This window comes from Bradyrhizobium sp. Ce-3 (assembly GCF_022835695.1).
GTDB lineage: Bacteria > Pseudomonadota > Alphaproteobacteria > Rhizobiales > Xanthobacteraceae > Bradyrhizobium.
The window spans coordinates 945,985-988,379 of record NZ_BQUV01000002.1; the positions used below are offsets into that span (position 1 = coordinate 945,985).

The 42,395-nt window shown below is 65.9% G+C and carries 35 protein-coding genes and 1 pseudogene (1 of these 36 running past the window's edge); 20 read left to right on the top strand and 16 right to left on the bottom strand.

The window, feature by feature from the left end:
• The 3 genes from BRSPCE3_RS10880 to BRSPCE3_RS36025 all read right to left on the bottom strand — a co-directional run.
• On the bottom strand, positions 1-1,294 hold the 5' portion of the coding sequence (locus BRSPCE3_RS10880; RefSeq protein ID WP_244065772.1) for a penicillin-binding protein 1A. It extends 1,208 nt beyond the left edge of the window; 1,294 of the gene's 2,502 nt are visible here — the first part of the coding sequence; its start codon is at positions 1,292-1,294; its stop codon lies beyond the left edge, outside the window.
• A gap of 238 nt (positions 1,295-1,532) precedes the next feature.
• Positions 1,533-2,858 carry an N-acetylmuramoyl-L-alanine amidase gene (locus tag BRSPCE3_RS10885; protein ID WP_244065773.1) on the bottom strand — a complete coding sequence of 442 codons (1,326 nt, stop codon included), beginning with the start codon at positions 2,856-2,858 and terminating at the stop codon, positions 1,533-1,535.
• A gap of 614 nt (positions 2,859-3,472) precedes the next feature.
• Positions 3,473-4,228, bottom strand: coding sequence for a hypothetical protein (locus BRSPCE3_RS36025; RefSeq protein ID WP_283843100.1), 756 nt, complete (start codon positions 4,226-4,228; stop codon positions 3,473-3,475).
• A gap of 57 nt (positions 4,229-4,285) precedes the next feature.
• On the opposite strand from BRSPCE3_RS36025, the gene BRSPCE3_RS10890 reads away from it, so the two are divergent.
• Positions 4,286-6,769 carry a ribonuclease E/G gene (locus BRSPCE3_RS10890; protein ID WP_283843103.1) on the top strand — a complete coding sequence of 828 codons (2,484 nt, stop codon included), beginning with the start codon at positions 4,286-4,288 and terminating at the stop codon, positions 6,767-6,769.
• A 105-nt stretch (positions 6,770-6,874) separates the two neighbouring features.
• A complete protein-coding gene (locus BRSPCE3_RS10895; protein ID WP_244065775.1) occupies positions 6,875-8,107 on the top strand; it encodes an FAD-binding oxidoreductase in 1,233 nt (410 codons plus the stop codon).
• Between the two features lie 9 nt (positions 8,108-8,116).
• Here BRSPCE3_RS10895 and BRSPCE3_RS10900 read toward each other — a convergent pair whose 3' ends face one another.
• A complete protein-coding gene (locus BRSPCE3_RS10900) occupies positions 8,117-9,451 on the bottom strand; it encodes a dicarboxylate/amino acid:cation symporter (protein ID WP_244065776.1) in 1,335 nt (444 codons plus the stop codon).
• 185 nt (positions 9,452-9,636) lie between these two features.
• Complete coding sequence (locus BRSPCE3_RS10905) at positions 9,637-10,824, bottom strand: pyridoxal phosphate-dependent aminotransferase (protein WP_244065777.1); 1,188 nt, start codon at positions 10,822-10,824, stop codon at positions 9,637-9,639.
• Between the two features lie 239 nt (positions 10,825-11,063).
• On the opposite strand from BRSPCE3_RS10905, the gene BRSPCE3_RS10910 reads away from it, so the two are divergent.
• The 11 genes from BRSPCE3_RS10910 to BRSPCE3_RS10960 all read left to right on the top strand — a co-directional run bounded on the left by BRSPCE3_RS10910 (position 11,064) and on the right by BRSPCE3_RS10960 (position 21,261).
• Complete coding sequence (locus tag BRSPCE3_RS10910) at positions 11,064-12,470, top strand: M48 family metalloprotease (RefSeq protein WP_244065778.1); 1,407 nt, start codon at positions 11,064-11,066, stop codon at positions 12,468-12,470.
• 86 nt (positions 12,471-12,556) lie between these two features.
• Complete coding sequence (locus BRSPCE3_RS10915) at positions 12,557-13,324, top strand: DsbA family protein (RefSeq protein ID WP_244065779.1); 768 nt, start codon at positions 12,557-12,559, stop codon at positions 13,322-13,324.
• Between the two features lie 33 nt (positions 13,325-13,357).
• On the top strand, positions 13,358-13,549 hold the full coding sequence (locus BRSPCE3_RS10920) for a hypothetical protein (protein ID WP_244065780.1): 192 nt from the start codon (positions 13,358-13,360) through the stop codon (positions 13,547-13,549).
• Between the two features lie 129 nt (positions 13,550-13,678).
• Positions 13,679-14,515 (top strand): DUF1236 domain-containing protein, encoded by an 837-nt coding sequence (locus BRSPCE3_RS10925; RefSeq protein WP_244065781.1) that lies wholly within the window; start codon positions 13,679-13,681, stop codon positions 14,513-14,515.
• A 337-nt stretch (positions 14,516-14,852) separates the two neighbouring features.
• Positions 14,853-15,338, top strand: coding sequence for a type II 3-dehydroquinate dehydratase (gene aroQ, locus BRSPCE3_RS10930; RefSeq protein WP_244065782.1), 486 nt, complete (start codon positions 14,853-14,855; stop codon positions 15,336-15,338).
• A gap of 52 nt (positions 15,339-15,390) precedes the next feature.
• Positions 15,391-15,888 carry an acetyl-CoA carboxylase biotin carboxyl carrier protein gene (accB, locus tag BRSPCE3_RS10935; RefSeq protein WP_244065783.1) on the top strand — a complete coding sequence of 166 codons (498 nt, stop codon included), beginning with the start codon at positions 15,391-15,393 and terminating at the stop codon, positions 15,886-15,888.
• A 24-nt stretch (positions 15,889-15,912) separates the two neighbouring features.
• On the top strand, positions 15,913-17,271 hold the full coding sequence (accC, locus tag BRSPCE3_RS10940) for an acetyl-CoA carboxylase biotin carboxylase subunit (protein ID WP_244065784.1): 1,359 nt from the start codon (positions 15,913-15,915) through the stop codon (positions 17,269-17,271).
• Positions 17,272-17,370: 99 nt separating this feature from the next.
• Entirely contained in the window at positions 17,371-18,900 is a 1,530-nt protein-coding gene (locus BRSPCE3_RS10945) for a CHASE3 domain-containing protein (RefSeq protein ID WP_244065785.1), read from the top strand.
• Positions 18,897-19,337 (top strand): response regulator, encoded by a 441-nt coding sequence (locus tag BRSPCE3_RS10950; RefSeq protein WP_244065786.1) that lies wholly within the window; start codon positions 18,897-18,899, stop codon positions 19,335-19,337. Before BRSPCE3_RS10945 ends, BRSPCE3_RS10950 begins: the two co-directional genes overlap by 4 nt.
• A complete protein-coding gene (locus tag BRSPCE3_RS10955) occupies positions 19,334-20,425 on the top strand; it encodes a sensor histidine kinase (RefSeq protein ID WP_244065787.1) in 1,092 nt (363 codons plus the stop codon). The genes BRSPCE3_RS10950 and BRSPCE3_RS10955 overlap by 4 nt, the downstream gene beginning before the upstream one ends.
• Positions 20,426-20,583: 158 nt before the next feature.
• Positions 20,584-21,261 carry a hypothetical protein gene (locus tag BRSPCE3_RS10960; RefSeq protein ID WP_244065788.1) on the top strand — a complete coding sequence of 226 codons (678 nt, stop codon included), beginning with the start codon at positions 20,584-20,586 and terminating at the stop codon, positions 21,259-21,261.
• A gap of 13 nt (positions 21,262-21,274) precedes the next feature.
• Here the strand turns inward: BRSPCE3_RS10960 and BRSPCE3_RS10965 are convergent, their stop codons facing one another.
• From BRSPCE3_RS10965 to BRSPCE3_RS10995, 7 genes are all read right to left on the bottom strand, one after another.
• Positions 21,275-21,625, bottom strand: a complete 351-nt coding sequence (locus BRSPCE3_RS10965; protein ID WP_244065789.1) for a BA14K family protein — start codon at positions 21,623-21,625, stop codon at positions 21,275-21,277.
• Between the two features lie 11 nt (positions 21,626-21,636).
• The gene (locus BRSPCE3_RS10970) at positions 21,637-21,948 is read right to left on the bottom strand and encodes a hypothetical protein (protein WP_244065790.1); all 312 of its coding nucleotides are present in this window, start codon (positions 21,946-21,948) and stop codon (positions 21,637-21,639) included.
• Between the two features lie 8 nt (positions 21,949-21,956).
• Positions 21,957-23,441, bottom strand: coding sequence for an efflux transporter outer membrane subunit (locus tag BRSPCE3_RS10975; RefSeq protein WP_244065791.1), 1,485 nt, complete (start codon positions 23,439-23,441; stop codon positions 21,957-21,959).
• Positions 23,442-26,726 carry an efflux RND transporter permease subunit gene (locus BRSPCE3_RS10980; RefSeq protein WP_244065792.1) on the bottom strand — a complete coding sequence of 1,095 codons (3,285 nt, stop codon included), beginning with the start codon at positions 26,724-26,726 and terminating at the stop codon, positions 23,442-23,444.
• Between the two features lie 14 nt (positions 26,727-26,740).
• Positions 26,741-29,848: an MdtB/MuxB family multidrug efflux RND transporter permease subunit gene (locus BRSPCE3_RS10985; protein WP_244065793.1), complete on the bottom strand. Its 3,108-nt coding sequence runs from the start codon at positions 29,846-29,848 to the stop codon at positions 26,741-26,743.
• Positions 29,845-31,176 carry an MdtA/MuxA family multidrug efflux RND transporter periplasmic adaptor subunit gene (locus BRSPCE3_RS10990; RefSeq protein ID WP_375709889.1) on the bottom strand — a complete coding sequence of 444 codons (1,332 nt, stop codon included), beginning with the start codon at positions 31,174-31,176 and terminating at the stop codon, positions 29,845-29,847. Before BRSPCE3_RS10990 ends, BRSPCE3_RS10985 begins: the two co-directional genes overlap by 4 nt.
• 178 nt (positions 31,177-31,354) lie before the next feature.
• Positions 31,355-32,800: a DASS family sodium-coupled anion symporter gene (locus tag BRSPCE3_RS10995; RefSeq protein WP_244065795.1), complete on the bottom strand. Its 1,446-nt coding sequence runs from the start codon at positions 32,798-32,800 to the stop codon at positions 31,355-31,357.
• A gap of 222 nt (positions 32,801-33,022) precedes the next feature.
• Here BRSPCE3_RS10995 and aat point away from each other — a divergent pair, with 222 nt between their 5' ends.
• Positions 33,023-33,703, top strand: coding sequence for a leucyl/phenylalanyl-tRNA--protein transferase (aat, locus tag BRSPCE3_RS11000; protein ID WP_244065796.1), 681 nt, complete (start codon positions 33,023-33,025; stop codon positions 33,701-33,703).
• Between the two features lie 107 nt (positions 33,704-33,810).
• On the opposite strand, the gene BRSPCE3_RS11005 is transcribed toward aat, so the two are convergent.
• Positions 33,811-34,851, bottom strand: coding sequence for a DUF2155 domain-containing protein (locus BRSPCE3_RS11005; protein ID WP_244065797.1), 1,041 nt, complete (start codon positions 34,849-34,851; stop codon positions 33,811-33,813).
• A 258-nt stretch (positions 34,852-35,109) separates the two neighbouring features.
• Between BRSPCE3_RS11005 and BRSPCE3_RS11010 the strand changes: the two genes are divergently transcribed.
• The 4 genes from BRSPCE3_RS11010 (at position 35,110) to BRSPCE3_RS11025 (ending at position 38,825) form a co-directional block, all read left to right on the top strand.
• Positions 35,110-35,889, top strand: a complete 780-nt coding sequence (locus BRSPCE3_RS11010; protein ID WP_244065798.1) for an SDR family NAD(P)-dependent oxidoreductase — start codon at positions 35,110-35,112, stop codon at positions 35,887-35,889.
• 37 nt (positions 35,890-35,926) lie between these two features.
• Positions 35,927-36,868, top strand: a complete 942-nt coding sequence (locus BRSPCE3_RS11015) for an alpha/beta hydrolase (RefSeq protein ID WP_244065799.1) — start codon at positions 35,927-35,929, stop codon at positions 36,866-36,868.
• Positions 36,869-37,041: 173 nt separating this feature from the next.
• A complete protein-coding gene (locus BRSPCE3_RS11020; RefSeq protein ID WP_244065800.1) occupies positions 37,042-38,265 on the top strand; it encodes an SLC13 family permease in 1,224 nt (407 codons plus the stop codon).
• Positions 38,266-38,390: 125 nt separating this feature from the next.
• Positions 38,391-38,825, top strand: coding sequence for a hypothetical protein (locus tag BRSPCE3_RS11025; protein ID WP_244065801.1), 435 nt, complete (start codon positions 38,391-38,393; stop codon positions 38,823-38,825).
• A gap of 215 nt (positions 38,826-39,040) precedes the next feature.
• Here the strand turns inward: BRSPCE3_RS11025 and BRSPCE3_RS11030 are convergent, their stop codons facing one another.
• Positions 39,041-39,259, bottom strand: a complete 219-nt coding sequence (locus BRSPCE3_RS11030; protein ID WP_244065802.1) for a hypothetical protein — start codon at positions 39,257-39,259, stop codon at positions 39,041-39,043.
• Positions 39,260-39,381: 122 nt separating this feature from the next.
• A complete protein-coding gene (locus BRSPCE3_RS11035) occupies positions 39,382-40,320 on the bottom strand; it encodes a GlxA family transcriptional regulator (RefSeq protein ID WP_244065803.1) in 939 nt (312 codons plus the stop codon).
• A 129-nt stretch (positions 40,321-40,449) separates the two neighbouring features.
• Between BRSPCE3_RS11035 and BRSPCE3_RS11040 the strand changes: the two genes are divergently transcribed.
• Positions 40,450-41,136 carry a DJ-1/PfpI family protein gene (locus tag BRSPCE3_RS11040; RefSeq protein WP_244065804.1) on the top strand — a complete coding sequence of 229 codons (687 nt, stop codon included), beginning with the start codon at positions 40,450-40,452 and terminating at the stop codon, positions 41,134-41,136.
• A gap of 373 nt (positions 41,137-41,509) precedes the next feature.
• On the opposite strand, the gene BRSPCE3_RS11045 is transcribed toward BRSPCE3_RS11040, so the two are convergent.
• On the bottom strand, positions 41,510-41,920 hold the full coding sequence (locus BRSPCE3_RS11045) for an NADH:ubiquinone oxidoreductase subunit NDUFA12 (protein ID WP_244065805.1): 411 nt from the start codon (positions 41,918-41,920) through the stop codon (positions 41,510-41,512).
• 267 nt (positions 41,921-42,187) lie between these two features.
• On the opposite strand from BRSPCE3_RS11045, the pseudogene BRSPCE3_RS11050 reads away from it, so the two are divergent.
• Positions 42,188-42,395 (top strand): annotated as a pseudogene (locus tag BRSPCE3_RS11050) (BA14K family protein); the annotation flags it as partial.

Sequence of the window (42,395 nt, forward strand, 5' to 3'; positions counted from 1 at the left end):
CGACCGCGTTGCCGTCCTTGGTCACCAGCGGGTCGGCATAGATCACGTCGCCCGGCTGCAGCACCTGCGAGACCGCCGTCGGCGCCTTGCCCTTGGACTTGGCCCAGCGCACGCCGTCGATCGTGATGATGCCGGTCTGCCGCTCCTTGCTGACCGCGCCGCCGAGTTCGCGGCCGGGCTGGAAGCCGATCCGCGCCGACTGATCGCTGGTCTCCAGCACCACCGCCATCCGCCAAGGCGAGATGTCGGAGAGCGACTTCACGTCGGCGAGCTTGACGCCCCAGTCGCCGGAAATGTCGAGCTTGTGGACAGGGCCGCGCCAGCCCTGCGCCTCGTCGTAGTTCACGAGACCCGCGACCATGGTCTTGCGTGCCATCACCTGGATCTTGGGATCCAGCGTGGTGCGCACCGACAGGCCGCCCTCGTAGAGCTTCTTTTCGCCGTAGCGCTCGAAGATGTCGCGGCGGACTTCCTCGGCGAAATATTCGCCGGCGAAGATATGCGCGCCGTTCGAGCGGCTGGTGACGTTGAGCGGGTCCTTGCGCGCCTTGTCGGCGTCGGCCTGCTTGATCCAGCCGTTCTCCAGCAGGCGGTCGATCACATAGTTGCGGCGCTCGATCGCGCGGTCGCGGTTGCGCACCGGATGCAGCGCGGCCGGCGCCTTCGGCAGCGAGGCGAGATAGGACGCTTCCGCGATCGTCAGCTCGTTGACCGACTTGTCGAAATAGACCAGCGACGCCGCTGCGATGCCGTAGGCACCGAGCCCGAGATAGATCTCGTTCAGATAGAGTTCGAGGATGCGGTCCTTGGAATAGGCGCGCTCGATGCGCATCGCCAGCAAGGCTTCCTTGATCTTGCGCGCGAACGAGACCTCGTTGGTGAGCAGGAAGTTCTTGGCGACCTGCTGGGTGATGGTCGAGGCGCCCTGCGGACGGCGGTTGGAGCCGTAGTTCTGCGCATAGAGGATCGCGGCGCGCGCCATGCCCTGATAGTCGATGCCACCGTGCTCGTAGAAGTTCTTGTCTTCGGCCGCGAGGAACGCGTTGATCACGAGCTTCGGCACCGCCTGGATCGGCAGATAGAGCCGGCGCTCCTTGGAATATTCGCCGAGCAGCGCGCCGTCGGCGGCATGCACGCGGGTCATCACCGGCGGCTCGTAGTCCTGGAGCTGCGAGTAGTCGGGCAGATCCTTGGAGAAATGCCAGATCGCGCCGGCGACGGCGGCGACACCAACCAGGAACACAACCGTTCCGGCGGCAAACAAGAAACCCATAAACCGCACGAGCAGGCGCATTATCGACGTTCCGTTCCTACCCTCCGGCGCTCAGTCGTCAGAAGCGCCTGTCCAAATGTGCGACAGCCTCACACAACGAAGCCTTGGCCCAGCGAGCCACCCTGCGCACGCGAAAATACAAAGAGCCGCCGGACAATGTGGTCGATTCTGCGAACCTGCGGTCCATTGTCTATACCGTCGCCGCTGTGGCCAAACTAGGGCTTCGGCGCAACGGACGCGGCTTTTCAGGCGGCCAATTTCACTTTGCCGGTCCGGCGGTTGCCAGCCGTTTGGCGAAGAACGCGTCGATCGCCTGGACCATCGAGCCGACCGCCTTGTTCCGCCAGTTCTCGGAGACCAGATGCTCGAGGTCGCCCTTGTTGGAGACGTAGCCGATCTCGACCAGCACGGACGGCACGTCGGGCGCCTTCAGCACCCGGAAGCCGGCCGACTTGAGCGGATGCTTGTGCATCCGCACCGTGGTCTTCATCTCGTCCATCAGCAGACGGGCGAAGCGGTTGGAGAAGGTCTTGGTTTCGCGCTGCGCGAGGTCGATCAGGATGTCCGCGACCTCGGTCGGCTCATCGGTCAGGTTCACGCCGCCGATGGCGTCGGCCTTGTTTTCCGCCTCCGCCAGCCGCTCGGCCTCGGCGTCGGAGGCCTTGTCCGACACCGTGTAGATGGTGGCGCCCTGGGCGTCGCCCTCGCGGCGCGGCAGCGCGTCGGCATGGATCGAGACGAACAGTGCGGCGGATTGCGAACGCGCGATCTTCACCCGGTCGTTGAGCGGTATGAAGGTGTCGTCGGACCGGGTCATGACCACCCGATATTTGCCCGACTTCTCGATCCGGTCGCGCAAGGCGATGCCGAAGCCCAGCACCAGGTTCTTCTCGGTCTGGTCGCCGGATTGGGTGCCATTGTCGATGCCGCCATGACCGGGATCGATCACGATCAACGGGCGGGCGTCGGTGACCGCGACCGGCGGCAGCGCCGCCGAGTTGACCGTCGGGATGGTGGCGGTGCTCGTTTCGGAGATCGCCGGCTTCAATTCAGGCCGGCTCTCCGGCGCGAGCGACTGCACGAAGCTGGTGCGATCGACCTGCTCGAAATCCAGCACCAGCCGGGGCGGCTGGCCGTTGGCGGCATCGAGCACATAGGAATTGGCGATCTTCACCGGACCGGTCATGTCGAACACGATCCGCGAGCCGCCGGGCATCACGAGCCCGTAGCGGAACGCCTTGACCAATCCCCGCGCCGCCGCGCCGGTGCCGTTCGCGAGCTGGAAATTGACCTGCGGGATGTCGACCACGACGCGATAGGGATCGGCCAGCGGGAAAGCGCGAAATTCGATTCTGCGGTCGAGGTCGAGGATGAATCGGGTCTGCTTGTCGTCGCCGGCGAGCCTGGCACCGGATGCCACCGGGAAATTCGAGGCGCTTGGGGCAGACGCACTGGCGGCCGGCGCGGACTGACCATCCTGCGGTCCCTCGGCCGCGCTCGGAGCGCTCGCCACGGCAAACACCGATGCTGCAGCGCACAACAGCCCGCATCCTAGAAAAACAAGGTGTTTTGCGCGGTTCTCCACCCGATTCGGAGCCTCCCAGCTGCTTCTTACCGCATTAGAACCACACGGTTAATCGCACCCTAATGACGCCAAGGCGAAAAGAAGCGAGTGTTGCGGCGGCGTGACGCTTCCCTTGCACGCGGCGGCCAATCCACGTATGTACGGGATGCTGACGGCTAGTACTCCCGGTTGTGTCGCGTTCAGCCTCCCGGTGCAGCGGTGGAACCTTCCAAGTCGAAGATCCCGCCGTGTTTTTCCGGTCCCTCCCCAGCCAGCGCCGCGCGCGGCTGACACGGAGAGGCGGATTCAGGCCCGAGCGGCGTCCGGTCCCAGACACACTCCCTCGCCAGAGGGACGGTTTGAGACAGGCATAACCGATTATCCGGTCCTTCGGGGCCTCGATATGCGATGGCCGGCAGGCGCTTCGGCGCCAGGCGGGGCCTTCAGCAAAAGATACGGCGGTATTTCTCGCCGCCAACATGTTTAGACGGGCCGACGCTTAATGCGCCAGACTGCATTGCCGACCAGGATCCCCCGAATGATCGCGCTGACGCGAGGTGAAAACTTCGCCCGTCGCATCATCCCGGTGAGTTCCCGTCCGGCGCTGCGCCGCGAGACGCGTTTTGGCCTTCCCCTCACCCCCGAATCAGGTGGACCGTCGCGTCACCGGGCGGCGCAGTTTGCGCGCGCCATGATCCGCGCCCGCCGCCGCCAAGAGCTCCAAAATGCCCAACAAGATGTTGATCGATGCCACCCACCCGGAAGAGACCCGGGTCGTCGTGGTCCGTGGCAATCGCGTCGAAGAGTTTGATTTCGAGACCGCCCAGCGCAAACAGCTGCGCGGCAACATTTACCTCGCCAAGGTCACGCGCGTAGAGCCGTCGCTGCAGGCTGCCTTCATCGAGTATGGCGGCAACCGGCACGGCTTCCTGGCCTTCAGCGAAATCCATCCCGACTACTACCAGATCCCGGTGGCCGACCGTCAGGCGCTGATCGAAGCCGACGAGCGCGCCCATCGCGAGGCCGAGGAAGAGCACGAGAACCGCGGTCATCGCCGCCGGTCGCGCCATCGCAATGCCCGCCGCCGCGGCCATGGCGACCGGGTCCAGAGCGAGGTGATCGAGGGGGCCGGCGACGCGCAGGCGCAGCCCGTCGCCGAGGCGCACGAACACCCCGTCGATGCCGGGCATCATGAGCACGATGCCGGGCATCACGACCACGACGTGGTCGGCCACGAAGGTCACGAGCACGATGCGCATGATCATGCGCATCACGACGACCACGAGCACCACCATGATCACGAGCATCATGACCATGGTCACCACGATCATGGCCACGATGATCACGACCATGACCACCACGACCATGATCACGCACACGATCACGACCACGCCCCCGCGGTGAGCGAGGCGCCGGCCGACGCCGCCCCGTCAGACCCCGTCGTTGCGGTGGTCGAAGCCTCCGTTGCGTCAGCCGAGACCGTCGAGGCGGTCGAGGTCAATCATGAGCCCGAGCGGGCCCATGAAGAACAGATCGAGGAAAACGCCGCGCATGCCGACGACGCGCCGCTTGCGGCTGGCGACGACGTTCACGCCGCCACGGACGAGCATGCGGTCGCCGGATATGCCGCGCTGGCGGAAGGCGCCGCACCCGAGGCCGAGGCCGGCCAAGGCGACGACGGCGGCGAAGATGACGAAGAGGACGACGGCGAGGAAGGCGAGGAAGAGGACGTCGTCGAGTCCGTCGGCGGCGACGATGTGCTCGAGGAGGTGCCGGAGCGCCCGTTCCGTCCGCGCCGCCAGTACAAGATCCAGGAAGTGATCAAGCGCCGGCAGGTGATGCTGGTGCAGGTCGTCAAGGAAGAGCGCGGCAACAAGGGCGCCGCGCTGACCACCTATCTGTCGCTCGCCGGCCGTTACGCCGTGCTGATGCCCAACACCGCACGCGGCGGCGGCATCAGCCGCAAGATCACCTCCGCCCAGGACCGTTCGCGGCTGAAGGAAGTGGTGCAGGATCTCGACGTGCCCGAAGGCATGGGGATCATCCTGCGCACCGCCGGCGCCTCCCGCAGCAAGCCCGAGATCAAGCGCGACTTCGAGTACCTGATCCGGATGTGGGAGACGGTGCGCGACCTGACGCTGAAGTCGCAGGCGCCGACCCTGGTCTATGAGGAAGGCTCGCTGATCAAGCGCTCGCTGCGCGACCTCTACAACAAGGAGATCGACGAGATCCAGGTGGCGGGCGAAGCCGGCTACCGCGAAGCGCGCGACTTCATGAAGATGCTGATGCCGGCCAATGTGCGGGCGGTGAAGCAATATCGCGACGGCCAGCCGTTGTTCTCGCGGATGGGCGTCGAAAGCCAGCTCGACGCGATGTTCTCGCCGACCGTGCAGTTGCGCTCCGGCGGTTACATCGTGATCAACCAGACCGAGGCGCTGGTCTCGATCGACGTCAACTCCGGCCGCGCCACGCGCGAGCACCATATCGAGGACACCGCGCTCAAGACCAACCTTGAGGCCGCGGAAGAAGTCGCCCGGCAACTCCGCCTGCGCGACCTCGCCGGCCTGATCGTCATCGACTTCATCGACATGGACGAGAAGCGCAACAACCGTGCGGTCGAGCGCAAGCTGTCCGACTGCCTGCGCCAGGACCGTGCGCGGATCCAGGTCGGCCGCATCTCGCATTTCGGCCTCTTGGAAATGTCGCGCCAGCGCATCCGCGCCAGCGTGCTGGAGAGCTCGACCGAGCCCTGCCCGCAATGCGGCGGCAGCGGTCACGTCCGCTCGGTCTCGTCGGTGGCGCTGCAGCTCCTGCGCGGCATCGAGGAAATCCTGATGAAGGGCGCGACCCACAATCTGGTGGTCCGCACCCGTACCGACGTCGCGCTGTACGTGCTCAACCACAAGCGCGGCCATCTGCGCGACCTCGAGGACTCCTTCCGGGTGTCGCTGTCGATCGTCGCCGACGCCACGGTGCACGGCCAGCAATCCTACATCATCGATCGCGGCGAGCAGGTGCATACGCTCGAAGCCGCCAAGGCGCTGCTTGCCGCGCAGGCTGCATCTGCACCGTCGCAGGCCGAAGAGGTCGATGACGAGGAAGAGCTGTTCGAATACGAGGCCGAGATCGAGACCGACGAGACCGAAGGTCTGGTCGACGACCGGGCGGCCGGCGAAGACGCAAGCGCCGCCGAGGGCGAAGGCGACGGTCAGCGCCGCAAGCGCCGCCGCCGGCGCCGCGGCCGCGGTGGGGCCGGCGAAGCCCGCGAGGGAGCCCCGCAGCCGCGCGAGGACGGCGACCTGATGCACGTCCTGCCCGATGGCACCGAGGCGGTTGCCGCAGCTGAGGCCGAAGGCGATGAGGACGAAGGCGGCGAAGCGCAGGGCGCGGCCGGCGACGACCAGGCCGGCAACGGCGATCGCCGTCCGCGGCGCCGCGGACGCCGTGGCGGCCGTCGCCGGCGCGGCAGCGGCGGACCGGATGACGGTCTCGCCGGATCGATCTCCGATGAGCTGAGCCCGGCAGCTTCCCCCGAAGCCACCGACGCGGTCGCCGATTTCGACAGCCACGACGCTGAGCCGGCCCCCTCGCTGGCGCAACCCGAGCTGTTCGCTCCGCCGCCGGAATGGCAGCCGATCGAAACTGCTGCTGTCGAGGCCGTTGCGGCGCCTGCACCGGAGGCTGCGACCGCGGCCGCCGAGGACGCCGCGGCCGAAAGCGACCGCGCGCAGCGCCGCCGCTCGACGGTACGCGAAAAGGTCAGCTTCGCATCGAGCTCGCAGCCCGAGGCCTCGGCGCCCGCGCTGGTTCAGAGCACGGCGGAGGAAGCGGCCCCTGCCCCTGAACCCGCAACGGCAACCCCGGAGCCCGCGACGGCCGATGCTCCGGCCCGCAAGGGTTGGTGGTCGCGCCGCTTCGGCGGCGGCAACTAAGACGCCGATAAGTCAAAGCGCCCGGTTCACGCCGGGCGTTTTTGTTGAACAGGCCATCCGTTCGTCAGGCGCCGGCGTGACGGAGCCTGACGGAGACCGAACCCGATGCAAAGCGCGATCGTTCTTGGCGGCGGCATGGTGGGCGTCAGCACCGCGCTGCATCTGCAGCGCCGCGGCTGGTCGGTCACGCTGGTCGACCGCAAGGACCCCGGCCGCGAAACGAGCTACGGCAACGCCGGCATCATCCAGAGCGAGGCGGTGCGGCCCTATCCGATGCCGCGCGACCCCGCCACGCTCGCCAGGATCGCGATGGGGCGCACCAACGACGTGCGCTATCGCCTGGCCTCACTGCCGCGGCACGCCGGTCCGCTGCTGCGCTACTGGTGGAACTCGACGCCCGAGCGGCACCGCGAAGCCACCCTCGCCTGGGCGCGCCTGATCGCCCACGCCACAGCGGAGCACGACACGCTGATCCGCGATGCCCATGCCGACAATCTGATCCGGCGCGCCGGCTATCGCCTGCTGCATCGCGACCCGGCGGCGCTGGAGCGCGCGATTGCCGTCGCCGAAGAGAACCAGCGCGACTTCGGCGTGCAGTTTCGCGTGCTTGACGGCAGTGAGCTCGCCAAGGCCGAGCCGTTGCTGCGCGACGACCTGCCGGGCGCCATTCACTGGCTTGGGCCGTGGACCGTGTCGGACCCCGGCGGTCTCGTCTCGGCCTATGCCGGATTGTTCGAGCGTCTCGGCGGCACGCTGCTGCGCGGCGACGCGCAGACGTTGGCCGAAACCGCGTCCGGCTGGTCGGTCGAGGCCGGCGGCGGCCGGATCGATGCCGCCCATGTCGTGGTCACGCTGGGGCCATGGTCGCCGCAATTGCTGCGCAAGTTCGGCTACCGGATCCCGCTGGTGCGCAAGCGCGGCTACCACATGCATTATCAAGGCGGACGCTCGCTCGACCTGCCGCTGGTCGACACCGCGAATGGCTACGCGATGGCACCGATGGCCAAGGGCATCCGCATCACCACCGGCGCGGAGCTGACCAGCCCCGATGCGCCGGCGACGCCGATCCAGCTTGGCTACGCCGAAGCCGCCGCGCGCGAGCTGATCGAGATCGGCAGCCGGGTCGAACCCGAGCCGTGGTTCGGCACCCGGCCCTGCACCACAGACATGCTGCCGATACTTGGACCCGCGCCGCGCCATCGCGGGCTGTGGGTGAATTTCGGTCACGGCCACCAGGGCTTTACGCTCGGCCCTGCAACAGCACGGGTGCTGGCCGAAACGATGAACGGCGAGGCATCCGCGGTGGACACCTCGCCGTATCGGTTGGACCGGTTCTAGCTCCGCGACCTAGTCCGTCGTCAGCGCGGTCTCCATGTCGGTCGGGTCGATCTGCCGGGCGAGATTGGCGTTGAGCTTGCCGCGGTCGAGTTCGCCTTCCCACCAGGCCACGATCACGCAGGCCACGCCGTTGCCGCACAGATTGGTCAGCGCGCGGCACTCGCTCATGAACTTGTCGATGCCGAGCACGATCGCCATGCCCGGCACCAGCCGCGGATCGACCACCGCAAGCGTCGCCGCCAGCGTGATGAATCCCGCGCCGGTGATGCCGGAGGCGCCCTTCGAGGTCAGCATCGCCACGACCAGGATCGTGAGCTGCTGGCTGAACGAGAGGTCGTAGCCCAGCGCCTGCGCGATGAACAACGTCGCCAGCGTCATGTAGATGTTGGTGCCGTCGAGGTTGAACGAATAGCCCGTGGGCACCACGAGGCCGACCACGGACTTCGAGCAGCCGAGACGTTCGAGCTTCTCCATCAACGACGGCAGCGCGCTCTCGGAGGACGAGGTGCCGAGCACGATCAGCAGTTCGTCCTTGATGTAGGCCAGGAACCTGAAGATCGAGAACCCGGCGATCCGCGCGATGATGCCGAGCACCACGAGGACGAACAGCGCCGCGGTCAGATAGAACGTCGCGATCAGCCCCATCAGATTGAGGATCGCGCCGGTGCCGAACTTGCCGATGGTGAAAGCCATCGCGCCGAACGCACCGATCGGCGCCGCCCGCATCACGATCGAGATCACGCCGAACACCGCATGCGCGGCGTCGTCGATGAACGAACGGATGGTGTGGCCGCGCTCGCCGAGGCCCATGATCGCGAAGCCGAACAGCACCGAGAACAGCAGCACCTGCAGGATCTCGCCCTGCGCGAAGGCACCGACCACGGTGTCCGGAATGATGTGCAGTACGAAGTCGACGCTCTTCTGCGCCTCCGCCTGCTTGGCATAGCCGGCAACCGCCTGCGCGTTCGCCGCCGCATTGCCGAAGCCCGCACCCGGCTTCACGATGTTGCCGACCAGCAGTCCGATCACCAGCGCGAAGGTCGAGACCACCTCGAAATAGACCAGCGCCTTGACGCCGATCCGGCCGACCTTCTTGGCATCTTGTATATGCGCGATGCCCGACACCACGGTGCAGAAGATGATCGGCGCGATCACCATCTTGATCAGCTTGATGAAGCCGTCGCCGAGCGCCTTGATCCACTCGTTGGTGGCAAGCGATGGCCAGAACGCACCGACCAGCGCGCCAAGCACGATCGCGATCAGGACCTGGACATAGAGAATCTTGTACCACGGCTTGCCGCCGGCAGTCGCCGGTGCGGCCGTGGCAACGGTTGCCGTTGCCATGTTTCACTCCCCCTCAGAAATGGCGGAAATAGCCAAGATCAACTTGGCCGTTCAAGTCAAATGGAACTGTGCGGGCCCTGCCGTTTACCCGCGGCGATCTGTCGCGCGCCGCACTGCCGGAACGGGGCCACCGCGCTGCAAAACCGATCCGACCGCCACGATGGAAGGCTCTCGAAGGTTGCGGGCTATTTAAGCCAATGCGCGATCCGCGCAACTGCTTCCTGCATGTCCGCAGCCGATCGGGCATAAGAAAAACGGATGAAGGCGCGGCCGTGGATCGGATCGAAATCGACGCCCGGGGTGGCCGCGACATGCGCCTTCTCGAGCATCTCGCTGGCGAAGGCGAAGCTGTCGGAGGTGAAGTCGGAGACGTCGGCATAGAGATAGAACGCGCCGTCGGCCGGCAGGAACTTGGTCAGCCCGGCCTTCGGCAGGCCCTCGATCAGGATGCGGCGGTTCTCCTGGTAACCGCGCTTGATCGCCTCCATCTCCTCGCGGCCCTCGAACGCCGCTTCGGCGGCGATCTGCGACAGGGTCGGCACCGAGATCGACAGGTTCTGCTGCAACCGCTCGATCGGCCGCACCAGCACGTCGGGCACCACCATCCAGCCGACGCGCCAGCCGGTCATGCAGAAGTACTTCGAGAACGAGTTGATGACGAGCGCGTTCGGCGACAGCTCGGCCGCGGTCACCGCGGGGAACGCGTAGTCGAGCCCGTGATAGATCTCGTCGGAGATGAAGCGGATGCCGGCGCTGTCGGCAGCCGCCATCAGGCTCGACAGCGCCTCGCGCGACATCATGGTGCCGGTCGGGTTCGCGGGACTGCCGACCAGCACGCCTTTCAGCGGCGCCTTGCGATGGGCGGCCAGCAGCGCCTCGCCGGTCAGCGCATGGCGGGTGTCGCCGGAGGTCTCGATCAGCACCGGCTCGCAGCCCAGCGCGGTCAGGATGTGCCGGTACGGCGGATAGCCCGGCACGGTCACCGCGACCCGGTCACCCGGCTCGAACATCGCAAGAAACGCCAGGATGAATCCGCCCGACGAGCCGGTCGTGACGATGATGCGCTCCGCGTCGACCGCGCAGCCATACGTGTCGCGGTAGTGCCGGGCGATGCGTGCGCGCAGGCTGGGAATGCCGAGCGCCGAGGTGTAGTCGATCCGGCCGTCGACCAGCGCAGCCTGCGCCGCCGCGATCGCCGGCTTCGGCGCGCCCTCGGCAGGCTGTCCCACCTCCATGTGGATGACATGGCCGCCGGCGGCTTCGATTCGCGCTGCGGCGGCCATCACGTCCATCACCATGAACGGCGGAACATCGCTCCGGCCGGACGCCGTCAAAAGGCTGCTCACACGGTCTCTCGCTGTCGCTTCACGCATGGATTTCTGCTATTGCACGGCCGCAGCCGAATTCGGGTTCCCGCTACCTGCGGCCGCCCCAGACTGGCCGCATTCGGTGGCTCCTTATAACGCTTTCAGGCCAAGTGAATAGCCCAGTGAATACCCGGTTCGCGTGAAGAAGAACTGCAAAAACAACAGACTGCGCCACGCGCCGGATCCGGTCGAGCCCGGAACCCGCGCTTGCGCCGGCGCAGCCAGTGATCGCCGATAGACCGCCCATGCCGTTCCGCCTCACGCTTCGCACCGCGACCTCAAAGCTGACCGCATTGCTGACCGCGGTTGCACTCGCGGTTGGCCCCGTGGTCCCTGCGCGAGCCCAGCAGAAGGGCCCGCCGGTGCTGCGCGACACCGAGTCCGAGCAGTTGCTGCGCGAATACACACGGCCGATCCTGCGCGCCGCGGGTCTGGAGAAGCAGAACATCCAGATCGTGATCATCAATGACGGCTCGTTCAACGCCTTCGTCGCCGACGGCCGCCGCATCTTCGTCAATTACGGCGCGCTGCTGCAATCGGAGACGCCGAACCAGATCATCGGCGTGCTGGCGCACGAGACCGGCCATCTGGCCGGCGGCCATCTTGCCAAGATGCGCGAGCAGCTGGCGCAGGCGCAGACCCAGATGATCATCGCGATGCTGCTCGGCGTCGGCGCGCTCGCCGCCGGTGCTGCGGGCGGCGGCGGCGGCAGCGGCCTGTCCAGCGCCGGCGCCGCGGCGATCTCGGCGCCGCAATCGGTGATCCAGCGCACGCTGCTGTCCTATCAGCGCCAGCAGGAGGAAAACGCCGACCGCGCCGGCGTCAAGTTCCTGAACGCGACCGGCCAGTCCGCCAAGGGCATGTACGAGACCTTCAAGCGCTTCACCGACGAGAGCCTGTTCACCTCGCGCGGCGCCGATCCCTATCTGCAGTCGCACCCGATGCCGGTCGACCGCGTCTCCGCGCTGGAAGAGCTGGCGCGCTCGAGCCCCTATTGGGACAAGAAGGACGATCCGGCGCTGCAGCTGCGTCACGACATGATGCGCGCCAAGATCTCCGGCTTCATGGAGCGGCAGGACACGGTCTACCGCCGCTATCCGTTGTCCAACACCAGCCTGCCGGCGCGCTATGCGCGGGCGATCACGACCTATCTGCACGGCGATCTGCGTTCGGCGATCGCGCAGATCGACAGCCTGATCCAGGTGCAGCCGAACAATCCCTATTTCTACGAATTGCGCGGCCAGGCGCTGCTCGAAGGCGGCCGGCCGGCAGAGGCGATCGCGCCGCTGCGCCGCGCGGTGCAGCTCTCCAGCAGTTCGCCGCTGATCGAGATGCTACTCGGCCAGGCGCTGGTTGCCTCCGACAGCAAGGCCACCACCGACGAGGCGATCAATATGCTGCGGGCCGCCCTGGCGCGCGAGCCCGAGGCCCCGCTCGGCTACACCCAGCTCGCGATGGCCTATGGCCGCAAGGGCGACTATGCCCAGGCCGACCTGGCCTCGGCGCAGGCGGCCTATCTCCGCGGCGACAACAAGACCGCCCGCGAACTTGCATCGCGCGCCAAGACGCGGTTCGCGATCGGCACGCCCGGCTGGGTCAAAGCTGACGACATTGTGAGCGCCAAGCCGATGCCGGGTCAGAAAAACAACTAGAAATAAACCGTAGTTCCATACAACGATCACCGAAACCGGCCCACGGCTGTGCCGCATTTTGGGCCACCTCGAACAAGGATTTTATCATGCCAGCGCTTCGTTTCCTTGCCCCTGCCCTGCTCGCGCTCGGCATCTGCGCCGCGCCGCTACAGGCCACCGCGCAGAGCTTCAACGACACCCAGCGCGGCGACATCGAGACTATCGTGCGCAACTACCTGATCGCGCACCCGGAGGTGCTCGAGGAGGCGATGAACGAGCTGAGCAAGCGGCAGGCCGCCGCCGAAGCCGAGAAGCACGAGCAGAGCGTCGCCAAGAACGCCGACACCATCTTCAATTCGCCGCGCGGCGTCATGCTCGGCAACAAGGACGGCGACGTCACCTTCGTCGAGTTCTTCGATTACAATTGCGGCTACTGCAAGCGCGCGATGTCCGACATGCTCGACCTGATGAAGGCGGATCCGAAGCTCAAGGTCGTGCTGAAGGAATTCCCGGTGCTGAGCCAGGGCTCGGTCGAGGCCGCGCAGGTCGCGGTCGCCGTGCGCATGCAGGATCCGACCGGCAAGAAGTATCTCGAGTTTCACCAGAAGCTCCTGGGCGGCCGCGGCGCCGCCGACAAGGCGCGCGCGCTGGCGGTTGCCAAGGACGTCGGCCTCGACATGACCAAGCTCGAGAAGGACATGGCGAGCCCCGAAGTGAAGGCGACCATCGAGGAGAACTTCCGCCTCGCCGAATCCATGGGCATGAACGGCACGCCGAGCTATGTGATCGGCAAGCAGGTCGTGATCGGCGCGGTCGGCGTCGACAATCTCAAGGAGAAGATCGGCATCGCCCGCTGCGGCAAGGCGACCTGCTGATCGTAGCCTTCGACGGCGCTCCTTGTTCGTTCAGTGAAAATCCGGCTGCCTGGCAGCCGGATTTTTCTTTGTGACATCGAATCAACTCCACACTGGAAGCAACCAAGGGCCCTCACCAACAAAGGAAGCCTCGAGATCGAAGAGCATTTCGGCGGCTTCAATTTCGGCGGCGGCAACGGCCAGCTCGATCTTGCCGGCACGGAGTTCGACTGGGCCTCCGGCTGAAGCGCGGGCGCATTATTCATCGTGCATTCACCGAACAAACAAACCGCGGGGAACCGCAAATCAACAGGAACATCGCACATCCTCTCCCGTTGTCGGCGCGGGCAATGCTGAAGAACGAGGAGGAATTCAATGAATAAACGCTTTCTGATTTCGGTCGCCACAGCGGCTCTGATCGCCGGCACCGGTTTCGCGAATGCTCAGGGCGCCGGCGGCGCCAACAAGGAGTCCGGGGCCGGCGGCGGCGCCACCACGCAGCACTCTGCACCGTCCGGTGGCGCATCGTCAGGCACGATGCAGCACGATACGGGCGGCATGAAGGGTTCCGAGCATTCCACGACCGGTGAGTCTCCTTCAGGCATGAAGGGCGCCGAGTCCGACAAGTCCGGCCCCGCCACCAAGGGTGCGCAGGACAACACGCAGAAGTCGAAGGGCATGAGCTCGGAGAACGAGGCGACCAAGGGCTCCAAGGAGAGTTCCAAGGACGGCGCGAAGGACATGAAGGCCGAAGGCCGCGACAAGAGCGGCAACATGAAGGCCGAGGAACACGACAAGAGCGGCAAGATGAATAACGCCGCCGAGAGCCGCGACAAGAACGGCGCCACGACCAACCAGAACGCTCAGACCAAGAGCCCGACCGACACCAACCGCGCGCAGACCAACGATTCCAGCCGGACCCAGACCACGACCGGCAATGCGGCGACGTCGGCCACCGCGGCTCCGCCGGCCGAGAAGCGCACCCAGATCTCGACCGCGATCAGGTCGGAGAAGGTCACCGAAGTCACCAACGTGAACTTCAACGTGGCGGTCGGCACCCGCGTCCCGACTGACGTGCACTTCTACCCGGTGCCGGAGCGGGTCGTGACGATCTATCCGCAGTGGCGCGGCTATGAGTTCATCCTGGTCAAGGGCCGCTACATCATCGTGCAGCCGGAGACCCACGAGATCGTCTACATCATCGAGGGCTAAACCGGCCTCGGCACGAGAGTGCCAGCGAGGGTGTTATGACGGGCCCTCGCGCGTTCTCGACCCCGCCCCTCCGGGGGCGGGGTTTTGCATTGAGGCATAGGCCGCACTCGCCAGTGGATGGCGCACCGGAGCGCAGCCGCGGGGCGCCGTCCGCCAGATTTGGTTAATCAGCAATTTCCGCAGGTTACGGCAACCACCTAACAGGCCGGAGGAAGCTGTTGAAGAGGTTCCGATTTCACCTAAAGGCTTCCCCTGCGGCCGGTTGTTACCTATAACCCGGCCCACTTTCCCCGTCGCCGGAACCCTTTGGCAGGAATTTTGGGCAGGAATCTCTGGAATGGCCGCTGCCGGAACGATCTATGTGCTGAACGGCCCGAACCTCAATCTGCTGGGGACGCGCGAGCCGGAGACCTACGGCCACGCCACCCTCGCCGATGTCGAGAAGCTGTGCGCGGACACCGCGCGCCAGTTCGGGCTCAGCGCGGACTGCCGGCAGTCCAACCGCGAGGGCGAACTGATCGACTTCATCCATGAGGCCCACGCCAAGAAGGCGGTCGGCATCATCATCAACGCCGGCGGCTACTCCCATACCTCGATCGCGCTGCATGATGCGCTGGTCGCGGTCAGGATCCCCGCCGTCGAGGTCCATGTCAGCAATATCCACGCCCGCGAAAGCTTCCGGGACCACTCGTTCACTGCTAAAGCCGCCTTCGCCTCGCTTTGCGGCTTCGGCATCGACGGCTACCGGCTTGCGATCATCGGCCTCGCCACCAGGATCGGTGCGAAGATCGATGGCAAGACCGACGCCAAGCCAAAGACTTAATCGTCAATCCTGACGTTCCCCGTCACCAGACAGAGATTTCGGATCAAACAACATGGCGCGCCAGCCAGACGAAAAATCAGCCGCAAAGTCCAAGAGCGAATCCAAGAGCGACGACAGCGTGCTCATTCGCGAGCTCGCGCTGCTGCTTGCCGAGACCAACCTCACCGAGATCGAGATCGAGCGCGCCGGCCTGCGCGTCCGGGTCGCGCGCAACATCAGCATCGCGGCCTCGGTGCCGTCAGCCGTGCATACGGTCGCCGCGCCGTTGGCGGTCCCGGCTGCCGCGGTTGCCGCGGCGACCGATCTTGCCAAGCATCCGGGCGCCGTGCCCTCGCCGATGGTCGGCACCGCCTATTGGTCGCCCGAGCCGGGCGCCAAGCCGTTCATTGAAGTCGGCACCAAGGTCAGCGCCGGCCAGACGCTTCTGATCATCGAGGCGATGAAGACCATGAACCAGATCCCGTCGCCGCGCGCGGGCACCGTGACGCAGATCCTCGTCGAGGACGGCCAGCCGGTCGAGTTCGGCGAGCCGCTCGTCATCATTGAATAGCTTCCGTCAACGTCAGGCGCAGCGATGTTCGACAAGATCCTCATAGCCAATCGCGGCGAGATCGCGCTTCGCGTGCTGCGCGCCTGCAAGGAGCTCGGCATCTCGACGGTCGCGGTGCATTCCACCGCCGACGCCGACGCCATGCATGTGCGGCTCGCCGACGAGAGCGTCTGCATCGGCCCGCCGCCGTCGAAGGATTCCTACCTCAACATCCCGGCGCTGCTGGCGGCCTGCGAGATCACCGGCGCCGACGCCGTGCATCCCGGCTACGGCTTCCTGTCCGAGAACGCGCGCTTCGCCGAGATCCTCGCCGACCATAATCTCGGCTTCATCGGTCCGAAGGCCGAGCACATCCGCCTGATGGGCGACAAGATCGAAGCCAAGAAGACCGCCAAGCGGCTCGGCATTCCGGTGGTGCCCGGCTCCGACGGCGCGGTGACCTCGGAGACCGACGCGCTCGCGATCGGCAAGGAGATCGGCTTCCCGGTGCTGGTGAAGGCTGCGGCGGGCGGCGGCGGCCGCGGCATGAAGGTCGCCCACACCGAGGCCGATCTTGCGCTGGCGCTCTCCACCGCAGCCAACGAGGCCAAATCGGCATTCGGCGACGCCTCGGTCTATCTGGAGAAATACCTGCAGAAGCCGCGCCACATCGAGATCCAGATTCTCGGCGACGGCCGCGGCGGCGCCATCCATCTCGGCGAGCGCGACTGCTCGCTGCAGCGGCGTCACCAGAAGGTCTGGGAGGAAGGCCCCTCGCCGGTGCTCGCGGCGGCGGCGCGCGCCAGGATCGGCGAGACCTGCGCCAAGGCGATGCGGGACATGAAGTATCTCGGCGTCGGCACCATCGAATTCCTCTACGAGGACGGCGAGTTCTATTTCATCGAAATGAACACCCGCATCCAGGTCGAGCATCCCGTCACCGAAAGCATCACCGACATCGATCTGGTGCTGGAGCAGATCCGGATCGCCGCCGGCGGCGACCTGCCGGCCAAGCAGAACGACATCGCGATCATCGGCCACGCCATCGAGTGCCGGATCAATGCGGAGAACCCGCAGACCTTCCGTCCCTCACCCGGACGGATCACGCAATTCCACCCGCCCGGCGGGCTCGGCGTGCGGATCGATTCCGCCGTCTACCAGGGTTACGTGATTCCGCCCTATTACGATTCGCTGGTCGGCAAGCTGATCGTGCACGGCAAGACCCGCGGCGAGTGCCTGATGCGGCTGCGCCGGGCGCTGGACGAGATGGTGGTCGACGGCATCGAGACCACGCTGCCGCTGTTCCGCGCCCTGGTGCGCGAGCCCGACATCATCGAGGGCGATTACCACATCCACTGGCTGGAACAGTATCTCGCCGGCCAGCCCTCCGATGCCGTAAAATAGTTCGGAACCCGATGGAACCCGGAGCCCTGTTCAAACGTACTAAGGGTTATTGGCTTTCCACGGGGACGCATTGAATCCCACTCCCGCAAAGAGACCGTCGTGACGCAAGTTTCACGACGCCGGTCCACGTTACAGATCCTGCTGCTCTCGGCGGGATTTTTCGTGCTGGTCGCGGTCAGCGTGGCGTCCGTCCTGCTGGTCAACAAGGCGCGCGAAGACAACGCCCTGGTGGTCCATACGGTCGAGGTCGAAAGCCAGGTCGCCAACCTGCTGGTTGACGTCAGGCGCGCCGAAAGCGCGACCAGGGCGTATCTGCTGACGTCGGCACCACAATACCTGTCCGAGTACCAGGCCGCAGCAGCCGGGCTCCCAGCCGCGCTCGGCCATCTCCAGATGATGACGGTCGACAATCCGGCACAGGTTGCCAATGCCGCGAAGCTGAAGGCCGCGGTTGAGCAGCGCCTCGCCGAGTTCGCCCTCGGCGTTGAGCGCGTCAAGAACAACGATGTCGCCACCAGCGTCGACATCTTGCGGAAGGGCACATCGACCGATGCGGTTGAGGCGATCGCCCGGATCGGCCGCGACATGCGCACCGAGGAAGATCGTCTGTTGGCGATGCGCAACGCGACCGCGGACCGAACCCAGGTGCTGGCCTCCTCGGTCACCATCGCCGGCTCCTGCATGGTGTTGGCGCTCGGCGCGCTCTCGGTCATGCTGCTGCGGCAATCCTCGCGGGCGCGCGACGAAGCCGAGGCCAGGTTGCGCGACAATTACGCCAATCTCGAAACCATCGTCGACGAACGGACCGCCGATCTGCGCGAGGCCAACGAGGAAATCCAGCGCTTCGCCTATATCGTCAGCCACGACCTGCGCTCGCCGCTGGTCAACATCATGGGCTTCACCAGCGAGCTGGAGGAATTGCGCGGCGATATCTTCAAGCGCATCGCCACGCTCAATCGCTCCGCGTCGCTGGCGCCGGCGATGCCGGAAGACGCCACCGATGCGGCCGAACCCGAGCTCGAAGGCTCCGACAAGCAGCTGTCCGACGATTTTGGCGAGTCGCTCGGCTTCATCAAATCGTCGATCGCGAAGATGGACCGCCTGATCAGCGCCATCCTCAATCTCACCCGCGAGGGCCGCCGCGAGTTCAAGCCCGAACGGATCGATCTGCGCGAGCTGATCGACGGCATCGTCAAGACGGTCGCCCATCAGGCGGTCGAGGCCAATGCGACCATCGACGTCGGCGCGTTGCCCAACATCGTCAGCGACCGCCTCGCGCTGGAGCAGATCTTCTCCAACCTGATCGACAACGCCCTCAAGTACCTCAAGGACGGTGTCCCCGGCGAGATCTCGATCGGCGGCCGCACCAAGCTCGGCTTTGCGATCTTCGAGGTGACGGACAATGGCCGCGGCATCGATGCGAAGGACCACCAGCGCATCTTCGATCTGTTCCGCCGGGCCGGAACCCAGGACAAGCCCGGTCAGGGCATCGGACTTGCCCATGTCCGCGCACTTGTGCGCAGACTGGGCGGCACCATGTCGGTAGCATCGGAACTTCACGACGGCAGCACGTTCACGATCACGCTGCCTATGAAATGGTCAGGCAAGAACCGGGATAAGGAATCATGAGCGATCCAGTCACCATCATCATGATCGAGGACGACGAGGGCCACGCCCGCCTGATTGAGCGCAATATCCGGCGCTCAGGTGTCAACAATGAGATCGTCCCGTTCACCAACGGTACAGAGGCCGTGAACTACCTGTTCGGCAAGGATGGCAGCGCGGTCGAGCGCAAGAACCAGGCCCTGCTCATCCTGCTTGACCTCAATCTGCCCGACATGACCGGCATCGATATTCTGAAGCGGGTCAAGGAGAACAAGCATCTCAAGTCGACGCCGGTGGTCGTGCTGACCACCACCGACGACTCCCAGGAGATCAAGCGTTGCTACGAACTCGGTTGCAACGTCTACATCACCAAGCCGGTGAACTACGAAAGCTTTGCCAACGCCATTCGCCAGCTTGGCCTGTTCTTTTCCGTGATCCAGGTGCCGCCAGCTTCGATATGACCAGCGCAACGCCGACACTGCTCTATATCGACGACGACGCGGCGCTGGCGCGCCTGGTCGAACGCGGGCTGACGCGCGCGGGCTACAAGGTCGTGCACGCCGCAAGCGGCCAGGAGGGCCTGGACCGGCTCGCCCAGGGCGGCATCGACGTCATTGCGCTCGACCAGGTCATGCCCGGCCTCGACGGGCTGGAGACGCTGGAGCAGATCCTCAAGATACCGCACGCCCCGCCGATCGTGTTCGTCACCGCCTCGCAGGATTCCGCGATCGCGGTCACCGCGCTGAAGGCCGGCGCGGCGGACTATCTGGTCAAGGACGTCAGGGGCGAATTCATCCCCCTGCTCCACGTCGCGGTCAACGGCGCGATCCGGCAGGCCGCGCTTCAGAAAGCGCGCGACGAGGCCGAGGCCGAGGTGCACGCCTCGCGCGACCGCTACGCCGCATTGGCCGCCGAGCGCGAGGTGCTGCTGCGCGAGGTCAACCATCGCGTCGGCAATTCGTTGCAGATCATTGCCTCGCTGCTGCATCTGCAGGCCAATTCCGCGAGCCAGCAGGACGTCAAGGCCGCGCTGACCAACGCGATGGGCCGCGTCGCCGCCGTCGCGCAGGTGCATCGCCGGCTCTACACCTCGCACGACTTCAAGACCGTGATGCTCAACCAGTATCTCGAGGCGCTGCTCGAGGATCTCAGGCGATCGGCCGAAGGCAACAAGATGTCGCGGCTGACGCTGAGGGCCGACCCGGTCGAGATCGATCCCGACCGCGCGGTCGCGATCGGCATCATCGTCAACGAGCTGGTGATGAACGCCGTAAAGTACGCCTATCCCGACGGCGCCGGCCCGATCCATGTCGAGCTCAAGCCGCAGGGCGACGACCTGCAGCTCGCGATCAGCGACGAAGGCGTCGGCTTTGACGACAAGGCCGACCCACGCGGCACCGGCATGGGTCAGCGCATCGTGGCGGCGATGGCCGCCAAGCTCGACGCCAGCGTCGAGCGCGACCCGAGCCAAAAGGGCACCCGGATCGTGGTGCGGTTCGCCCGCGTCAGCCCGGCGCAGGCCAAACCGACGATCGCCGCCGCCAGCTAATGGCGCAAATTTCAGCAAATTCGATTGATTTGTCCGGTTCGCTTTAACGGCTGGGTCATTCTGTTAATGGATCGCGGCGAGCCAACCCCGGTCAGTTAAGAGATTTCTGGGCCTCCTTTGCGATGCTGGTGCCGTTAGCTTGGCAGGAGCGGCACGCCATGTTCGGGCGCAGGCCAGTTTTTGGAAAGAAGCAGCAGACATCAGGCGAGTTCGAGCACACTGGGCGTCCGCCACCGGACGCCGATGGTGCGACGCCGGTTTTTCACAAGCAGCTGTGGAACCACCCGCAGATCGGATCGCTGCTGCGCGATGCCGGCTTCGCCCCCGACGATGAACGCGCGATCGCGCCTGCGGCGGACGATCGCCTCGCCGTATTCGCTGCGGCCAACAAGCGGCTGCAGGCGCGCACCGAGACCTTCAACGGCGATATGACGGCGCGCCATGGCCATTGCCAGGCGGTGCCGTTCCTCGTCATCGATCAAAAGATCTGGGATGGGCCGCATGGCGGGTTTCTCTACGGCCAGATGAATCTGATCGGCTACGACGAGTGGAACGTGATCATGCTGGCGGGAGATCCGCAGACCACGGAGTCATGCGGCCTTGCAGCCCATCCCGGCTTCCTTCCATCCGTGACGCAAGTCATGACCGAGCAAGTGATCGCCTGGAAGGCGCGGCACAACGCGCTGCTCGAGGCCTTCGGGATCACCCCGGGCCCTGGCCGAGATATCCCGCATGACGAATACGAGATGGAAAAGGACACCCTGCGCAGGGAAATCATCGACAAGGTCGGCTGGATGAAGCCGCGCATTATCGACGATCTCCTGCGCCGGACCTAGGGCGCAAGGCGCCTCACTCCTGCCGGTCGTGGTGTCGCCGCGTGCGATGCGGACGGCAATCCTGACATGGCGCGCCGAAGATCACCTGCGACGGATAGGGCCGCGCCGAATGATACGGCGTCGAGCCGAACAGGCCGGCCGCACCGAAGCCGGCGCTGAAGGGATCGGCGGCGAAGCTGCCCGGAAACGAGCCGTTGCTGCGGAAATCGCGGTCGTCGTTCCGGCCGTCGAAATACGCACCGCCGGTGCTGCCGTAACGCAGCGGCCGTTGCGGCGCCAAATCCCGGGCAAGGTCCTGGGCCGATGCAACGGCCGTGCCGAGCGCGATGGCGGCGCAGGCGATCAGTGCTCTGATGGCGATCATGGCCAAGACCCTCATTGCGGATTGGTGCCCCAGTCGCCCTTCCAGGCGATCAGGCGTCCCTTGCCGAATTGCAGATAGAGCCCGTCGCTGCGCCGCGACAGCACGCTGCCCCTGACATTGGGCAGCGCGACGAACAATTCATTGCCCGGCGTGCCGCGCACGTAGTTCAGGGGAACGCCGAGCGACCGGCTGGCCTGGTCGGCGCTCATTCCGAAGGCGAGCGGAACGCCGTTGGGTGGCCGCTGTTGCGCGTGGACCGTGCCGGCCGGTGCGCCCAGCGCGATCACGATGGCGACGACGAAAGATGTGACGAACCGCTGCATCATCGACCTCATGGCACGGCCGCGGCAAGCGTGCCGGCCGGCGTCCAGCCGCCGCCGAGCGCCTGGAACAGGCTGCTCGCCGCGAGCAGCTTGTTGAGCCGCACCGTGACCAGATTGTTCTCGGCCGTGAACAGCGTCTGCTGCGCCTGCAGCACCGTGATGAGGTTGACCGTGCCGCCGCGCAACTGCGTCTCGGCGACCTCGAACGCCTTGCGCGAGGCGGCGACGACGTCGGACTGCAGGCGCTCCTGCAGCGTGTACTTCTGCAACGCGATCAGCGCCTTCTCGACATCGGCGAAGGCCGACAGGACCGCCTTGCGATAGGCCTGCAGGTTTTGCAGCTGCTGGCCCTTGGCGAGCTTGAGCTGGCTCTCCAGCTGGAAGCCGTCGAACAGCGGCTGGGTCAGCCCTGCGGCGAGCGTGTAATACCAGGCGCCCGGCGCAAACAGCGAGGCGAGCGCCGCGCTCTGGAAGCCCGTGGTGCCGGTCAGCTGGATCTGCGGGAAGAACGCCGCGCGCGCCGCGTCGACGCTGAAATTGGAGGATGCCAGCTGCGCTTCGGCCTGGCGCACGTCAGGCCGCTGGTAGAGCAGTTCCGACGGCAGCCCGGGCGTCACGCGCGGCACCGCGATCTGGGTGGTGCTGCCGCCGCGCACCGTGAAATTGGCCGGCGCACGCGCCACCAGCACGGCGAGCGCGGCGATATTCTGCCCGACCGTCACTTCGAGCGGCGGGATCGCTGCGCGCTGGGTCGCGACCAGCGCCTCCTGCTGCGACAGGTCGAGCTGCGAAGCGGTGCCGCCGGCGAATTGCGACTTGATCAGCGCAAGGATGCGTTCGGCCGCCGCCAAATTGCGGCGGGTGACCCTGATCTGGTCCTGCGCCGCCAGCACCTGGAAATAGGTGTTGGCCACCGTCGCCATCGTGGTCAGCGCGACGACCTCGCGATTGTAGCGGGCGCTGGTGGCGCTCTCCTCGGACGCCGACAGCGTCGCGCGGTTCTTGCCCCAGAAGTCGACGATATAGCTCGCACTGAGCCCGACACTGTATTGCGAGAATGTCCCGCTGCCGCCGAGCGACGAACTCGATCCCGTCGCCAGCTTCTCGCGTTCGGCATTCGCCGATCCGGAGATCGACGGCAGCAGCGCGGCGCCGGACACCCCGACCTGGGCGTCGGCCTGCACGATCTGGGCGATCGCCACCGCGATATCGAGATTGTAGAGCTGCGCCGACTCCATCAGCCCGGTCAGTTCGGTCGAGCGGAAACCGCGCCACCAGGCCAGCGCCGGGACCGCAGCGTCGGCATCGCCCTTGGCCGCGGTCTTGTAGCTCGCCGGCACTTCGAGACTGAGCTCGGGCTTCTCCGCCCCGGGGATGCAGCCGGACAGGCCAAGGCCGAGACCAAGGCCGAGGCCGCCGAACGCCGCCACGCGCAGAAACCGGGGCGGCTTCCGCAACTTCTGAGAATATCGCAACGCTGCACCTGTCGGCATTTACTCGCCCGGTTGAAGTGAGGAGCCCGGCATCCGCATGGCGCCACCGCGGCGGACGCGCCGGGCCCACAGGCGGAACCGGTCGAGATAGAGGTAGATCACCGGCGTCGTATAGAGCGTCAGGACCTGGCTCAGGATCAGGCCGCCGACGATGGCGATGCCGAGCGGCTGGCGCAGCTCGCCGCCGTCGCCCATCCCGATCGCCAGCGGCACGGCGCCGAGCAGCGCGGCCATCGTCGTCATCATGATCGGACGGAAGCGCAGCAGGCAGGCCTCCCTGATCGCCTCGATCGGCTCCAGCCCGCGCCTGCGTTCCGCCTCCAGCGCAAAGTCGATCATCATGATGGCGTTCTTCTTCACAATGCCGATCAGCAGGATGACGCCGATCAGCGCCATGATACTGAACTCGGTCTTGAATGCCATCAGCGCCAGCAAGGCGCCCACACCTGCCGACGGCAGTGTGGACAAGATGGTCAGCGGATGGACGTAGCTCTCATAGAGCACGCCCAGCACGATGTAGATCGTCACCAGCGCCGCCAGGATCAGGAACGGCTGGTTGTTGAGCGAATCCTGGAACGCCTTGGCGGTGCCCTGGAAGGTGCCGCGGATCGTGGCCGGGACGCCGATCCGGTTCATGGTCGCCTCGATGCTGCCGACCGCGGTGCTCAGCGACACGTTGGGCGGCAGGTTGAAGGAGATGGTGTTGGCGACCAGGAGGCCCTGGTGATTGACCGCAAGCGGCGTGGCGCCCTGCTTGAAGGCGGCGACCGTCGAGAGCGGGATCATGGTCTCGCTGCTGGTCGAGACGGCCGATCCGGTCGAGGCCACCCCCTTCCCGGTCGAGCCGATCGAATTGGTGGCCTGGTTGCGTGCGGCCTGGGCATTGGCCGAACTGGCCGCGCTCGAGCTTCCCGGCGCGACCACGGTGCCGGCCACGGCGTTGGTCGATTGCGAGCCGCCAACCGATCCACCCGACGTGCTGATATAGACGTCCTTCAGCGTCTCGGGGTTCTGCCAGTAGCGCGGCGCGACCTCCATGATGACGTGATACTGGTTGCGCGCGACATAGATCGTCGACACTTGGCGCTGGCCGAAAGCATCATAGAGGGTGTTATCGATCTGGCTCACCGTGATGCCGAGCCGGGCCGCGGCGTCGCGGTCGATCACGAGGTCGGATTCCAGGCCCTTGTTCTGCTGGTCGCTGTTGACGTCGGCGAGATCAGGATCGCGCTGCAGGGCCGCCGCGATCTTCGGCGTCCATTCGTTGAGCTCCTCCAGCGTCGAGCCCTGCAACGTGTACTGATACTGCGCATTCGAGGCCCTGCCCCCGACCCTGATGTCCTGCACCGCCTGCAGGAACAGGCTCGCGCCGGGCACCACGGCCATCTCGCGGCGCAGCCGCGAGATCACGCCATCGGCGCCGATCTTGCGCTGGTCGAGCGGACGCAGCGAGACGAACACGAAGCCGGAATTGGTCTGGCCGCCGCCAGTGAAGCCGACCACCGTCTCCACCGCCGGATCGCGCTTGATGATGCCGACGAACTGCGCGAGCTTCTGCTGCATCAGCTGGAACGACACGCTCTGGTCGGCCTGGATCGAGCCGACCAGCCGCCCGGTGTCCTGCTGCGGGAAGAAGCCCTTCGGGATCACGTCGTAGAGATAGAAGTTGAGGCCGAACACCGCGGCCAGGATCAGCATCACCGACAGCGGATGCTGCAGCGCCGCGGTCAGCGTCCGCCGATAGAAATTCAGCATCGCCTCGAAGAAGCGTTCGCTCGCCCAATAGAGCCGGCCGTGGCCGCCCGTATCCGGCTTGAGCAGCACGGCGCACATCATCGGCGTGGTCGCCAGCGACACCGCGAGCGAGATCAGGATCGAGATCGAGATCACCATCGCGAATTCACGGAACAGCCGCCCGACGATGCCGGCCATCAACAGGATCGGGATGAACACCGCGATCAGCGAGATGCTCATCGACAGCACGGTGAAGCCGACCTCGTTGGCGCCCTTCAACGCCGCCTGAAGCGGGCTCAGGCCGTCCTCGATGTAGCGGGTGACGTTCTCCAGCACCACGATGGCATCGTCGACCACGAAGCCGGTCGCGACCGTCAGTGCCATCAGCGACAGGTTGTCGAGGCTGTAGCCGAACAGGTACATCGCGCCGAAGGTCGCGACCAGCGACACCGAGACCGCAACCACCGGGATGAAGGTGGCGCGCAAATTGCGCAGGAACGCGAACACCACGATGATGACCAGCAGCACCGCCAGAACCAGCGTTCGTTCCACGTCATGCAGCGAGGTGCGGATGGTGGTCGAGCGGTCGACAGCAAGGCCGATATCGATTGCAGGCGAAATCGAGGCCTGCAGCTGCGGCAGCAACCCCTTCACCAGGTCGACGGTCGAGATGATGTTGGCGTTCGGCTGCCGGTAAAGGATGAGCAGCACCGCCGGCTTGCCGTTGGCGAGCCCCGCATTGCGCAGGTTCTCGACGCCGTCGGTCACCTCGCCGACGTCGGATAGACGGACCGGCGCGCCGTTGCGGTAGGCCACGATCAGCGGCTTGTAGTCCTCGGCCTTGTTGGCCTGGTCGTTGGCGTAGACCTGGTAGCGCTGGTCGCCGACATCGATGCCGCCCTTGGGGCTGTGGGCGTTGGCGCTCGACAGCGCCGCGCGCACGTCTTCCAGTCCTATGCCGTATTTGTAGAGCGTCTGCGGGATCAGGTCGACGCGGACGGCGGGCAGCGAGCTGCCGCCCACCACGACCTCGCCGATGCCCTCGACCTGCGACAGCTTCTGCGCCAGCACCGTGGAGGCGGCATCGTAGAGCGCGCCGCGCGTCAGCGTATCCGACGTCAGCGTCAGGATCAGGATCGGCGCGTCGGCCGGATTGACCTTGCGGTAGGTCGGATTGCTGCGCAGGCTGGTCGGCAGATCGGCTCGCGCCGCGTTGATCGCGGCCTGCACGTCACGCGCCGCGCCGTCGATGTCGCGATTGAGGTTGAACTGCAGCGTGATCCGGGTCTGACCGACCGAGCTCGACGACGTCATCTCGCTGACATCGGCGATCTGGCCGAGATGCCGTTCAAGCGGGCTTGCGACCGTGGTCGCGACGTCCTGCGGGCTGGCGCCGGGCAGCGTCGCCTGCACCGAGATGGTCGGGAAATCCACCTGCGGCAGCGGCGACACCGGCAATTTGAAGAACGCGACAATGCCGGCCGCCGCAAGCCCGAAGGTCAACAGCGTGGTTGCGACCGGCCGGCGGATGAAGGGCGTTGACGGATCCATTGGTGACCCCTGGCTCAACGCGACCCGCTCGCCTCGCCGACCTCGTCCGCCCGCCCGGCGAACCGCAGCGCCAGGCGATCGAACCAGAGGTAGATCACGGGCGTCGTGAACAGGGTCAGGAGCTGGCTCACCAGGAGGCCGCCGACGATCGAGATGCCGAGCGGATGGCGGAGCTCGGAGCCGGCGCCGCTGCCGAGCATCAGCGGCAGCGCGCCGAGCACCGCGGCCATCGTCGTCATGATGATCGGCCGGAACCGGAGCAGGCAGGCCTGGTAGATCGCCTCACGCGGCGGCTTGCCCTCGTTGCGCTCGGCATCGAGCGCGAAGTCGATCATCATGATCGCGTTCTTCTTGACGATGCCGATCAGCAGGATGATGCCGATGATCGCGATGATGGTGAGATCCTGGCCCGCCATCATCAGCGCCAGCAACGCGCCGATGCCTGCCGAAGGCAACGTCGACAGGATCGTCAGCGGATGGATGAAGCTCTCATAAAGCACGCCGAGCACGATATAGACCGTGATGATCGCGGCCAGGATCAGGAACAGCTGGTTGGAGAGCGAGGACTGGAACGCCAGCGCCGCGCCCTGGAAGCTCGTGATCATGCCGAGCGGCTGGTTGATGTCGGCCTGCGCCTGCTTGATCGCGGTCACCGCGCCGCCGAGCGAGGCGCCCGGCGCCAGGTTGAACGAGACCGTGGCCGACGGGAACTGGCCGAGATGCGAGACCTGCAGCGGCGCGGTTTCCACCCGCATCTTGGCCATCACAGACAGCGGCACCGGCGTCGAGCCCACCGATGACGGCAGGTAGATCGAGTTCAGCGAATCCAGCGAGTTCTGCAGCGACGGATCGGCCTCGAGGATCACCCGGTACTGGTTCGAATTGGTGAACACGGTGGAGACGATGCGCTGGCCGTAGGAATCGTACAGCGCGTTGTCGATCGTCGCCGGCGTGATGCCGAACCGCGCCGCCTGGTCGCGGTCGATGTCGACGAACACCGAAAGCCCCTGCGCGGAGATGTCGCTGGTGACGTCGCTGAGCTCCGGCAATTCCCTGAGCTTGTCGACCAGCTTCGGCGTCCATTCCGCGAGCTCGTTCGGATCGGCATCCTGCAGGATGAACTGGTATTGCGTCCGGCTCACCGTGCCTTCGATGGTGAGGTCCTGCACCGGCTGCATGTAGAGCGTGATGCCGGTCAGCGCGGCGGTGCTCGCCTTGATCCGGTCCATCACCGTCGCAACGCCGGCCTTGCGCTGCTCATGCGGCTTCAGGTTGATCAGGATGCGGCCGCTGTTGAGCGTCGTATTAGTACCGTCGACGCCGATGAACGACGACAGGCTCTCGACGTCCGGATCCTTCAGGATGGCGCTGGCGAGCCGCTGCTGCCGCTCGGCCATCGCCGCATAGGACACCGATTGCGGCGCCTCTGATATCGCCTGAATCACGCCGGTGTCCTGCACCGGAAAGAAGCCCTTGGGAATCACGACATAGAGCAGCGCCGTCAGGCCAAAGGTCGCGAGCGCGATCAGCAGCACGAAAGTCTGGCGATCCAGCACCCAGTTGAGCATCCGGGCGTAGATCGCGATGACATGGTCGAAGCCTTCGCGGCTGAGCCGCTGGAAGGTGTTCTCGCGCGTCATGCTCTCCGGCTTCAGCAGCTTGGCGCAGGCCATCGGCACCAGCGTCAGCGACACCAGGGCCGAGATCAGGATCGTCACCGACAGCGTGATGGCGAATTCGCGGAACAGGCGGCCGACCACGTCGCCCATGAACAGCAGCGGGATCAGCACCGCGATCAGCGACACCGTCAGCGAGATGATGGTGAAGCCGATCTGCTCCGAGCCGCGCAGCGCCGCCTCCAGCGGCGACTCGCCCTCCTCGATGTAGCGCGAGATGTTCTCGATCACGACGATGGCGTCGTCGACCACGAAACCGGTCGCGATCGTCAGCGCCATCAGCGACAGATTGTTCAGGCTGAAGCCGAACAGATACATCGCCCCCAGCGTGCCGACCAGCGAGAGCGGCACCGACAGGCTCGGGATCAGCGTGGCGCGGGTCGAGCGCAGGAACACGAAGATGACCAGCACGACCAGCACCACCGCGAGCGACAGCTCGTATTCGACGTCGCGCACCGAGGCCCGGATCGTCACGGTACGGTCGGTCAGGATGTTGAGGTCGATCGCGGCCGGCAGCGTCGCCTGCAGCTGCGGCAGCAGATCCTTGATGCCTTGGACGACCGAGATCACGTTGGCGCCGGGCTGGCGCTGGATGTTGAGGATGATCGCCGGCGTCTCGTTCATCCAGGCGCCGAGCTTGTCGTTCTGCGCGCCGTCGACGACGTTGCCGACGTCGCTGAGCCGGACCGGCGAGCCGTTCTTGTAGGCGACGATCAGCGAGCGGTAATCGCTGGCATTGCGGATCTGGTCGTTGGCGTTGATGGTGTAGGCCCGCATCGCGCCGTCGAAATTGCCCTTCGGCGTGTTGACGTTGGCGTTGCCGAGCGTGGTGCGGAGATCGTCGATATTCAGCCCATAGGCCGCGAGCTTGCGGATGTCGGCCTGGATCCGCACCGCCGGCCGCTGGCCGCCGCTGATGCTGACGAGGCCGACGCCGGGCAGCTGCGAAATCTTCTGCGCCAGCCTTGTGTCGACGAAGTCCTGGACCTGGGTCAGCGGCATGGTCTTCGAGGTCAGGCCCAGCGTCAGGATCGGCGCGTCGGCCGGATTGACCTTGGCGTAGATCGGCGGCGCCGGCAGGTCCGACGGCAACAGATTGCCCGCGGCGTTGATCGCGGCCTGCACCTCCTGCTCGGCGACGTCGAGCGAGATCGACAGGCCGAACTGCAGCGTGATCACCGACGAGCCCGCCGAGCTCACCGAGCTCATCTGGTTCAGGTTCGGCATCTGGCCGAACTGCACCTCGAGCGGCGCCGTCACCGACGAGGTCATCACGTCGGGGCTGGCGCCGGGATAGAAGGTCTGCACCTGGATGGTCGGGTAGTCGACCTCCGGCAGCGCCGCGACGGGCAGGAATCGGAACGCCAGCATGCCTGACAGCATGATGGCGATCATCATCAGCGTGGTCGCCACCGGCCGCAGGATGAATGGCCGAGACGGGTTCATTTCTTCTGCCCGTCCTCGGACCGCTTCTGGTGGCCGCCCCCGGGATCGGCGCCGTCCTTGCTGTTGTCCTTGCTATTGTCCTTGCCGTCGCCCTTCGCCGCCCCGTTCGCCGAGCCCTTGGCCGCAGCCGCCGGGTTCGCAGCATCGGCGGCGGAGCGCACCACCACCTTGGCGCCCTCGCGCAGCTTGTCGGCGCCGTCGATCACGATCCGATCACCGGCGGTCAGGCCCGAGAGCACCTCGACCCGGTCGCCGTCGGTGACGCCGAGCTTGACCGGCCGCACCGAGACCGTGCTGTCGGCGTTGACGAGATAGACGAAGGTGCCGGGCACGCCGCGCTGGATCCCGGCGGTCGACATCGTCGTGGCATCCTTGTGGGTGTCGAGCAGCAGGCGGACGTTGACGAACTGGTTCGGATACAGCGTGCGCTTGTCGTTCTCGAACTGGGCGCGCAGCTTGATCGTGCCGGTGGTCGCATCGATCTGGCTGTCGAAGGTCTGCAGCGATCCCTCGGCGAGCCTGTTGGCGCCGCTGCGGTCATAGGCCGCGGTCGGCAGCACCGCGCCCTCCTTCAGCCGCTTCGCGACCGCCTGCAGATTGTCCTCCGGCAGCGTGAACAGCACGCTGATCGGCTCGAGCTGCGTGATGACGACGAGGCCGTTGGTGTCGCCCGGCGTCACGTAATTGCCGAGGTCGACCTGGCGCAGTCCGACCCGCCCGTTGATCGGCGAGACGATGTGGCAATATGCCAAATTCACTTCAGCCGACTTCACCGAGGCGCGGTCGGCCTCGACCGTGCCCTGATACTGCGCGACCAGCGCGACCTGGGTATCCAGCGTCTGGTGCGGCACGGCGTTTTGCGTGGCGAGGTTCTGGTAGCGGGTGAGATCGACCTGCGCGCCCTTCAGCTGCGCCTCGTCGCGCGCCAGAGTACCCTTGGCCTGCGCCAGCGTCGCTTCATATGGACGCGAATCGATCTCGGCGATCAGGTCGCCCTTCTTGACCTCGTCGCCTTCCTTGAAGTCGATCTTCATCAGGTAGCCGCTGATCTGGCTTCTGATCGTCACGGTGGCGAGCGATGTCACGGTGCCCAGCGCGTTGAGGCTGACGCCGATATCGCCCTTGCCGATGGTCTCCGGCACGATCGACATCGGCCCGGCATTGCGCCCGCCGCCGGCCTGTGGTGGCGCGGCCTGCTGCCGCGTCCACCAGACGATACCGGCGAGCACCGCCAGCACGAGACATCCGGTCAGAAATCCTCGCCACCGCGACGCCCGCCTGGTTTGCTCGGGCGCCAAAATCGACGGGTCTTTGATCTGCTGGTCCATAACTTGCCCACGAAGAAACACGAACGAGCTCGCGCGGCTCTATGTGTCCCCTGAACTCCACGCGCGCCACATCCGGAGGAGCATTTTGAACGCTTCCGCGGCACAAAGCGCGTTAAGAATTGTAAAGGATAGCCGCTCTTCCCGGTCGGGCGCTGTTTCTCGCTGGATTGTGGCTATTTTACCCGATCGTTTGAAGCCAGGGCAACACGATCAGCAACAATCCGGCAAAGTAGATCAGGCCGAAGATCAGCCCGAACTTCCAGAAGTCGCCTTTGCCGATATAGCCGCTGCCGTAATACATCGGCGCCGGTCCGGTGGCGTAGGGCGAGATCACGCCCATCAGCCCGAGCGAATACACGCACAGCAGCATCAGGGTCTGCACCGACAGGCCGGGAATGCTGGAGCCGACCGCGAGCACCACCGGCAGCACCGCGGCGGTGTGTGAGGTGATGCTCGAGAAGAAATAGTGGATCCAGAAAAAGAAGGTGACGAGCAGGATCATCCCGACCAGCGGCGACGTGCCGGAGAGCGGCTTCGCATAGCCCTCGGCCACCCATTTGATGAAGCCGATCTCGTTGAGGCCGGACGACAGCGTGAGCAGCGAGGTGAAATAGAAAAATACCTCCCAGGCGCTCTTCTCCGCGACGATGTCCTCGAAGCCGATCACGCCGGTCAGCAGCATCAGCGAGATCACGACGAACACCACCGTGGTCGCGTTGATGAAGTTCGAGCCGAGCAGCGGCACGCTGATGTTGGGATTGGAGCCGCAGATCCACAGGAACATCGCGAGCAGCACCAGCACCGCCATGATCCATTCGTGCCGCGACGGCGGCCCCATCTTGGCGAGCTCGCCCTCGCTCCAGGTCACGATCTCCGGGCTTTCCTTGATCTCGGGCCGGCAGATGACATAGCTGAGCAGCGGCACCAGCAGCAGCAACAGGATGCCGAGCGGCGCGAAGCCGACGAACCATTGCGACCAGCCGACCTCGATATTGACGAGCTTCTTGGCGATCGAGAGCGCTGCGGCGTTGGGCGCCAGCGCGGTCAGAAACAGCGAGCTGGTGACCGCCGTGGTCGCGAACGCCGTCCACATCACGAAGGTACCGATCTTGCCCGCGGTCGGCCCCGGCTCCGAGCCATAGATGCGCGGGATGTTGCTGACGATCGGATAGATCGTGCCGCCCGAGCGCGCGGTGTTGGACGGCGTCGCCGGCGCCAGCACGAGATCGGAGAACGCCACCGCATAGCCGAGCCCGATGGTGCGGCGGCCGAGCCCGCGCACCAGCAGCAGCGCCAGCCGGCGGCCGAGCCCGCTCTTGCGGTAGCCGATCGAGAACACGAAGGCGCCGACGATCAGCCACACCGTGCTCTCGGAAAAGCCGCCGAGCATCCAGCGCAGCGACTTGTTCGGATCCGGCTCGACATAGCCGCCGACGCCGGCAACCGTCAGCCCGATCAGGCCGACCGCACCGACCGGCATCGATTCGAGGATCAATCCGGTGATGACGGCGGCGAACACCGCGAAATAGTGCCACTGATTGGCGTTCAGCCCCGATGGCACCGGGACAAGATAGATCACCAGCCAGACCAGCAACGGCGCAAATGTCCGCCATGACATTTTCATGCAGCGTCCCCCTCACCTGTGTCGATTGTCGGGCGCGCGCCGCCATGTCCCGGGCTGCGCCGCCGTCTTTTTGTTGCAATCTAGCACGGCGGCGCAGTCCGTCTCGGGAAACTGCGGCCGGATGGCGCGGCTTGTGGAGGAACCGGCGCGTTTCGTCAACACGTCGCGACCATGCCGGCCGGCCCATCGCAAGTCCGCCCGCGCTTTGCTATCTTTGGGGGCATGACGTCACGCGAGTCCGCTTCTTCCGAGATCACGCCCGAGGTCCTGCTGCGCGCCTATGCCTGCGGCATCTTCCCGATGGCGGAGAGCGCCGACGATCCGACGCTGTTCTGGGTCGAGCCGGAATTGCGCGGCGTGATTCCGTTCGACGGCTTCCGTGTCGCCTCGCGCCTGGCGCGCACCGTGCGCTCGGACGTGTTCACCGTCACCGTCGATACCGCGTTCAAGGCCGTGATCGCCGGTTGCGCGGCGCCGCAGCCCGGCCGCGACGACACCTGGATCAACAAGCGCATCCGCGATCTCTATGTCGGGCTGTACGCGTCGGGCTATTGCCACAGCGTCGAGGTCTGGCAGAACGACAATCTGGTCGGTGGACTCTATGGCGTCAGCCTCGGCCGCGCCTTCTTCGGCGAAAGCATGTTTCACACCACGCGCGACGCATCGAAGGTCGCGCTGGTGCATCTGGTGGCCCGGCTGATCGCTGGCGGCTTCGAGCTGCTCGACACGCAATATGTGACCGAGCATCTGAGGACGTTCGGCGCGATCGAGATCTCGCGCCGCCGCTATCGTGCACTGCTCGACAAGGCGATCACGGGCGCACCGGCGGATTTCCGCAAGCTCGACGCCACGCAGCCGCTCAAGGGAGCGGACGCGCTGGCGATCATCGCCACGCGCGGTTGACCGGTTGATCGCGGAGCCCGGATGGAGCGCAGCGCAATCCGGGACAAGTCTCTCTGCGGCGAAGACCCCGGATTTCGCTTCGCTCCATCCGGGCTACGCGACCGAGACTAATTCCCGAACAATCCGCCGAACAACCCGCCGGGCCGCTGCTGTTGCGGCGGCGGAGGTGGCGGCTGCTGCTGATATTGCGGCTGCGGCTGTGGCGGCGGACGCGGCGCGGCCTGCTTCGGCTGTGCGCGCTTCTGGGCCGGCGGCGGAGGCGGCGTCGGCGCCTTCGGCGGATCGGGCGCCGCGGTCACGATGGTCTGGTCCGGCCCTTTGCAGTCGGTCAGCCAGATGTCGTAGATCGGATGCTCGACGCCGTGCAGGCCGGGGCTCGCCGCGAACATCCAGCCCGAGAAGATCCGCTTCACCTCGCCCTGCAGCGTGATCTCGTCGACCTCGACAAAGGCGTCGGTGTTGGCGGCTTCGGTCGACGGCCGCGTATAGCAGGCGTCGGTCTTCACCCGCAGCGCGCCGAACTGCACGGTCTCGCCGATATCCTCGTCGAAATTGATGATGCGTCCGGTGATCTTGTCGAGGCCGGAGAAGCTCGCCTTCTTGTTGGTGATCTTGGTCGACGGCGGCTCCTGCACCACCTCGTCGCCCGGCTGCAACGCGGCCGGCGTCTGCGGCGGGGTGGCGCCCTGCGGAGCGCCCTGCGGAGCGCCCTGCGGCGTCCCCTTCGGCTGACGCTGCCCCGGCGGCAGGCCGGGCAGCGGATTGGCGCTGGGCGGGGTGTTGGCAACGGCAGGCCCGCCGGGCTGCGGCGGCTGCACGGCAACGCCGGGCTGGGTGCCCGGAGGAGCCACCGTAGAGCCGGGCGGCGGCGCCAAAGGCTGCGACTGCACGCTGCCGGGCGGCGGCACCGCCTGGCCCGGCGGCAGCGCCCGCGGCTGCGTCGGCAGCAGGCGGCCGCGCGGCAGTTCCGGCACTTCCTCGTCGTCGTCGCTGGGCGGCGCCACCTGGCCACGCGGAATCGATCCGGGCGGGCGCGGCGCGGGATCGGAGAAAATCGTTCCGATCTGCGCACGCGCGGGCGGCGCAAGCGAGATGGTTGAGGCGGCAACCAAGGCCGCAAAGCCAGTCAGGGCAATGGTTCGAAGCATCTCGCGCGGCTTTAAAGGGCGAATCGGGCTCGCGACAGTCTACCTTGATATCGGCCGCTCGCAGGCCACCGGTTAACACGCCGAATACGGCGGGGAAAGGGCGCCGGACCGGCCCTCCCCGGCCCTCCGGCCAGGCTCTGGTCAACCTCTGGTCAGCCTTGGGAACACGTGTGATAGTCCTCACGCTGAAGGCGCGCGGCTCCGCGTGAAAACCTGAGAAAATCCGGATCGAACCGGACCAGCCAGAGGAAACCCAACATGCCAGATCGCATCAGGCTCGACGGCCGGGTTGCCGTCGTCACCGGGGCTGCCGGTGTCATCGGAACCGCCACGCTTCATCTGCTCGCCGAACGCGGTGCGCGGATTGTCGCAGTCGATCGCAAGGGCGCCGATCTCGCCGCCGCCATCAAGGACCTCCCCGCCTCGGCCGAGCCGCTCGCGATCACCGCCGACGTCACCGACGAGGACGAGGTCAGGGATTATGTCCGCGCCGCCGTCGACCGCTTCGGCACCATCGACGCCTTCTATAACAACGCCGGCATCGAGGGCGACATCAGGCCGATCCCGGAATATTCGCTGGAAAGCTTTCGCCGCGTGCTCGACGTCAACGTGGTCGGCGTCTTCCTCGGCATGAAGCATGTGCTGCCGGTGATGCTGAAGCAGAACAAGGGCAGCATCATCAACACCGCCTCGATCGCTGGCCTGATGGGATCGCCGATGATCGCGGTCTATAGCGCCAGCAAGCACGCAGTGATCGGCCTGACCAAGAGCGCGGCCTGGGAGTGCACCGGCACCGGCGTGCGGGTCAATTGCGTTTGCCCCGGCATGATCGAGAGCCGGATGCTGAGCACGATCCTGCAGGGTCGTTCCGGCGGCAACGCACCGCCGCCGGTGGAGAAGATCGTCGACCGCATCCCGGCGCGCCGCCTCGGACTCGCGAGCGAGGTCGCCTCGATCGTCGCGTTCCTTGCCTCCGACGAGGCGAGCTACGTCTCCGGCTCCGCCTACACCGTCGATGGCGGCCGCACCGCCGCCTGATCATTCAGTTCAGCATCACCAAAAGGTTTGTTTGCCCATGCCCGTCGTTCTCGATCCCGATGCCGCTGCTGTCTTCAAGGCGTTCCAGGAAGCCGGCCGTCCCGCCTATGAGACGCTGACCGCACCGGAGGCGCGCGAATATTATCGGGCTGCTCGAATCGTCTCCAATCCCGAGCCGCCCGCGCTGGAATCGAGCAAGGAGCTGTCGATCCCGGCGCCGCACGGCACCATCCCGGGGCGCATCTACACGCCGAAGACGCTGCGCAAGACGAACGGGCTCGCGCCATGTCTGGTGTTCTTCCACGGCGGCGGCTGGGTGATCGGCGATCTCGATACCCATGAGGTGGTCTGCCAGAAGCTCGCCCATGAGGGCGAGCTGATCGTGATCTCGGTCGACTATCGGCTGGCGCCCGAGCACCGCTTCCCCGCCGCGGTGGACGACGCTGTCACCGCGACCCGATGGGTCGCTGCCAACGCCAGAGATCTCGGCATCGATGCCGCGCGCCTGATCGTCGGCGGCGACAGCGCCGGCGGCAACCTCGCCGCCGTGGTGGCCCTCACCGCCCGCGACGGCGGACCGAAGCTCGCGGCGCAGCTCTTGGTCTATCCCGCGACCGATTTCTCGCGGAAGCATCCCTCGCATCGCGAGCCCGAGACCAGCATCCTGCTGACCCATTCGGTGATCGGGTGGTTCGGCGATCATTATCTCGGCGGCGCGGATTCGAGCGATTGGCGCGCCTCGCCCGCGCGCGCGACAAGCTTTGCCGGCTTGCCGCCGGCCTATGTTCTGACCGCCGGTGCCGATCCGCTGCGCGACGAAGGCGACGAGTATGCGAAATTCCTCAAGGACGCCGGCGTGCCCGTAACCTACCGGCATTTCCCCGGTCAATTCCATGGATTCTTCACCATGGGCAAGCTGCTGAACCAGGCTAATGTCGCGGTATCAGAGATCAGCGCCTGGCTGAAGACGCTGGGCTGAGCGATCCGATCGGCAGCGACGCGCCTGGGAGCGTCGCTCCCGATCGCGGCTTGGAGCCGGACGGCTGGGACGCGCGCAGCTTGCGGCGTTAGCGCGCCTTGCAGTTCCCCGCGCCGCGCGATAGTGCGGCCGGACGCTTCACGCCACCGGGCACTTCAGCCATCGAGATCGCCTTGTTCACGCCACTCCTCGTCTACGGTATCCCGTTCGACTTCATCCTGTTCGCGCTGACGCTGCTCGGCGTCGCGATCTTCCATCACCATACGCTCGCGGTGGCGTTGACCGGCCTTGCCACGATCGTCGCCTACAAGCTGATGTTCACGGGCTTCGCAAGGTTCGGCGCGGGCCTGCCCGGCCTCGTGCACCAGATGGAGCATGAGTGGGTCACGCTCGCGAACCTGTTCCTGCTCCTGATGGGATTTGCGCTGCTGTCGCGGCATTTCGAAGAGAGCCGCATCCCGGACGAGATGCCGGCGCTGCTGCCCGACGACTGGAAGGGCGGACTGATCCTGCTGGTGATCGTGTTCGTGCTGTCGGCCTTCCTCGACAATATCGCAGCGGCGCTGATCGGCGGCACCGTCGCGCGTTCCGTGTTCCGCGGCCGCGTCCATATCGGCTACCTCGCGGCCATCGTTGCCGCATCGAATGCCGGCGGCGCCGGCAGCGTCGTCGGCGACACCACGACCACGATGATGTGGATCGACGGTGTCAGCCCGCTCACCGTCGTCGACGCCTATGTCGCGGCCATCGCGGCGATGCTGGTGTTTGCGGTGCCGGCCTCACTGCAGCAGCACCGCTATTCCCCGATCGTGAAGGATGCACCGTCCGGCCTTGCGATCGATTGGTCGCGGGTTGCGATCGTCGCGGTGATCCTGCTCGCCGCGCTAGCGGCCAATGTGACGGCCAATCTGAAATTCCCCGCGTTGCTCGATGCGCTGCCGGTGCTCGGGCTCGCGGTCTGGGCCGCGATCCTCGTCACCGCGCTGCTGCGGCGGCCGGACTGGTCGGTGATGCCCGAGACGTTCAAGGGCACCGTGTTCCTGCTCGCGCTGGTGACGGCGGCTTCGATGATGCCGGTGGAGAAGCTGCCGGCCGCATCATGGCAGACCGCGCTCGGGCTCGGCTTCATCTCGTCGGTGTTCGACAACATTCCCCTGACCGCGCTGGCGCTCAGGCAAGGCGGCTACGATTGGGGCTTCCTCGCCTACGCGGTCGGATTTGGCGGATCGATGGTCTGGTTCGGCTCGTCCGCGGGCGTTGCGGTGTCCAACATGTATCCGGAAGCCAAGTCGGTGGTCCGCTGGATCACCCAGGGCTGGCCGATCATGATGGCCTATGTCGTCGGCTTCTTCGTGATGCTGGCCCTGCTCGGCTGGCATCCCGACGCGCCGCATTGAGCCAAAATGCGGAACTCCGCCGTGCTGCAACGCACAATGGGATTGTCTCAAACTTGTGGAAAAGCGAGACAAATCCGTTGACATTGCTAAACTCAATTCGCCGTAACAACTTATGGAGCGTTCGCATGAGTGTTAGTGCAGAAGTCCTCGCCCGCGCCCCGTTGGAGACCACGGAGGGCGAAACCGACACGGTGAATTCGCATCGGCCACGCAGCAATGTTCGGCCGCTCTCACCGATGCCGGACTACGTCGAGCATCGCAACGGCGTCAATGAGGTGGGCAAGCTGTCGGCCGAGGCGGTCGTGCGCGAGTACGAAGCGGCGGTGAAAGAGATCGAGGCGCTCGGGTCGGAGCTGCAATTGGCCGCCAAGAACTGCGAGGTCATGGTGGCAGGCGTCCATGAGATGATCGCGGAAATCAAGGAGTTCGCTGCAGGTTACCGCGATCAAGGCAAGCGCTTCTTCCTGCAGATCGAAGCGGTCTCGCTGATGACCACGGAGGTCAGGAATACCTGTGAATCACTCAAGAAAAAAATCGCGACCGACACATTGACCCGGTGATCGGTCGGCTGAGCACGTTTCGTGCTCGGCGCATCCGTGGATTTTCAGCGTGCATAGGTGAATAGCTGCGCAATTCCAGCGCGGCAGAACCGTTAGTTTCTATTCGAGATCAAGTCGTTCAATATCAGGTCGTTCAACATCTTGCCCCCGCTCCGGCGGGGGCTTTTTGTCCTGCGGTAACCCCGCGCGCCCAGCAATGGCCTGACCTGACCGACTTAACGCGCGTCAGGCGCGCGCTCAGCCATGTCCGCTGCCGGAGGCAAAGCGAAGATCGGAGACCAGCGGTCGCTGAAATCCCTGGCCGGGATCGCGTCCGCGTCGGAGACGACGACGCTCTCGGTCCGGGGCAAGTGCGACCTGATCGTCGCGGCGGTTGCAGTGACGGCCAGCAGGGCAACGGCCACGAAGCCGGTCATCGTCCGATGCTTTGTCATGAGAACCTCCTCGGCTGCCCACGCCCACTTGACGTGGGTCACTGGAACCGTCGCGCTGGTTCATCGATGCAACGACAAAATGAATCGTGTGAGATCGGACAACGAACTTGTCCCAAACCCACCTACCCGGCCCGCGCGGCCCGGCGCAGCGATTGCGGCGGCTGGCCGAAGGCGCGGATGAAGGCGCGGCGCATCCGCTCCGGATCGCGGAAGCCGGTGATCTCGGCGACGCGCTCGATCGCCTCGCCCGACGACTGCACGCGCTGCCGCGCGACTTCGATCCTCAACCGCTCGACCGCCTTCGACGGCGTGGTGCCGGTCTCCGCGATGAAGGCGCGGGTGAAGTGCCGCGAGCTCATCCCGGCCTTGTCGGCGAGGTCCTCGACCGTCAGCGGCGCGTCGAGATGCTCGCGCGCCCAGGCGAGCAGCGGTCCGAACCGGCCGTTCGGCGTCTTCAATTCCAGCAGCGAGGAGAACTGCGACTGCCCGCCGCTGCGCCGGTGATACAGCACGAGCTGCCGCGCGGTGCTCTGCGCGATCTCGTCGCCGTAATCCTCGGTGATCATCGCCAGCGCGAGATCGATGCCGGCGGTGATGCCGGCCGAGCTCCAGATATTGCCGTCGCGAACGAAGATCTGGTCCGGCTCGAGCTTGACCTTCGGATAGGTCTTCACGAAATGCGGCGTGCGCTGCCAATGCGTGGTGGCACGGCGGCCGTCGAGCAGGCCGGCTTCGGCCAGCACATAGGCGCCCGAGCAGACGCTGGCGACGCGGATGCCGCGGCTCGCCATCCGCCGCACGAATGACAGCGTGACCGGACAGGTCGCCGGTGTGCGCACGCCGTTGCCGCCCGCGATGATCAGCGTCGTGATCGCCGCCGACGGCTTGAAGCCGCGCGCCAGCATCTCGACGCCGGACGACGAGCGCACCGGCCCGGCCTTCACCGCGATCGTCCTGATCGCTGGCGGATTGTTGGCGAAGCGCGCCGCGATCTCGAACGCCGCGATCGGGCCGGCCGCATCGAGCAGCTGGAAGTCGGGAAAGATCAGGATGCCGATCATCTGCCAGATCCTCGCAATGCCGAATGCCCAGAGATGGGCCTGGCGTCCGAAAATGAGGGAATTACGCCATTTTGGACAAGAGGCCACCATGGCATCGTGGTTCCGTCAAGCGCTATTTGGAGACCTCCGATGTCCGAACCCCTGCAGATTGGATTGCTCGTCTTCCCAAAGGTGACCCAGCTCGATTTGACCGGCCCGTTGCAGGTGTTCTCCTCGGTGCCCGGCGCCAAGGTGCATCTGATCTGGAAACGGATCGAGCCCGTTCCGACGGATTCCGTCATGGTCCTGACGCCGACCACGACGTTTGCCGACTGCCCGCAGCTCGACGTGATCTGCGTGCCCGGCGGGTTCGGCACCGACGACATGGTCGGCGACACAGAGATGCTCGCCTTCCTGCGCCAGCAGGCGGAGGGCGCCAAATACGTCACGTCGGTCTGCACGGGATCGCTGGTGCTTGGTGCCGCCGGCCTGCTGAAGGGCTATCGCGCCACCACGCATTGGAGCGCGATCGATTTCCTGGCGGGCTTCGGCGCCATCCCGACCAAGACGCGCGTCTGCGTCGACCGCAACCGCTTCACCGGCGGCGGCGTCACCGCCGGCATCGACTTCGCGCTGACGCTGGTGTCCGAGCTCGTCGACCGCAAGACCGCGGAAGCGATCCAGCTCAGGCTCGAATACAACCCGGCGCCGCCGTTCAATGCCGGCTCGCCGGATACCGCGCCGGCCGAGATTCTTGCATTCATGAAAGAACGGATGGGACCGGCACATGCGCGCCGCGCCGAATTGATGGGCCGCGCCGCGGCCCAGCTGTCCTGATCGGATCGCAACAAAGAAAAAGGCCGCCCGGTTTCCCGAGCGGCCCTTCCTGTCTCACGGTGGCCCCACATTTGCGGGCGATTTCAGGACGTCTGTACCGGGGGCCTATCTCCCGGCCGCATCCCACTCGGGGGCCGCTGCTCATCGGGACAGTCGCGATCTGGAGCCCGATCCGACGCGATGGTTTCCCATCTCCGTAAGATGACCTCATTGAGCCGCGAACCCGCGCGCAGCGCAAGTGGACGGCGGCGGCTGCGGCCCACCTGTCCCCGCTGTTACCGTTGTCCACAGGCACGCACGCGCGTGGCGGAGGCGCGCGTGCAGTGCACACGCGCTGCTACGCCTGCACGGCGCAGACAACTATGCGTGAAGTTCAGCTTCCCGGCGTCCAGGCGTGGTAGTCGCCGGTCGCCTTGGGGCGGCGGCCGCTTGCCAGCGTCGAGCCGGACGGGCGGTAGGCCTCCGCGGTGCCGGTCAGGTTCGGCAGATGCGGCTTTTCCCACTCCCGGGCGACGTACTTCTCCTCGGTCGGGGGCACGTCGACGGTGTGATGCAGCCAGCCGTGCCAGCCGGACGGGATCCGGGACGCTTCGGCATAGCCGTTATAGACCACCCAGCGGCGCTCGAAATGCAGCGTCGGGTCGATCTCGCCGCCCTTGGTGCGGTAATAGCGGTTGCCCTGCTCGTCCTCGCCGACCAGCTCGCCGTAGCGCGAGGTCCACAATTGCGTGCCAAAGGTCTGGCCGTTCCACCAGGTGAAGAATTTCAGCAGGAATTGTTTCATGCGTGGCCGGTCGTCGGTTCGAGGCAGTCCGGCTCTGATGCCACCTGAATCCGCAAATGTCCAGCCGCCGCCGAGGTAGCCCGGCACTCCCCGAATGGGCGCCGATGAGGGCCCATTCGGCGACCAAATGACGCGGTCACGGAGAGTTTTGTTCAGCTGCCATACATGCGCCGGCGGGCAAGCCAACATGACGGACAATCAATGTCGAGCACTGGAACGTCCGACCGCAGAAATGGTTAGTCATTGTCCGTTTTGATGGAGTCCAAAATGATCAATATGAAGGTTCTGAGCACCGCCGCGGCGCTGGCGCTTGCGCTGCCGTTGGCTGTGGCGCCGACCGTTTCGTTCGCCCAGTCCGCCGCGCAGATCGGCGCGATGGGCGGTGGCGGCGGTGGTGCGCGCGGCGGCGGAGGCGGTGGCGGCGGCCATATCGGCGGCGGCGGTGGTGGCTTCGGCGGCGGCCGCGGTGCTGCGA

Bases quoted from the DNA above. Each gene is read 5' to 3' on its own strand.
- BRSPCE3_RS10915 (WP_244065779.1), top strand. From the start codon at position 12,557: ATGCCAGCGCTTCGTTTCCTTGCCCCTGCCCTGCTCGCGCTCGGCATC.
- BRSPCE3_RS10985 (WP_244065793.1), bottom strand. From the start codon at position 29,848: ATGAACCCGTCTCGGCCATTCATCCTGCGGCCGGTGGCGACCACGCTG.
- BRSPCE3_RS10975 (WP_244065791.1), bottom strand. From the start codon at position 23,441: ATGCCGACAGGTGCAGCGTTGCGATATTCTCAGAAGTTGCGGAAGCCG.
- accC (WP_244065784.1), top strand. From the start codon at position 15,913: ATGTTCGACAAGATCCTCATAGCCAATCGCGGCGAGATCGCGCTTCGC.
- BRSPCE3_RS11035 (WP_244065803.1), bottom strand. From the start codon at position 40,320: ATGATCGGCATCCTGATCTTTCCCGACTTCCAGCTGCTCGATGCGGCC.
- BRSPCE3_RS11045 (WP_244065805.1), bottom strand. From the start codon at position 41,920: ATGAAACAATTCCTGCTGAAATTCTTCACCTGGTGGAACGGCCAGACC.
- BRSPCE3_RS10900 (WP_244065776.1), bottom strand. From the start codon at position 9,451: ATGGCAACGGCAACCGTTGCCACGGCCGCACCGGCGACTGCCGGCGGC.
- BRSPCE3_RS10960 (WP_244065788.1), top strand. From the start codon at position 20,584: ATGTTCGGGCGCAGGCCAGTTTTTGGAAAGAAGCAGCAGACATCAGGC.
- BRSPCE3_RS10905 (WP_244065777.1), bottom strand. From the start codon at position 10,824: ATGCGTGAAGCGACAGCGAGAGACCGTGTGAGCAGCCTTTTGACGGCG.
- BRSPCE3_RS11015 (WP_244065799.1), top strand. From the start codon at position 35,927: ATGCCCGTCGTTCTCGATCCCGATGCCGCTGCTGTCTTCAAGGCGTTC.
- BRSPCE3_RS10955 (WP_244065787.1), top strand. From the start codon at position 19,334: ATGACCAGCGCAACGCCGACACTGCTCTATATCGACGACGACGCGGCG.
- aat (WP_244065796.1), top strand. From the start codon at position 33,023: ATGACGTCACGCGAGTCCGCTTCTTCCGAGATCACGCCCGAGGTCCTG.
- BRSPCE3_RS11005 (WP_244065797.1), bottom strand. From the start codon at position 34,851: ATGCTTCGAACCATTGCCCTGACTGGCTTTGCGGCCTTGGTTGCCGCC.
- BRSPCE3_RS11025 (WP_244065801.1), top strand. From the start codon at position 38,391: ATGAGTGTTAGTGCAGAAGTCCTCGCCCGCGCCCCGTTGGAGACCACG.
- BRSPCE3_RS11030 (WP_244065802.1), bottom strand. From the start codon at position 39,259: ATGACAAAGCATCGGACGATGACCGGCTTCGTGGCCGTTGCCCTGCTG.
- BRSPCE3_RS10910 (WP_244065778.1), top strand. From the start codon at position 11,064: ATGCCGTTCCGCCTCACGCTTCGCACCGCGACCTCAAAGCTGACCGCA.
- BRSPCE3_RS10980 (WP_244065792.1), bottom strand. From the start codon at position 26,726: ATGGATCCGTCAACGCCCTTCATCCGCCGGCCGGTCGCAACCACGCTG.
- BRSPCE3_RS10995 (WP_244065795.1), bottom strand. From the start codon at position 32,800: ATGAAAATGTCATGGCGGACATTTGCGCCGTTGCTGGTCTGGCTGGTG.
- BRSPCE3_RS11010 (WP_244065798.1), top strand. From the start codon at position 35,110: ATGCCAGATCGCATCAGGCTCGACGGCCGGGTTGCCGTCGTCACCGGG.
- BRSPCE3_RS10965 (WP_244065789.1), bottom strand. From the start codon at position 21,625: ATGATCGCCATCAGAGCACTGATCGCCTGCGCCGCCATCGCGCTCGGC.
- BRSPCE3_RS10895 (WP_244065775.1), top strand. From the start codon at position 6,875: ATGCAAAGCGCGATCGTTCTTGGCGGCGGCATGGTGGGCGTCAGCACC.
- aroQ (WP_244065782.1), top strand. From the start codon at position 14,853: ATGGCCGCTGCCGGAACGATCTATGTGCTGAACGGCCCGAACCTCAAT.
- BRSPCE3_RS11040 (WP_244065804.1), top strand. From the start codon at position 40,450: ATGTCCGAACCCCTGCAGATTGGATTGCTCGTCTTCCCAAAGGTGACC.
- BRSPCE3_RS10970 (WP_244065790.1), bottom strand. From the start codon at position 21,948: ATGCAGCGGTTCGTCACATCTTTCGTCGTCGCCATCGTGATCGCGCTG.
- accB (WP_244065783.1), top strand. From the start codon at position 15,391: ATGGCGCGCCAGCCAGACGAAAAATCAGCCGCAAAGTCCAAGAGCGAA.
- BRSPCE3_RS10925 (WP_244065781.1), top strand. From the start codon at position 13,679: ATGAATAAACGCTTTCTGATTTCGGTCGCCACAGCGGCTCTGATCGCC.
- BRSPCE3_RS10950 (WP_244065786.1), top strand. From the start codon at position 18,897: ATGAGCGATCCAGTCACCATCATCATGATCGAGGACGACGAGGGCCAC.
- BRSPCE3_RS10990 (WP_375709889.1), bottom strand. From the start codon at position 31,176: ATGGACCAGCAGATCAAAGACCCGTCGATTTTGGCGCCCGAGCAAACC.